Raw genomic sequence first — 57,671 nt, 5'->3', positions numbered from 1 at the left:
GTGCTCCTGATATTATTGTTCGTAATGAAAAGAGAATGTTACAAGAAGCAGTAGATGCTTTAATTGATAATGGTAGAAGAGGTAGACCAGTTACTGGACCTGGTAACAGACCACTTAAGTCCTTATCCGATATGTTAAAAGGTAAGCAAGGTCGTTTCCGTCAGAACTTACTTGGTAAGCGTGTTGACTATTCCGGACGTTCTGTTATCGTAGTTGGACCAGAACTTAAGATTTATCAATGTGGTCTTCCAAAAGAGATGGCAATTGAGCTATTTAAACCATTTGTTATGAAAGAATTAGTAGCAAAAGGAACTGCTCATAACATCAAATCTGCTAAGAAAATGGTAGAAAGATTACAGCCAGAAGTATGGGATATCCTAGAAGAAGTTATTCGTGAGCATCCAGTTATGTTAAACCGTGCTCCTACTCTTCATAGACTTGGTATTCAGGCATTCGAACCTGTACTTGTAGAAGGTAAGGCAATTAAGCTACATCCACTTGTATGTACAGCGTTTAACGCGGACTTCGATGGTGACCAGATGGCGGTGCATTTACCACTTTCTGTAGAAGCACAAGCAGAGTGTAGATTCCTCTTATTATCTCCTAACAACTTATTAAAACCATCCGATGGTGGCCCTGTTGCGGTTCCATCTCAGGATATGGTACTTGGTATTTATTACTTAACATTAATGAAGCCAGGTGACTTAGGTGAAGGTAAGTGCTTTAAGAGCGTAAATGAGGCAATTTTAGCATATGAAAATAATGCAATTTCTCTTCATGCAAAGATCAAAGTTTTAAGAAAAGGTATCAATGCAGAAGGTGTAGAAGAGCATAAATTTGTTGAATCAACAGTAGGTCGTTTTATATTCAACGAAATCATTAGTCAAGATTTAGGTTTTGTAGATCGTACAAATCCAGATAACTTCTTAACTCTTGAAGTTGACTTCCATGTTGGTAAGAAACAGTTAAAGAAGATTCTTGAAAAATGTATTAATACACATGGTGCAACTAAGACAGCTGAAACATTGGATGCAATTAAGTCATTAGGTTACAAATACTCTACAAGAGCAGCTATGACAGTATCCATTTCAGATATGACTGTACCAGATGAAAAGAAAACAATTATTGCAGCTGCTGAAAAGCAAGTTGATATCATTTCTAGAAACCATCGTCGTGGTTTAATGACTGAAGAAGAACGTTACAAAGCAGTTATTGAGACATGGAAAGAAGCCGATGATGAAATTACAGAGGCACTTTTATCTGGACTTGATAAATATAACAACATCTTCATGATGGCTGATTCCGGTGCCCGTGGTTCTGAGAAGCAGATTAAGCAGTTAGCAGGTATGCGTGGTCTTATGGCGGATACATCCGGTAAGACAATCGAACTTCCTATCAAAGCGAACTTCCGTGAAGGTCTTGACGTACTTGAGTACTTCATCTCCGCTCATGGTGCTAGAAAGGGTCTTTCCGATACAGCGTTACGTACAGCCGATTCCGGTTACTTAACTCGTCGTTTGGTTGACGTTTCTCAGGATTTAATTATTCGTGAAGTAGATTGCTGTGAAAGTACTGGAGAAATTCCAGGAATGTGGATTAAGGCTTTCGCTGATGGTAACGAAGTAATTGAAAGTTTAGAAGAAAGAATTACAGGAAGATATTCTTGTGAGACTATCTTAGATGATAATGGTGAAGTAATCGTTAAGAAGAACCATATGATTACACCAAAACGTGCAGCTAGAATTGTAGCTACTAAGGCTATTGAAGAAGCTGGTTTAGAAGCAAAGATTAAGATTCGTACAGTTCTTACATGTAAATCACACATTGGTGTATGTGCTAAGTGTTACGGTGCGAACATGGCTACTGGTGAAGCAGTTCAAGTTGGTGAAGCAGTTGGTATTATTGCAGCACAATCTATCGGTGAACCAGGTACACAGCTTACAATGCGTACTTTCCATACCGGTGGTGTTGCGGGTGATGATATTACTCAAGGTCTTCCTCGTGTCGAAGAACTTTTCGAGGCTAGAAAGCCAAAGGGACTTGCAATTATCGCTGAATTTGGTGGCGTAGTAACAATTAAAGATACAAAGAGAAAGCGTGAAGTTGTTGTAACAAATGGCGAAACCGCTGAATCTAAAGCATATTTAATTCCTTACGGATCAAGAATTAAGGTTGTTGATAATCAGATTATTGAAGCTGGTGATGAATTAACTGAAGGTTCTGTAAATCCACATGATATCTTAAAGATTAAGGGTGTTCGTGCGGTTCAAGATTACATGATCCAGGAAGTTCAAAGAGTTTACCGTTTACAAGGTGTAGAAATCAATGATAAGCATATCGAAGTTATTGTTCGTCAGATGCTTAAGAAAGTTCGTATCGAGAATAATGGAGATGCAGAATTCTTACCAGGTACAATGGTTGATATCTTAGAATACAACGATGTAAATGAAAGATTAATCGCAGAAGGAAAAGAACCTGCAGATGGTAAGCAAGTAATGCTTGGTATTACAAAGGCTTCCCTTGCAACAAATTCTTTCTTATCTGCAGCATCCTTCCAAGAGACTACTAAAGTTCTTACTGAAGCTGCAATTAAGGGCAAGGTTGATAACTTAATCGGTCTTAAGGAAAACGTAATTATCGGTAAGTTAATTCCAGCTGGTACTGGTATGAAGAGATACCGTAGCGTTAAGCTAGATACAGATATGGATGAAGAATTAATGTTTTCTGAAGATTTCGAAGGCGGAAGTTATGAAGGAAACTTCGATGACATGAAGGCTGAGAATGATTATAATTCAGGATACTTTAAAAAAGATAGTTATGATGAAGAGGAAGTATCATCTTTCTCCGCAGATGACTTATTTGGAGAATCATTAGACGATGAGGATAATGAATAAGACAAAATAAGATATAATCTTTAATACTATAAAAAGCTTATGCGAAAGGCTTGTACTTTCTCATAAGCTTTTTTTCATATATAAGGAATTATGTCCTACATGGTGCGCTAAGGATGTACCTGATGCAACGAAATGTAAATAAATTATAAATATATACAAAATACACAAATTCATATTTGAATTATAGTAATTTTATATGAATTGACAGATAAAGGAAGGGGTGTTAAGCTTGTAAATAAAAATAGATATAAATAAGCCTTAGTTGAAGTGTAGCGAAAGAGTAATTAAATGTTGGTGTACATATAGCTTGAATAAAAAAAGAGGATAGGCCAGAAAAGTATATTGGCAAATTAAAGTGCTTAGAGTACATTTCACAAAATACTATGCTATCAGTGGCACTATGGAGGATAAAATGAAGACTATAGAGTATGGAATAACCCCGAAGTATTTAACGAAAAATGGTGCTCCTTGGTTTCCGATTATGGGAGAGATTCATTATTCTAGATTTGATCATAGGTATTGGAAAGAGTCATTATATAAGATGAAAGCTGGTGGAGTGGATGTAGTCTCTTCCTACGTTTTATGGATTCATCATGAAGAGATAGAAGGAGAATATGATTTTTCTGGGAACAAAGATCTCCGTAAGTTTGTGGAAGCTATAAAGCAATGTGGTTTATCAATGATACTTCGTATTGGTCCATGGTGTCATGCAGAGTGTAGAAATGGTGGATTCCCTGACTGGATTTTAAAGAAGGAATTTGATGTTAGAAGCAATGATGAGGCATACTTTAAAACAGTCGAGGCTTTTTATAAAAAAATTTATGAACAAGTAGAGGGATATTTATTAAAGGATGAAGGTCCAATCATAGGAATACAAATTGAAAATGAATATGGTCACTGTGGAGGTCTCGTTGGAGATGAAGGAGAAGAACATATGAAAACCCTTACGAAAATTGCCAAAAGTGTTGGATTTGATGTTCCACTTTATACAGCCACAGGTTGGGGTGGTGCAGTGACAGGTGGACTACTTCCAGTTATGGGCGGTTACTGTGAGGCTCCATGGGATCAGCGATTGACTAAAATAGAACCAAGTGGCAATTACATTTTTACGCATGAGAGAAATGACCACAATATTGGTTCTGATTATGGTTTTGGAACTGGGATTACCTTTGATATTAGTAAATTCCCATATTTGACCGCGGAACTAGGTGGTGGCTTACAAGTAACAAAACATCGTAGACCAATTGCCCATAGTAAAGATATTAGTGCAATGTCTATGGTTAAGCTCGGTAGTGGTGTAAATCTACTTGGATACTACATGTATCATGGTGGAACAAATCCGGTTGGCAAGCTTACTACATTACAAGAAACTAGGGAAAGTGGCTATCCTAACGATTTACCTATTTTAAATTATGATTTTAATGCTCCATTGCGTGAGTATGGTCAGGTATCAGAGACTTTTAAGGAATTAAAGTTGCTTACAATGTTTATAAAGGACTTTGGGAAAGAATTTTGTGAGATGCCAGCGATCATACCTAAGGATAATCCATTGGATCAAACGGACTTTATACATTTAAGAACTTCATACCGTCATAATGGAAAGAAAGGGTATGTATTTGTTAACAATTATCAGAAGAACTATGAAATGTCAGAGCATAAAGATGTTGTATTAAGTGTATCTCTTGAAGATGAAACAATTACTTATCCTGCAATTACGGTAAAAGATAAAGACTTCTTCTTTTACCCATTTAATATGGATTTAGGTGAGGCAACATTAGTAACTGCATTAGCAACACCCCTATGTAAACTAAACAGTGATAGCGTGAGTTATATTTTCTATACAGATGGTGATCCTGGGTATAAAATAAATGGGAAATTAGAAAATGTGGAGCTAGTTACAATTTCAAGAGAAGAAGCAAAAAATGCATATAAAGTATGGCTTGAGAGAGAATATCTAATAATTAGTGATTCTGCCATTGTGACGATGGATGATGGTATACATATAATCGGCAGACAATCTCCAAAGATGTTAGTCTACCCAGAGCTTAGTCATATACCGAAAGGATATATTGTTACAGGTAAAAAAGGTCAATTTACAATATATGAAAAGGAACTAGAAAAGGACAAAGAAAGGGAATTGATTCATACTCGATTGGTCTTTGAATCGAAAGATAAGAGAGTGTATGAATTAGAGTTATTAATTTCCGATGATGTAGCGGATCGATTTATATGTATCGATTATATCGGTGACACTGCACAGTTATTTTATCAAAATGAGTTAGTAGCGGATCATTTTTATACAGGTCAGACTTGGGAATTATCCTTAAAGCATCTGCAATTTCGTAGAAAGTATCGGCTAGAAATAAATGCTCTAAAAAAGGATACCAAAGTATTCCTAGAGCAGTGGCCAGAACTCTCAGAAGAAGGTGATGCTAAAATAATAGATGCCAAACTTCAATATGAGTACCATGAGGTATTATCTTTTGAAAATTAATCTCGTAAATATATAATTTTCATCAGTATGAAATATAGATAGGAAAAATAAATTAGGGTCATTGAATAAACTGTATTTTAGCATCGGTTTGTTCAATGGTCCTCTTTGCTTTGTATAGAATAAAAAATGATACAATATAATAAGTTGTCCTGTAATTAGTATAAAACATACTATCTAGGGTATTAACAATATAAAAGATGGTAGAATATTGCGAAAAACAGAAATAAATCAGAAATCCATGAATATATAATGTTTTTTTACCGTATCAATGATATGATATAAACATAAGTAGAGTAGCAGAAATTAGAAAAACTATATTACAAACATGGAGGAGAATATGGGCAGAGAAATAATTACATCAGAAATGGATTCAATCAAAGGAACTAGAATACCATTAACAGCTATTCCAAATGCACGTGATTTGGGTGGTTATAGAACAGTAGAGGGGAAAAGGATAAAACCTAAAAAATTAATAAGAAGTGGTACCTTAGGTGCCTTAATAGAAGAAGATATACGAATTTTAGTGGAAGATTACAATTTGAAAACTATTATAGATTTAAGGACAGATGCAGAACGTAGTCAAAATCCAGATCCAGAAATTCCTGGTGTTGTCAGTTATCATAATCCTATTTTAAGAGATGAAACTTTTGGAATCACAAAAGAAAGTGAAAAAACTCTATCTAAGGAGGAGTTTGACTATAGCGAAATGCTCTTAAATCATGTAAAAATGATGGGGGAGAACGAGGATAGTTTAGCCTCCTTATATGCAGAATTTGTTGAGAGTGAGTATGCTTTGGAACATTATAGGAAATTCCTTCTATACGTTCTTGAACAAGAAGAAGGAGCTATATTGTGGCATTGTACCGCAGGTAAAGATAGAGTAGGAACTTCAACGGCTATATTGTTAAGGATATTAGGTGTTGATATGGAAACAATATTTAATGATTTTTTACTAACCAATGATTTTTTAAAGGATCAAACAGAGCAAATTGTCAAGCAGGTAAGTGAAAAAACAACTGATGAACGAGTTTTAAAGCTAGTAGCTAAGTTAAATGGAGTAGATAAGAGCTATCTGGAAGCATTTTTTGATACCATTGAGAAAGATTACGGTTCCTTTGACGAATTTATACGTACAAAAATGAACATGACAGAGGATAAGATTCAAAAGCTAAAAGTGAAATACTTAGTATAATAATTAATATAATTCACTTATTAAGCTTATATTTAGCAAAGTTTTCACTAGTATTTTATGGTTTAATTTGATATTATAAAGACGAAGCAGGAAAGCATAACTTATATGAATGAAAAGGAGAACCTCAATGGATTTTCTAAGATATTTGGAGGGCATAAGAACAGATACCTTAACCAATGTATTTAAGTGTTTCACTTGGTTTGGCGAGGAATTATTTGTTTTAGCTATTTTATGCAGCTTGTATTGGTGCTATAATAAGCGCTTAGCATATCGTATCTGTTTTTCCTATTTCTTATCAGGACTGGCGATACAGACGCTTAAGATTACATTTAGAGTTCCAAGACCTTGGATTTTAGATAAAAATTTTACACCAGTGCCTTCGGCTATAAAAACTGCTACTGGATATTCTTTTCCAAGTGGTCACACACAATCAGCCACAGCATTGTTTGGGACCTTATTTATGAATACAAAAAAGCAATGGAAACGATTGCTGTGCATATTAATCATTATTGGTGTTGCATTTTCTAGAATGTATTTAGGAGTACATACTCCGAAAGATGTAATTGTTTCATTCTTAATATCAAGTGTTTTGATATATTTTACACATATAATATTTAAGGATGAATTTTTAGAATCAAATAAATTGATGATATCAATCATTATGGTACTAATATCTTGTAGTGTTATGATTTATGCTCTTGTCTTATTAAAGGCTGGAGTTATAGAGCTTAAGTATGCTGAGGACTGTTGTAAAGCGGCCGGTGCAGGAATTGGTTTTTCTATCGGGTGGTATATAGAAACTCGTTTTATATGTTTTCAGGAGAGAAACAGTAAATATTCAGTTAAAATACTAAAAATTGTACTTGGTATATTAGGAGCAGTTGCAATCAAAGTTGGATTAAAGTATTTAATTGGCGGCAGCATCATTGCAAACATTGTACGTTATGCATTATTGGTTCTCTGGGTGTGTGCTTTATATCCTGTTATAATTAAAAGATATTTTACGGAAAGTTAATGATATATGTGCTTATTTAAGGGCATGGATAAGCACGCTAGGATAAACAAAAGGAGTGATTTTATGAAATTACAAGAATATATGGAAGGCTATGATAGATCCTTTGATGAGGATGAATTTGATGAAAGACTTTGGGAGTTTATGCAAAGTGATGAATTCGAATTTGGTGAAGAGTTTGAATTTTTCTTAAGAGATTATGGTATTAATGATACACATGATTTTTTGAAAATTATACGTTTAAAGCAGCAATTGAAGAAAAATAGACAGTAGTACTATATATCCTGAATTATTCATGCTGACCTTGTTAGCATGATACAATACCTTTTTAATACTGAGTTTCATACATTTATTACTTTCACCTAAAAAGTGAAATCTAGATATAGAAAAAAGGCCTCTTCTTTGTTAAAATTTAAGTGCGACCCAAAATCAAACAAAGGAGAAACCTTATATGTCTAGTTTACAGGATTTACACTTAGAATGCAATAACCGTATTAAAATAAATTTTAATGGAGGAGAACTTTCCTCCGATTCTGGATTACTTTTACTCTATGAATATATAAATAAACTAAAGATCCCCTCTATCATTGCTGAGAATTTTAGTACTGATACAAAACAGCGTATTCATTCTGATTCATCCATACTCATGCAACGTATCTTTCAAAACATCGCTGGGTACTTTCAAGATGATGATGCGGATGAATTGGCTTTTGATCCTATATTTACTCAAATTCTTTCGAAAGAAAGATTGGCATCTCAACCTACAATAAGCCGTTTTATGAATCGTCTTGATGACATCTGTATTGTGCAGATGGATGTTCTTCATCAACTATTACGTGAGAAGATTTATTCTTATGAACAACCACAACAGATCATTCTTGATGTCGACTCTACTTCATTTACTACGTATGGTTCGCAAGAAGGTAGTAGCTATAATACTCATTATCAAAACGTTGGATATCATCCATTATTAGTATTTGATGGGTTAACTAAGGATTTATTAAAGGCTGAGTTAAGACCAGGAAATACTTACACTTCAAAGGACGCACATAATTTTTTGTATCCTCTCCTATTGGAATATATGGATAATTATCCAGATACTCAACTATTCTTAAGAGGTGATAGTGGTTTCGCAGACGTTATGCTTTATGAAAAGTTAGAGACCAATGGTGTGAGTTTTGCTATTCGTATGAAGGAATCAGCACGCTTACGTAAGATGGTTGAAGGTGATGTTTATGATTTTATGGAATCATTAAACAATAATCTTGTTGATTACGCTTGCACTTATACTGAATTCATGTATGCTGCTGATAGCTGGGCATATCCTCGTAGAATTGTTTGCAAGATTGAAAAACCATATGGAGTAATGGTAGCTAATTATACATTCATCGTTACAAATATGGAGATTCCTGCCCAGGATATTTTACGTTTTTATTGTAATCGAGGGACTATGGAAAACATGATTAAAGAAGCAAAACTAGGCTTTCATATGAATGCTATGCCAAATCATGATTTCATAACTAATCAAAATCGACTCCAAATCAATATGTTAACATATAACATATTCAATTGGTTTCGTCGAATGGTTTTACCAAAGAAGATGAGACATCTTCAAGTTGATACAATTCGTTTAAAACTTATAAAAATAGCAGCAAGGCTAACGAAGAAATCACGCTATCTAATCTTTAAGTTATGCAGTAGTTGCCCTTATAAAAATGAATTTAATGAGGTTTTATCAAAAATACATTCACTAAGACCACTACAAAGGTTATTAGAGTAGATAGTGAGTTGCACATTGGCAGTTAAAAAAAGAGAGTAATAATACCTTAGTTAAATTCCTTTCTTTTTGACTGTTAAAAAAAGTAAAATCATAAAATCAAAGTAAAAAACAACGGGCTGATATAAAGATCAGTAAATTAACTTTGTTATTTACTTACATGAATAATTCAGGTATATTTATATTTCTTTTTCAAAAATTTTAATGTATAATAACAAGAGAGATAAAAGATTTGATTTATAAACACCGTAATAGTCAAAATTTTAACAAATAAAAGGAGGAAGATAAATGTTAGTATCAGCAAAAGAAATGCTTACTAAGGCTAAGGCTGGAAAGTATGCAGTAGGACAGTTTAATATTAATAACTTAGAATGGACAAAGGCTATCTTACAGACAGCGCAAGAATTAAATTCCCCTGTTATTCTTGGTGTATCCGAGGGAGCAGGAAAATATATGACTGGATTTAAAACAGTTGCAGCTATGGTTAAAGCGATGGATGAGGAACTTAACATTACAGTTCCAGTTGCTCTACACTTAGATCATGGTAGTTATGAAGGTTGTATGAAGTGCATCGACGCAGGTTTTTCATCTATTATGTTTGACGGTTCTCATTATCCAATCGATGAGAATGTAGCAAAGACTACAGAACTTGTTAAAATTTGCGAAGAAAAAGGATTATCTATTGAAGCAGAAGTTGGCTCTATAGGTGGAGAAGAAGATGGTGTTGTTGGTGCTGGTGAGTGTGCTGATCCAGCAGAGTGTAAACAAATTGCTGATCTTGGTGTAACAATGCTTGCAGCAGGTATTGGTAATATTCATGGTAAGTATCCTGAGAATTGGGCAGGACTTAGCTTTGACACTTTAGATGCAATTCAACAATTAACAGGTGATATGCCATTAGTTTTACATGGTGGTACTGGTATTCCTGAAGATATGATTAAAAAAGCAATTTCATTAGGTGTTGCTAAAATTAATGTTAATACTGAGTGTCAGTTAGCATTTGCAGCTGCAACTCGTACTTATGTTGAAGCAGGAAAAGACTTACAAGGAAAAGGATTTGATCCACGTAAGTTATTAGCTCCTGGTGTAGAGGCTATTAAGGCTACTGTTAAAGAAAAAATGGAATTATTTGGTTCAGTAGGAAAAGCATAAGAACATTATAATAATTAGATATATAAAGTAATAGATAAAGGAAATGAATGTTTAGAGTAAGGTTATCTCTAAGATTCATTTCCTTTTTTATTTATAAGAAGTAAAAGTATAAATCCTTTGTTCTGTAAAAAATGCTCCGTTTAGGATGATCATGACACGTTAAGGTAGTTAGTCACCTTTGTGACAGCGTATCAGTATGTGCGTAGCACATTATTTATTTTATTTCCTTAAAAGAGTTAAGATATCGGAATCTCTGCAAATATTAAATTCTAATTGTTAACCTATAAATAAATTATAGTTGACAATATTGCATAAGATAAATTATAATGTTAAAAAATAGGAAGATGAGAGGATTAAAATACAATGAAAAATCAAAGAGTTTTAAAACTAACATTAATTGCATTGATGGCTGCCATTCTTTGTATACTATCACCTATTGCAATTCCATTACCGTTTAGTATAGTCCCGATCTCTTGCGCAACGTTTGCTGTGTATTTATGTGCAGGGGTATTAGGACATAAGTTAGGTACGATTAGTGTTATTATCTACATATTACTTGGAATGGTAGGAGTTCCTGTGTTTGCTGGTTGGTCTGCTGGCGTTGGGGTTATCGTAGGTCCATCCGGTGGTTATGTCATAGGCTATCTAATTATATCCTTTTGTACTGGCTTTTTTATTTCTAAGACCAATGGAAATATTTTATTTACAGTGCTTGGAATGATAATAGGGACGATTGGATGTTATGGGATTGGCACTGTATGGTTGGGCATGCAATTAGATTTAGGAGTGAAAGAAGCACTGTTAGCAGGAGTTATTCCATTTATTCTGGGAGATATTATTAAGATTATAATAGCAACAATTATCATAAAGCCTTTGCGTTATCAAGTACTAAAGTATTTGAGATCCTAGTAAAATATTATCTGTTAAAAGTTTTAATGAGATACTTGAGAGTTGTTAGTAAAAACATATCTAAAGATTCTTGGCTTATAAAAATAGCACTTAAAATACAATAAGTATTTTAAGTGCTTATTTAATAAGATAATGAAGAATTTAATATTTAGTTTTATTGATAACTATTATTCTATTAGAATGTTATCCTATTAGAATGTTATTCTATTAGATTGCTATTCGATTAGAATGTTATTCTAATTCAAATGCGCCTGTATAAAGTTGATAGTATTTACCTTTTTGTTTTACAAGTTCATCATGATTTCCACGTTCAATAATTCGTCCGGATTCCATTACCATAATAGCATCTGAATTTTGAATTGTAGAAAGTCTGTGTGCAATAACAAGGACAGTACGGCCATGCATTAAAGCATCCATTCCCTTTTGTACAATTGCTTCAGTACGAGTATCAATACTAGAAGTTGCCTCATCTAATATCATAACCGGAGGGTTATTAACAGCGGCACGTGCAATTGATATTAACTGTCTTTGTCCTTGGGATAAAGATTCACCGGAACCATCTATGAATGTATTATATCCATCTGGTAAGCGAGTGATGAAATCGTGAGCATTTGCTAGTTTAGCAGCTGCATATACATCTTCATCCGTAGCATCTAATCTACCATAACGTATGTTTTCCATAATCGTACCTGTAAATAAGTTGGTATCTTGTAAAACGACGCCTAAGGATCTACGTAAATCATCCTTTTTAATTTTATTTATATTAATTCCATCATACCGAATCTTACCATCTTGAATACTATAAAAACGATTGATAAGGTTAGTAATTGTAGTTTTGCCTGCGCCAGTGGAACCAACAAATGCAATTTTCTCACCAGGTCTCGCATAAAGTGATATGTCATGGAGTACAGTTTTATCTTCGGTATAACCAAAATCAACATCAAAGAATCGAATATCGCCAGTTAATTTAGTATAGGTAATCGTACCGTCTCCATGAGGGTGTTTCCATGCCCATATACCAGTTCTTTCTTTACATTCAACTAGGGTGTCACCCTCATATTTTGCATTTACAAGAGTAACATATCCTTCGTCAGTTTCAGGTTCTTCATCTAATAACTGGAAGATTCTTTCTGCACCTGCTAATGCCATAATAATTGAATTTAATTGCTGTGAAAACTGAGTTACAGGACCGCTAAAAGACTTACTTAACTGTAAGAAGGAAGCAATGGAACCAACAGTAATACCAGCCATACCATTGATAGCAAAAATACCGCCCACAATAGCTAAAACAGCATATTGAAAATTACCGATATTACCAAGGATAGGCATAAGAATGTTTGCAAATATATTTGCGCTTTTCGCATTTTCAAAAAGCTGTTCATTCAAGGCATCAAAATCTTCTTTTGATTTTTCTTCGTGGTTGAATACCTTTACGACTTTTTGACCGTTCATCATTTCTTCCACAAAGCCATTTACATTACCAAGTGATTTTTGTTGTTTTTGAAAGTATGCTCTGGATTTACCTGTAATGAGATCTAATAATAAGTAAACAATTCCAGTAATTAATAAAACAACAAGCGTTAAAGGAATGCTGGTAAAAATCATTGCGATTAATACACAGGTGATAGTAACAATAAAGTTAAACATCTGAGGGATACTTTGATTTATCATCTGTCTTAGCGTATCAATATCATTTGTATAACGGCTCATGACATCGCCATAAGTGTGTGTATCAAAATATCGTATTGGTAAGGTTTGCATATGAGTAAACATATCATCTCTTATGTTCTTTTGAACTGTTTGTCCAATGATAGCCATTAAGCGGTTGTATAGGTATGTTGATATAACACCAACCGCATAAATGATTGCCATTACACAAAGAGCCTTGAATAATGGTGTAAAATCATGACTACCAGTTTTAAGCATAGGAGCAACGTAATCATCTATAAATGTTTGAAGGAATAAGGAACCTGCAACAGATGCCAAGGCAGAAAGTAGGATACAGATGAAAACAGCAACAAGTTCGAATTTATACTTACCAGTAACATAAGTAAGTAATCTGCGAACAGTTTTTCCCATGTTCATATTTTGGGTCTTATTTTTCTTCGATTTATTTTGTTTCATCGTCTTCTCCTCCTTTCTTTTGTGAAAAGTACACTTCTTGATATATTTTATTTGTTGCTAGTAATTCTTTGTGATTACCAATTGCATTGATTTTACCGTTATCTAATACAATGATGCGGTCAACATTTTCAACGGATGATATTCTTTGAGCAATTGTAATTTTTGTTGTATTAGGGATTTCTTTTCTAAATGCCTCTTGCAATAGGGCATCAGTTTTAGTATCTACTGCACTTGTAGAATCGTCTAAAATTAATATTTTTGGCTTCTTTAATAATGCTCTTGCGATACAAAGTCTTTGTCTTTGACCACCGGATACATTAGAACCACCTTGTTCAATGTAAGTATCGTATCCATCAGGAAATTCCATGATGAAATTATGAGCCTGTGCCAATTTACAGACATGAATTAACTGTTCATCGGTTGCATTTGGATTACCCCAACGTAAGTTTTCTTTGATTGTACCTGAGAATAGTACATTTTTTTGAAGAACAATTGCAACTTCATCTCTAAGAACTTCAAGATCATAGTCCTTTACATTAACGCCGCCGACTTTTACAGCGCCTTTTGTAACGTCATATAAACGAGGAATTAATTGTACAACGGAGCTTTTTGCACTTCCTGTTCCGCCAATAATACCTATGGTTTCTCCAGATTTTATTTTAAAACTTATCTCAGATAAACTGTGCTTCTCTGCATTTGCACTATAGCTAAAGAACACGTTATCAAATTCGATAGATCCATCTTTTACTTCCATAACTGGGTTTTCTGGACTATGAAGGTTACTCTTTTCCTCAAGAACTTCGATAATACGGCCAGCGGATGCTCTTGACATAGTTATCATCGCTAGAACCATAGAAAGCATCATTAAACTAATTAAACTTTGTGTAATATATGCAATTAAACTGATAAGCTCTCCAGTAGATAGTTTACCTGAAATAATCATATGACTGCCCATCCAGAAGATAAGAATCATACAGGTATACATTACAGTTTGCATCATTGGACTGTTAAATGCTAATAGTTTTTCTGCTTTTACGAAATTTTGATAAATTTCTTCTGAAACTGATTGGAATTTTTCTTTTTCAAAATCTTCTCTAACATAAGATTTTACAACACGAATACCACGTAAGTTTTCTTGGACTACTTTGTTAAGTTTATCGTATATACGAAATACTCTTCTAAAAATTGGGTGAGCATTTTTAATTATGAAGAAAAGACCAATACCTAAAAGAGGTATTGCACATAAAAAGACAGTTGCTAATTCTGGATTGATTCTAAAAGCCATAACCAAACAGAAGAATAACATAAAAATGGCTCTGACCATAGCTCTTATAATCATTTGAAAAGAGTTTTGAACATTTGTTACGTCTGTTGTTAATCTTGTTACAAGACTGGATGTTGAGAATTTGTCGATATTAGAGAAAGAAAAGTTTTGAATGTTATAATACATTTCCCTTCTTAAATTTCTAGCAAATCCAGTAGAAGCTTTTGCTGCATTTTTGCCTGATAGTGCACCAAATAATAGTGAGAGTAATGCGCTAATTACTAAAATGGTTCCCATTTTTGCAATGTAATTCATATCACGAACGGAGATTCCGTTATCAATGATTAAAGCCATAAAAAAAGGAATCGATACTTCTAATATTACTTCACACATCATCAAAAATGGTGCCAGGATAGATTCTTTTTTAAATTCATTAATACATTTCATTAAACGCTTTATCATAGTTTCACCAATGATTGTCACAATTAAAGACTGAAAGAATACGTGTGACATCCTTTCCTTTATTAATTTTCTTTCAACCTTTGTCCTATTAAATCCCTCCATTTGTAATGTTTATTAAATCAACATGCAAGCATGTATCTTTTTCGTAAGAAATTTTGTCTTTTAAAATAAAAATACTCCGTTAAGGATGCGCATAAACACTTAATTAGTTAGTCATTTGTAAAAAAAATAGTCTGTTACAAAATAAATTCTTGTAACAGTCACATTTTTAGTGGACATCTTAATCTAACCCCTTTGATATTTTATCAATTAAAGCCAAGAAGGTTTCTATTTCATCGGGTGTCAAATTTTTAGTCAATCTTTTTTCGGTTTCAAGATTCCACTGATCGACTTCTTCTCTTGTGTTAATGCCTTTTTCAGTAAGAATAATTTTTTTCAACCGTGCGTCATAATCTACTGGCACACGCTCTATTAAATTATTTTTCTCCATTAGTTGCAAAATTCCAGTAGCTGTTGAACCACGAATATTAAATTCTTTTTCAATATCCTTTTGAAATACATCCGAAGTTTTTGAATATTCACGAATAAAAACAAGCACACCGCATTGCATTCCTGTTAAGGCTTCTTCTCCACGACTTACTTGCAAATTGCTTAAAAGCCTTTGCATTTTATTGGATAATCTTTTTACTGAAATTAAAATGCTTTTCGTATCTCCCACGTTTTCCCCTTTCGTTACCAACGAATCATTAATATTATCAGTACAGATGTTCTATAAATTGTTAGGACACTAACTATTCTAGTGATTTCATTTTAATTTGTCAATAAAAAAGATGTCACGCTTAAATAGTATCCATAATATGGAGGGAACAAGGTTGTTTTTACAAAATATGTATGATATAATATATTAGATATTGTAGATTAAAATCGAATTTTATCAAAGTAAGCAAAGTGGAATATATAAGAGAGTTAATTAGTATAAAAATATATTAGAGAGTAGGGATTACTTTGCGTGCGAAGTTGAGAAATAATGAGATGTTCTTTAAAAAGAAGCTCGTGCAGGTCAATTTAAGACGAGTTCTTTTGATGTCTTTTATATTATCATTATTTCTACCTTTAGCTCTAATTTTCACTGCATTCTTTCCTTATAAAGGGGAAGGAGAGTATCTATACTATGGGTTACTTGTGGGCTATGAAATTATATCAATCTGTTTCTCTATTTTTCTAATCAATCGTATACGGATGAAAAATTATAATTTTTATGATGTTATTATTCATTGTTATTGGGGACTATTTGCATGCTTTTTCATGGGGATTTCTATTTTAAATATAAATAATTATCAGTCTGTAGTTACCTATTGTTTCATGTTAGTCTTACTTGGACTAGTACCTTTGTTATCTTTGTACGAGGCTTTATTTTATCTCTTTATTCAGGGATTCTCACTTTTTATAATAAAAGAGAGCACATATTTGGAGATAAGGCAATTATTAACTTTATTTATTTTTATAGTTGTAATTTTTATAATTTCAAGGCATCTGTATCAGCAGACAGTATTGATAATGCGGATGAGGAAAAAGATGACTGTTGTTAGGAAGAGTGCAGAGGAAGATCCTCTTACTGGATTACTAAATCGAAGAGGATTTGAGAAGAGTTTAGAACATATCTTGCCTTATTGTATACGTAACCGAAGAAGAATAAGCCTGTTGATTATAGATATTGATAATTTTAAAAAATATAATGATGCTTATGGTCATCCAGCAGGTGATCAGTGTATTAACAAAATAGCAAGTACAATAAGAAAAACTGCAAAGAGAAATACAGATATATCGGCTCGTTTTGGAGGCGAAGAATTCGTAGTTTTTATCCATGGGACTAAGGAATTAGATTCAATCGCTCTTGCAGATAAGATTAGAAGCAATATTGAAGCCCTTAGAATAAAACATGGCACCATTGGAACTTATGTAACAGTGAGTGTAGGTGTTGGCTCATTAATTCCCAAAGATATGAACTGTATTAATGATTTATATAGCGATGCAGATAAATCATTATATCAAGCGAAGAAGCACGGTAGAAATATAGTTGTTTATGGTGATAAAGTCTTTGGCAAAGGGGCTATGAAAGCGGAGTAAATAAAGTGTTAATATAAGAAGAGGCCTCTCAGAAGGTTAGTTTAAAAATAGACCCTGTAGGATAGACACTTATTAAAAAGTTCTCTATCTTACAGGGTCTATTTCACTTTGTAACACAGTATCTTTAGTCTTAAACTAATTTATGTCCGCAATTAGGGCAGAAGTTAGAATTCGTTGTTTTTTGCCCACAATTAGGACAAAAGTTTGGCTTAGTAGAAGTAGCATTTCCACCAGGAGCAACATTATTTCCTTGGTTCATATATGGCATTTGATTGTTATTGATTTGGTTTGAATTCCCTTGATTCATATTTTGCATCATTTGATTTGCCATATTCATGCCCATCATCATGCCTGCCATATCAGATGCCATGCCACCGCCTTTTACTTTACCAGAAGCAATCCCCTCGGTCATGCTCATTTGTTGGTATTTACCAATGTCGCCTACCATGCTATGGCTGGCATTCTTGTTGATCATATTCTGAATTTCTTGTGGGTAAGTAAAACTCATTATAGTAAAATTAGAAATTGATAAGCCAGTATCAAACAATTCCATGTCTAAATCTGTTTTAATCCCCTTTGAAATGTCATAGGAATTTGCTTGAAGGTTATACATATCTTTTCCTTCTTTTACAATCCATTTCATTAATAACTGGTCTAAGATGGAAGTTATTCTTAATCGTACATCTTCCACTAGATAAGAAGTTTTAACACCAGCTATTTTATCAATTAGCTTAATATAATCATTGACTTTAAAATTTAATGTACCATGGGCACGAATTGGTAATCCACCAGGTAAGTTTTGAGCAGGAATATTAATTGCGTTTGCAGTTCCCCATTTTACTAAAAATTCTTTCGTATTAACAAAAAGTACTTCCGCACGCATACCACTGTTGAATCCAAATTTAAATCCTTTTAACGTAGATAGAAAAGGAATGATTTGAGATTCGATGTCATAGTCACCTTCGTCTTTAAAAATTCCTTCTATTTTACCGTTATATAAAAAGACAGCGTCCTGACCTGGTCGAATAATTAATCTACTACCTTTTTTAATTTCTTTATTTGACCATTTATAAAAAATCATATCTTCACGAAATTCTTGCCATTCAACAACATTAGCAAATTGATTTGAGAAAAGTCCCATAGCTTCTTAGCCTCCTGTATTTTATAAATTTATGAATGTAGAAGAAAATTAACATCTTCTACTGCCGCCACTGTGTGAGCGACCACCACTACTGATTCCACCGCCGCCGCTACTTCGACCACCGCCACTACCGTTATTATTGTTGGAAGGTTTTCTTACTTTAGAAACAGAGGTGCGAAGATAAATGTCTCTTCGAGCGACGATTCCAGATCGTTGTTCATCCAAATATGTGTGATTGTTAACTGTATTTCTACCTTGAGAATGATAAGCCATAGTACCAACCACAATACCACCGATTGCTAAAGCAACCACGAGTTGAAACCATGTTTTTAAATAGAGTGGTTCGTGTCCAAATTCATATCTTGGGTTATCATAATAATGATTTACTCCTTTGGCAAAATCATTAAAGGCATCATAGTAATTATGTTCTGAAATCTGGGGAGCTACTACATCTAAAATATATTCTATATTATCGTCATTAATAACTCTCTCGCAGCTTCCATATGCTTGAATCGTACAATATCTGCTATCGGTGTCAAATTGTAGGATAGTTATATTTTCTGAGTAAATACCAGCGTCTAGTACTGAGTCTACATAATCTTCGAGATAATTACGATCAGATTTCCCATCCAAGCCTGCTACGGTTAGGACAACGATATCAATATCATATTTATCTGAGTACTCTCTTAAAGTTTTATTTAGTTTGTTTAATTGTGAATCAGTTAAAAGATTTGCAGAATCGTTTACATTAAGTTTATTTTCACTAGCGTATCCTTTTATAGGAATAAAAGCTATGAGCATCATCATAAGTAAGGTGCCTATAATTGAAACTACTAATTTATTTTTCGTAATATGCATCCTTGCTATACTCATAATAAACTACCTCCTAGTAGTAATCCTATAATCTTAAGAACTACAAAGGAAATACCGGATACTCCAGCAAACCATGCGGCTATCTTTTTTTGACTCAGCGGAGGTTTACCAACTATTTTACCTGTCTGTCCGTTCATTGCAAATGTATGTAAGGAGTCTTTGTAATCATAGCAAACCATCCATACTGGAAGTAGAGTATAATAAGCTTTTCTTTGTTTTACATTGATATCTTTTCGGTTGTAAATTACCGAAGAATAACTATTTATTGTGCTACGAAGATAGGTATCAACATAAGAACTAGCTTTATCTCTTGCACGAGAATATATCTCTTTGTCTGTATAGTTATATTTTTCTGCGATGTATCCAGCAAGGTACGGCATGTTAAATGTCTTAAGGTCATGATAATTATAAGGTTCTAATAAATCCATAAGACCATCGTTCATTTTAGAGGATGCATCCACAGGAACGCTTAAATAATTTAAATCAACTTTACGATACACATGATAGTATTTTGTTTCAGTATAGATATAGTCACCTCTTGTATAAGTACGGACTCTTGTACAAGTGGCATCTACATCTCCTTTACCGTTTAAGTCATATAACCAAAAGGGTACGTAAATACCAGTGATATTTTTGATTCTATCCGCAGTCATAAAGCCTTTTGGTGTTAACTTACCACCTTTGCACCATTTTACAAAGGCCTGTTGTGCCTGAGTTTTATTTATTTTAAATGGTATAATTCTTGCCGGTTGTAGTGCTCCAGTTAAACGATCGCCAAGAACAATCGCTGCGCCACAAAAACTACAAGTAGTAGCAGTTGTGTTAGCATCGGTTAAAATAACAGCTCCACAATTGTTACATTGATATTGAATGGCGTCTCCCTCTCGAAATGTTCTATGCAACGTTTCATCATATGTATCTTCGTAGTCAAAAGATGCTTCGTCTTTAATGTCATCGGGGTTAAAAATATCAACTGTAGGAGCGTCATTTGCAGAGCCTTCTGGAACATCAGGAATAGGCATATGATCAATATTTTCATTACGTCCACAGCTATCGCAGTGTAGCATGCCTGAGGTTGAATCATATTCCATATCAGCGCCACAGTTAGGACATTTATATTGAATTACCATAATGTAATCTCTCTTTCTATAATAGAAATAAAGGAGGTAGTCATAAACCACTATGATTTATGGTTTTATACAACTACCTCCTTGGTGTTATTTACCTAGACTTGCTTTTAGTGCAGCTAACTCATTATCTATATCGGAAGATGGTGAGTCGTATTTTGCGGTTAAGTCTTTAATATTGTTTTCAGGTGTCGATTTGTTTAATTCAGCCATTGCATTAGCTTCATCAAGTTTTTTATTGGCGATGTCTTCAAATCGTTCAAAACTTGACATTGTATTATTTGCATTTGTAACAGAAGAACCCATCTTGTTAATGCGTTCTTGAGTTTTTGCAACTGCCAACTTACCTTTTATCATATCTTTACGTGATTCTAATTCGTTGATATCACTAACGAGTTTATCATGCATAGATTTCATATTAGTAGCATTACCGTGAGCTAATGCATATGCTTCTTGATATCCGGCTAATCTGTTAGTTAAGCTTGCCTTTTGTTCTAAGAACTTTTTAGCGTCAGCTTCATTGTTTGCTTCCAATGCTTTAATTGCATATGCTTGCATTTTAGAAATTTCAGCCTCACAATCATCAAGTGCTCTCTTAGCTCTTGCTTCTTCTGCCATGATGGATGCAGTTTCTGCTTTCACCTTACCTAAGTCACTATTTAAATTTCTTAAACATTGGTCGATCATTTTTTCAGGATCTTCGGCTTTATCTAATAGTGCATTGATGTTAGCTGACATGATGTCTTTAAATCTTGTTAAAATACCCATAACATTGCCCTCCATTTTAAATATAATAGCTACTATTATTTCCAAACTATGGATTAAGTTTAATATGATTTATAAAGATAGTCAAGTTAAAATACGATAAGAAAGCTTAACAGAATCTGATGATTTTATTAATTCTTATTGCGTATAGGACTTTTATGTTATCCTTTAAACTGCAAATTTTAGTATAGGCTTGTAAGTGAAAGGTTTATACTATATAATCATACTGTTATGGAAATGAATAGAGGCAGTAAAGCAATATTGGAGGCAGTTTATGTGGATAGCAAACGATTGGAAAGATTATGAGGTTATAGATACATCAAAAGGTGAGAAGTTAGAAAGATGGGGTAAGTACACACTTTTACGTCCAGACCCACAAGTAATCTGGGATACGCCAAGAAAGGATAAAGCATGGAAGAATTGCAATGCACATTATCATAGAAGTGCAAAAGGTGGCGGAGAATGGGAGTTCTTTGATTTACCAAAACAATGGCAGATAAGTTATAAGTCATTAACATTTAATTTACAACCATTTAGTTTTAAACATACAGGGTTATTTCCAGAGCAGGCGGTTAATTGGGACTGGTTTAGTGATAAAATAAAAGAGGCATTAAAAAAAGAACCAAATCGTCAAATAAAAGTATTGAACTTATTTGCTTATACAGGAGGAGCTACAATTGCAGCAGCAAAGGCAGGAGCAGCAGTTACTCATGTTGATGCATCAAAAGGTATGGTAACCTGGGCAAAAGAGAATGCAATATCTTCAGGACTTGGAGATGCACCAATCCGTTATATAGTAGACGATTGTGTAAAATTTGTTGAACGTGAGATTAGAAGAGGGAATCGTTATGATGCTATTATAATGGATCCACCTTCCTATGGTAGAGGACCAAAAGGTGAGATATGGAAGATTGAAGAGAGCATTCATTCTTTTGTTAAGTTATGTACTGAGGTATTAACGGACAAACCATTATTTTATTTAATAAATTCATATACTACCGGTTTACAACCAGCGGTATTATCTTATTTACTTAGTATTGAAGTAAAAGAAAAGTTTGGTGGTCTAGTTACAGCAGATGAAATTGGCTTACCAGTTACAGTAACAAAGCTTGCGCTACCTTGTGGGGCATCAGGACGATGGGAATCAATTGATTAGAATATCGAATCGAGTTTCATAAGCTAAGATTGTTATTTATTTAAATTAAGGTTAAATATTAATAGAAAGAAAGTACCCAATTAGTTAAGCATAGATGGATGTTCTATGTTAAACCAATGGGTACTTTTTTCTTATTCTATATTTAAAATAAAATTTACTCTGCTGTTAGTTCACCGATATGAGAGGATAATACAATGCCATGTTTGTGCATTTGAAGAGTGATAACTACTTTTTGTACAATACCAAGTATTAAATAAAATACAACTACTGGGCTTAAAGCAATATAATTAGCAGGTATTATAGTGTCTTTAATAAGGTAATAATCCCATTTGATAACGTAAGATACCATAAGAAGTAAAATAGCGATGATAATATTAGTGTAAGCACTTACATTCTGAGCTGCAAAAGATTTCTCGAATTCTTTTGATACTTTATAAATTGTGTAGATACCAATGATTAATAAAATTATCACCGAAGCAGCTATAAATTTTTCAAAATAAGCAGGTGATTTTGTTGTAGTGTAGCTCATTAGCTTTTGGTGAAACGTATAATTCTTGTAAAAGGCATAATTTTCATCTGTACTTTTTGTATTTTCTGAAAGTGTTCCATCGTTAATTGAATTAACTAGATTGTCATAATCTCCTGATGTCTTATAAAGGTTGTAGTCCAAGGTAGTAGACTTAAACAAATTGAACATGTCATAGGACTTTTGGTTATCAATTCGATTAATCGCACCTTGTGGAAGTAAGATAAATAGTAACATTGTTAATGATGAGATAACAGCGAATAAAATTGCAATTATTTTGCTTAATTTAGTATCTGCAGAATTCCTACCTCCCTTAGATAAGGAATTTTCCGTAAAAGAATTACTTGTAGATACTTTGGTGCCACATATCGGGCAACTTACTGATGAATCAGGTATTGAATTGGAACATTTTCTACAATACATAACTAGTACCTCCTCTAAAATTAGCTGTTATATTAAGTAAATTACAGTTAAATTATACCATATTGTCAAAAATAAGTAAATTTAAATATTGTATATTTGGAGTAGTTCAAATACTTTTGTAGGTGAGTCCTAATGCCCCTCTGGATATCTTTTCTTTTCTGCCTTTTGAAAGTATAAAACGGTACAAAAAGAATTAAAATTACAAAATGAATAATTTCTATTAGAATTACCAATGCTAATAGCATAATGTTTATTTACTGCTCAAATAATTCTATGTAAAGATAAAATCGCGTAAAATATAAGTGTCATTATAATAGGAAGAAACAGAGTTAGTGGATGGGGCGATTTGATATTTTTATGATAGACTGTATGGGTTTGTAGATGTTTTTACATATCCATATTGTCATGAAGTAACTGAAGCAGTTATATAAATACTACATAAAAGATAGTTGTTGTTTATAAGACAGTTGTAATCTGCTATTTTATGTAATTTTAATGAGCTTTATGCTATAAAAACAATTATGGCAAGCAGAAAAAGTGTACAAATTATCTAGTTGAATATTTTTTACAAAAAAAATAAAAAAACTACTTGAAAAAGGTGAATAACTAGTATATAATAAGTATCGTTGTGACGTTGATAGCGTAGAAACGTGAGGTTGCTATATAAGAATTCGATGAATCGTATTCTTGCATATAGGTTTTTCCGTGGAGCGAATGTCAAGTTATGAAACTGGCGACAAGTCACTGTACAAATATATAATTCTGCTATGAGCAGATAAACCGTGTCGAAACAAAAGCTTTTTCGGGATGAAGCATTTAGTTGCGAGTTAGACCCTTGCGTCTTTCTAAGTCTTCCGACAAGTATGAAACACACGGGTGAGTGTACAGTCACCGCTTGTCGTACTGATATGAAGTGCGAAAAGGAGGCGACTTTTTTTTATGGCAAGTCAAGTTATGAGAATTACTCTCAAAGCGTATGATCATCATTTAATCGATGCATCCGCAGGTAAAATTATTGAAACTGTAAAGAAAACAGGATCTAAGGTGAGCGGACCAGTTCCACTACCTACTAAGAAAGAGGTTGTTACTATTCTTAGAGCGGTACACAAGTACAAAGATTCTAGAGAACAGTTTGAGCAAAGAACACATAAGAGATTAATCGACATCATTGCTCCAACACAGAAAACTGTTGATGCATTATCAAGATTAGAAATGCCAGCAGGTGTTTACATTGACATCAAAATGAAAGCAAAATAAGATTTTGCTTTGAATAATCATTTTAAATAATGATGATGTCAGGGGATGCTCCTTATTGGAACATCATAAATGAATTAGATAATAATCCTTAGGGTTTATATATTAGGAAAGTATTTTAATGAATACTTAGTGTCAAAGGACACCCAAGTTCTTAAATTGGCAAGTAAAATTACATCTTGTCTTAAGACCAAGCTTCCGGTATAAGACCATCTAGGATGATTATGCAAAACAGCATAATCCGCTGTAGATTAAACAGGAGGTAAAAGTTATGAAAAAGGCAATATTAGCTACAAAAGTTGGAATGACTCAGATCTTCAATGAAGATGGAAAATTAATTCCAGTTACAGTATTGCAAGCTGGTCCATGTGCAGTTACTCAGGTTAAAACTGTAGAAAACGACGGATACAATGCAGTACAGGTTGGTTTTGGCGACATTAGAGAAGTGCTCGTTAACAAACCAAGAAAGGGACACTTTGCAAAAGCAGGTGTTGCAAATAAGAGATTTCTTAAAGAGTTTAAGTTTGAGAATGCAACAGACTACACAGTAGGTCAGGAAATCAAAGTTGATATCTTCTCCGCTGGAGATAAGATTGATGCAACTGGTACTTCTAAGGGTAAAGGTTTCCAAGGTGCTATTAAGAGACATGGTCTTTCTAGAGGACCTATGGGACATGGTTCTAAGTACCATAGACATGCTGGTTCTAACGGTGCTGCTACAACTCCAGGCCGTGTATTCAAAGGTAAACACATGCCAGGTCAAATGGGTAATGTGAAAGTAACAGTACAGAACCTTGAAGTAGTTAAAGTTGATGTTGACAATAATATTATCTTAGTTAAAGGTGCTGTTCCAGGACCAAAGAAAGCTATGATAATGTTAAAAGAAACAGTAAAAAGCGCAAACTAAAAGCTTTAGGAAAGGAGGAACACTAGAATGGCAAATGTAAAAGTTTATAATATAGAAGGCAAAGAAGTTGGTTCATTAGAACTTAATGATGCAATCTTTGGCGTAGAAGTAAATGAACATTTAATGCATATGGCTGTTGTGAGCCAGCTTGCAAATAAGCGTCAAGGAACACAAAGCGCTAAGACACGTGCCGAAGTAAGCGGTGGTGGAAGAAAGCCATGGAGACAAAAAGGAACTGGTCATGCTAGACAAGGTTCAACAAGAGCTCCTCAATGGAAAGGCGGCGGCGTTGTATTTGCTCCAAAGCCAAGAGATTATTCATTCAAGATGAATAAGAAAGAAAAAGCACTTGCAATTAAGTCTGCTTTAACTTCAAGAGTAGCAGCTGACAAGATCGTTGTTTTAGATTCCATTAATTTTGATGAAATCAAGACTAAGAAAATGGCAGCAGTTCTTGAAAACTTAAAAGTTAACAAAGCGTTATTAGTTCTTGATAAGAAAGATGACAACGTTATTCTTTCTGCAAGAAACATTCCTACGGTAAGAACAGCAACATCAAACGCTATCAATGTATATGACATTGTTAAGTATGATACCTTAGTAATTACCAAGGATGCAGTGGCACAGATCGAGGAGGTGTACGCATAATGGCAAATTTAAAATATTATGATGTTATACTTAAGCCAATCGTTACTGAGAAGAGTATGAACTCCATGAGCGAAAAGAAATATACTTTTTCAGTTCATCCAGAAGCTACAAAATCTCAGGTAAAAGAAGCTGTTGAAAAGATGTTTGCCGGCACTAAGGTAGCAAGCGTAAACACAATGAACTTGGACGGAAAGAACCGTAGACGTGGAAATACCGTTGGTAAAACAGCAAAAATGAAAAAAGCTATTGTTCAGTTAACAGCTGACAGTGCAGAAATTGAAATTTTCTCTGGACTATAAGAAATAGTTAGAGAGTAAACGCAGAAAAACAGAGAATGTAAGTCTTCTTACATGATCTGAAACTAAGGCAGAAATGCTGTGAGAGCAAGATACTTGCAAATGCAGAAATCTGTTTTACACATTAGTAGAAGTATTGCGTGAGCGACGAAAGGAGATAGTGACATGGGAATTAAAAAGTACAACCCATATACACCTTCCAGAAGACATATGACTGGCTCCGATTTTTCAGAAATCACTTGTTCAACACCTGAAAAATCTTTAGTTGTTTCTTTAAAGAAAAACGCTGGTCGTAACAATCAAGGAAAGATTACAGTAAGACATCATGGTGGTGGTTCTAGAAGAAAATACAGAATCATCGACTTTAAGAGAAAGAAGGACGGTATTCCAGCTGTTGTTAAGACAATTGAATACGATCCAAATAGAACAGCAAACATCGCTTTAATCACATATGCTGATGGCGAGAAAGCATATATTTTAGCACCAGTAGGATTAACTGTTGGTGATACAGTAATGAATGGTGAAACAGCTGAAATTAAAGTAGGAAACTGTTTACCACTTGCAAACATCCCAGTAGGTTCTCAGATTCATAACATTGAGTTATATCCAGGTAAGGGTGGACAGTTAGTTCGTTCCGCTGGTAACTCCGCTCAGTTAATGGCTAAGGAAGGCAAATATGCTACACTTAGATTACCATCTGGTGAAATGAGAATGGTACCAATTATCTGCCGTGCAACACTTGGCCAGGTTGGTAACGCTGATCACGAATTAATTACAGTTGGTAAAGCAGGACGTAAACGTCATATGGGTATTAGACCTACAGTTCGTGGTTCTGTAATGAACCCTAATGACCATCCACATGGTGGTGGTGAAGGTAGAACTGGTATCGGTCGTCCAGGACCATCTACACCTTGGGGCAAACCAGCACTTGGACTTAAGACTCGTAAGAAGAAGAAACAGTCCAATAAGTTAATTATCAGAAGAAGAGACGGTAAGACATTAACGAAGTAAAAAGGAGGTTGAACCTATATGGCACGTTCATTAAAGAAGGGACCATTCGCTGATGATCATTTACTTAAAAAAGTAGATGCTATGAATAATGCAGGCGATAAGACAGTAATTAAGACATGGTCACGTCGTTCTACAATTTTCCCACAGTTTGTTGGTCATACATTCGCTGTTCATGATGGAAGAAGACATGTTCCTGTATATGTTACTGAGGATATGGTTGGACACAAACTTGGTGAGTTTGTTGCAACAAGAACATTCCGTGGACATGGAAAAGATGAGAAGAAGGCAAGAAGATAATTTTAGCACTTGCTAAAATTATCTTACGAAGCAATTTAAATAACTTTCCTTTATGATTAGTCTTATGAGTAATCATAAAACGAAAGTATAAGATGACTTAAAGTCTTTATATTAGATTTGATATATAGAGTACGAAACACCGTGAAATTCGAAAGGAGGTTTCATCCATGGCGAAAGGACATAGATCCCAGATAAAGAGAGAAAGAAACGCAAATAAAGATACAAGACCTAGTGCAAAATTATCTTACGCTAGAGTATCTGTTCAAAAAGCATGTTTCGTTCTTGATGCAATCAGAGGCAAGGATGTACAGACAGCACTTGGTATTTTAGCTTATAACCCAAGATATGCTTCAACTTTAATAGAGAAATTATTAAAATCAGCAATTGCAAATGCTGAAAACAATAACGGAATGGATGTATCAAAACTTTACATTCAAGAATGTTATGCAGGAAGCGCACCAACAATGAAGAGAATCAAACCTAGAGCACAGGGTAGAGCTTATAGAATCTTAAAGAGAACTAGCCATATCACAATCGTGCTTAATGAAAGATAAGGAGGGCAATCATGGGACAAAAAGTTAATCCTCATGGCTTAAGAGTCGGAGTTATCAATGACTGGGACTCAAGATGGTATGCGGAAGCTGATTTTGCAGATAACTTAGTTGAAGACTACAATATCAGAACATACTTGAAGAAAAAGTTATACAGTTCAGGTGTTGCTAAGATCGAAATTGAGCGTGCATCTGATAAATTAAAGGTTATCATCTTCACAGCTAAACCAGGCGTTGTAATTGGTAAAGCTGGTTCAGAAATCGAAAAATTAAAAGTAGAACTTACTAAGTTTACAGATAAAAAACTTAACATTGAAATCAAAGAAATCAAAAAGCCAGATGCAAATGCTCAGTTAGTAGCTGAAAACATTGCAACTCAGCTTGAAAATCGTATTTCTTTTAGAAGAGCAATGAAATCAACAATGTCTAGAACAATGAAGACTGGTGCTAAGGGTATTAAAACTGCAGTATCCGGACGTCTTGGTGGTGCTGATATGGCTCGTACAGAGTTCTATAGCGACGGAACTATTCCACTACAGACACTTCGTGCAGATATTGATTATGGATTCGCAGAAGCAGACACAACTTATGGTAAATTAGGCGTTAAAGTTTGGGTTTACCATGGTGAAGTACTTCCAACAAAAGGAGAAAAAAAGGAAGGGAGCGATAAATAATGTTAATGCCAAAAAGAGTAAAGCGTCGTAAGCAATTCCGTGGCACTATGACAGGTAAAGCTATGAGAGGTAATACAATCTCTAACGGCGAATATGGTATTGTAGCTGTTGAACCAGCATGGATTAAATCTAACCAGATCGAAGCAGCACGTATTGCTATGACACGTTATATCAAACGTGGTGGTAAGGTTTGGATTAAAATATTCCCTGATAAACCAGTAACAACTAAACCAGCTGAAACTCGTATGGGTTCCGGTAAAGGTTCTTTAGAATATTGGGTAGCAGTAGTTAAACCAGGACGCGTTATGTTTGAAATCGCTGGCGTTCCTGAAGAAACAGCTAGAGAAGCTCTTCGTCTTGCTACTCACAAGTTACCAGTAAAGTGCAAGATAGTTTCTCGCGCAGACTTAGAAGGAGGTGCGGGCAGTGAAAACTAATAAATATGTAGAAGATTTAAAGGCAAAATCCCCTGCAGAGTTAAATGAAGCTTTAGTAGCTGCTAAAAAGGAACTCTTCAACTTAAGATTCCAAAACGCAACAAATCAATTAGATAACACAAGCAGAATTAAAGACGTTAGAAAAAACATTGCTAGAATTCAGACCGTGATCTCTGAGAAAGCAAAGGCAGCTAACTAATCATAAAGATTATAGAGTCGGCTGTGTAGTAGACTCATTAGGAAATAGACTTCGGTTTAGGAAAGGAGTATTGCTGTGGAAAGAAATCTAAGAAAAGTTCGTACCGGTAAGGTCGTAAGTGATAAGATGGATAAGACTATCGTTGTAGCAGTAGTTGATAACGTAAAGCATCCTCTTTATAACAAAATCGTAAAGAGAACTTACAAATTAAAGGCTCACGATGAAAACAACGAATGCAAAATTGGCGATAGAGTAAAAGTTATGGAAACAAGACCATTATCTAAAGATAAAAGATGGAGACTTGTTGAAATCATTGAAAAAGCAAAATAATTCGATCGAAAATAACTTTAATTGTTTTGCGTCATAATTTATTTGTGATCTCAACGAGATGACAAAATAGGTTCGGAAAATGAGAAAGGAGTATCTGAAATGGTACAAACAGAAACCAGACTTAAGGTTGCTGACAATACCGGTGCTAAAGAATTACTTTGCATTAGAGTATTGGGTGGCTCCACAAGAAGATATGCTAATATAGGCGATATCATCGTAGCTTCTGTTAAAGATGCAACACCAGGCGGAGTTGTAAAGAAGGGCGATGTTGTTAAGGCTGTAGTCGTACGTTCTGTAAAGGGAGCTCGTCGTAAGGACGGTTCTTATATCAGATTTGACGAAAATGCTGCCGTAATTATTAAAGATGATAAGAATCCAAAAGGAACTCGTATCTTTGGACCAGTAGCTAGAGAATTGAGAGAAAAGCAATTCATGAAAATCGTTTCACTAGCACCAGAAGTATTATAAGGAGGTGTCGTGACATGGCAACTACAAAAATCAAGAAGGGTGATACCGTTAAGGTAATCGCTGGTAAAGATAAAGGAAAAGAAGGAAAAGTAATTTCCGTTTCCGATGGAAAAGTTTTAGTAGAAGGTGTTAACACAGTAACAAAGCACAGCAAGGCATCTCAAAGCAATCCAAAGGGTGGTATTATCCATCAGGAAGCTCCTATTGATGCATCTAACGTTATGTATTTACACAAAGGTAAAACTACAAGAATCGGTTTTACAACAGTTGATGGCAAAAAAGGTCCTAAAAAAGTTCGTGTTGCTAAAACAACCGGAGATATCATTGACTAATTCTAAGAGAGGAGGTCATTTCAGTTGACTAGATTAAAAGAAATTTATATGAACGAAATCATGGCTGGTATGAAGAAGAAATTCGGTTATACGAACGATATGCAGATACCTAAGCTTGATAAAATAGTCATCAACATGGGTGTTGGTGAAGCAAAAGATAATGCGAAAGCACTTGAATCTGCTGTTAGAGATATGCAAATTATTGCAGGACAAAAACCTGTAATTACTAAAGCAAGAAAGTCAATTGCTAACTTTAAACTTAGAGAAGGCGTAGCTATTGGATGTAAAGTAACTTTAAGAGGCGAGAAAATGTATGAATTCGCAGATCGTCTTATTAACTTATCTCTTCCACGTGTACGTGACTTTAGAGGTGTAAACCCTAATGCATTTGACGGTAGAGGTAACTATGCTCTTGGTATTAAAGAGCAATTAATCTTCCCAGAAATCGAATACGATAAGGTTGATAAGGTTCGTGGTATGGATGTTATTTTCGTAACAACTGCCAAGACAGATGAAGAAGCTCGTGAATTATTGACATTATTCGGTATGCCATTTAGCAAATAGTTAAGGAGGGAATTCCATGGCTAAAACGTCAATGAAAGTGAAACAACAACGTACACAGAAATTCTCAACAAGAGAATATAATCGTTGTAGAATCTGTGGACGTCCTCATGCTTACTTAAGAAAATACGGAATCTGCAGAATTTGCTTCCGTGAGTTAGCATATAAGGGACAAATACCAGGTGTTAAAAAAGCAAGCTGGTAGGTTTAAGAAAGGAGGCAAATTTAAATGACAATGAGCGATCCAATCGCAGATATGCTTACAAGAATCCGTAACGCAAACACTGCTAAACATGATACAGTAGATGTACCTGCTTCTAAGATGAAAATTGCAATCGCAGAAATCCTCTTAAAAGAAGGTTATATTAAAGGCTTTGAAATAGAAGAAGTTGGAAGCTTCAAGACAATCCATATCACACTTAAGTATGGTAAGGATAAAAACGTTAAGGTAATTACAGGACTTAAGAGAATTTCTAAACCAGGACTTCGTGTATTTGCGAACAGAGATGAACTTCCTAAGGTTCTTGGTGGTTTAGGTATAGCTATTATTTCTACTAACAAGGGTGTTCTTACTGATAAAGAAGCAAGACAACAAAACGTTGGTGGAGAAGTATTAGCATTTATCTGGTAATGTAAAATGTTTACATTTAGATGGATTCATGTTAATATGTAGTATATTAAGATAATTCACTATATTTTTATAGATGTTCTGATTCACGGGGAAGAAGTCTTTTTTAAGATACTCTTTCCTACGGGGACAGTTTAGACTGTCAAACTTAATATAGGAGGTACGGGCATGTCACGTATAGGAAGAATGCCAATCGCGGTACCAGCAGGAGTAACTGTTGATATTGCAGAAAATAATAAAGTGACTGTAAAAGGTCCTTTAGGTACACTTGAAAGAGTGTTACCTGCTGAGATGGAAATTAAATTAGAAGGCGCAGAAATTATTGTTACAAGACCAAACGAATTAAAGAGAATGAAATCTTTACATGGTCTTACTAGAACATTAATCGCTAATATGGTAACTGGTGTTACTACTGGATATCAAAAAGTTCTTGAAATCAACGGTGTTGGTTACAGAGCTGCAAAAGCTGGTAAGGACCTTACATTAACTCTTGGATATTCTCATCCAGTAGTTATGACTGATCCTGAAGGCGTTGAAACTGTTCTTGAAGGACAAAATAAGATTACTGTTAAAGGTATCGACAAAGAAAAAGTTGGCCAATACGCTGCTGAAATCAGAGATAAGAGAAGACCTGAACCTTATAAGGGCAAGGGAATTAAGTATGCTGATGAAGTGATCAGACGTAAAGTTGGTAAGACTGGTAAGAAGTAGAAGGAGGAGAGAAAATAATGGTTAGTAAAGAGTCAAAGTCTAAAATCCGTGTGAAAAAGCATACAAGATTACGTAATCGTTTCTCAGGTACTCCAGAAAGACCACGTCTAGCTGTGTTTAGAAGTAATAATCATATGTACGCTCAGATCATCGATGACACTGTTGGTAATACATTAGTTTCAGCTTCAACACTTCAAAAAGACGTGAAAGCTGAACTTGAGAAAACCAATGATGTTGCAGCAGCAGCATACTTAGGTACTGTTATCGCAAAGAAAGCTTTAGAAAAAGGTATTAAAGCTGTTGTATTCGATAGAGGCGGATTCATATATCAGGGAAAAATTCAAGCATTAGCAGATGCAGCTAGAGAAGCTGGTCTCGAATTCTAGGCAAGGAGGAAAAAACATGAAACGTACAATCATTGATGCTAGTCAGTTAGAATTAGAAGATAAAGTAGTATCAATCAAGCGTGTAACAAAGGTTGTTAAAGGTGGACGTAATTTTCGTTTTACAGCCTTAGTCGTTGTTGGAGATAGAAACGGCCATGTTGGTGCAGGCTTAGGAAAAGCAACTGAAATTCCTGAAGCAATCCGTAAAGGAAAAGAAGATGCAATTAAGAAATTAATTACTTTACCTCTTGATCAAAATGGTAGTGTACCTCATGATTACATTGGTAAATTTGGTAGCGCATCCGTACTTTTAAAGCGTAGCCCAGAAGGTACTGGTGTTATCGCGGGTGGTCCTGCTCGTAACGTATTAGAGCTTGCAGGCTTTAAGAACATCCGTACAAAATCACTTGGCTCCAACAATAAGCAAAACGTGGTTTTAGCAACTATTGAAGGTTTAAGCCAATTAAAGACTCCAGAGGAAGTAGCTGCTCTTCGTGGCATTTCCGTTGAAGAGTTATTGGGTTAAGAATAGACGGAGGTGTTAAAAGTGGCAAACAATTTAAAGATAACTTTAACTAAATCAACCATCGGTGCTATTCCTAAGCATAAGGCTACAGTAGTAGCTTTAGGATTAAAGAAGTTAAATTCTACAGTGGAATTACCTGACAACGCTGCTACTAGAGGCATGGTTAATCAGGTTAAGCATTTAGTAAAGGTAGAAGAGATCTAATAATAAAGTAAGGAGGTGCACACGATGAATTTAACAGAATTAAGACCAGCGGATGGTTCAAAGCAAAGCAAGAACTTTAGACGCGGACGTGGACATGGTTCAGGAAATGGTAAGACAGCTGGTAAAGGTCATAAGGGACAAAAAGCTCGTTCAGGAGCTCCTAGAATCGGCTTTGAAGGTGGTCAGATGCCTTTATACCGTAGACTTCCTAAGAGAGGTTTCAAGAACAGAAACACGAAGGAAATTATTACAGTTAATGTAAGCATGTTAAATAAATTTGAAGATGGTGCAGACGTAACGATTGAAAGCTTAATGGAAATTGGCATCATTAATAATCCAAAAGATGGTGTAAAGATTCTTGGAAACGGAGAACTTACTAAGAAGCTTAATGTCAAGGTATCAGCTTTCAGCGAAAGCGCTATCGAAAAAATTAAGGCTCTTGGTGGAAATGCTGAGGTGATCTAATGTTTAAAACGGTCAGAAATGCCTTTAAGATTAAAGATATTAGAAACAGACTGTTATTTACGTTTATAGCACTAATTATTGTAAGACTTGGTTCTGCACTCCCTGTACCGGGAGTGAACCAAGATTACTTTTCATTGTGGATGAGCCAACGTTTTGGTGATGGAATGGGATTCCTTGACATGCTAACAGGTGGTTCATTTTCACAAATGTCAATCTTTGCACTTAATATATCACCATACATCACTTCATCCATTATTATGCAGTTGTTAACAATTGCAATTCCTAAATTAGAGGAACTTCAAAAGGATGGAGAAACTGGTAGAAAGAAGATTGCAGAAATCTCTAGATATCTAACAATTGGACTTGCTATTGTTGAATCAGTTGCAATGACAATTGGCTTTGGTGGATCTGGAATATTACAAGGTGGACTTACTTTTACTAACGTAGTTGTTATTACTGCATCCTTTACAGCTGGTTCTGCCTTCCTTATGTGGTTAGGTGAAAGAATTACAGAAAAAGGTGTTGGTAATGGTATATCAATCATCTTGTTAATAAACATAATATCAGGATTGCCAAGTGACATTCATAACTTATTTACACAATTTGTATTTAATGGAAAAGGTGTAGTTAGTGGTGTTATTGGTGCAGTTCTCATAGTAGCTGTAATTGTACTTACTGTTGTGCTAATTATTCTTTTACAAGATGCACAAAGAAAAATCGCAGTACAATATGCTAAAAAGGTACAGGGAAGAAAAATGGTGGGTGGACAATCCTCCTTTATTCCATTAAAGGTTAATACCGCAGGTGTTATTCCAGTAATCTTTGCTGTATCATTGATGCAATTTCCGATTATAATCTCATCTTTCTTTAGTGTATATCCGGAGAGAGCATATTTTTGGCCGAAAGTTCTTTACTTTTTAAACCAAAGTTCATGGTTTGATCTTAAAGATGGTGCATTTAAATACACGCTCGGCGTATTAGTTTATATTGCCTTAATATTGTTCTTTGCATACTTCTATACATCGATTACTTTTAATCCAATTGAAGTAGCTAACAATATGAAGAAACAGGGTGGTTTTATTCCTGGTATTCGTCCAGGTAAACCAACTACAGAGTACTTAAATAAGGTATTAAATTACATTATTTTTATTGGTGCAATTGGCCTAACTATCGTGGCTCTTATCCCATTGGTCTTCGGAGGCTTATTTAATGCGAGAGTCTCCTTTGGTGGTACATCTTTAATCATCGTTGTTGGTGTTGTTCTTGAAACAATGAAACAAATTGATTCTCAGATGTTAGTTCGTCACTATAAGGGATTCTTAAATGACTAGTGAATTGATTGGGTACTGTAAAAAGACACGTCATTACACTTGTAAGGTTCATTGATAATTAGGGTGGGGCAATTTTTGCTCCACCCTAATGTAGTTATAGATATTAATGTATAATTTATAAAAAAGTTTTATAGAATTAAATATAGGAATAATAATATAACATGGAATGTGATTATATTATATGGAAGGATGGTATACAGCATGAAGATTATTATGTTAGGGGCGCCAGGCGCTGGCAAAGGAACTCAAGCTAAGAAGATCGCTAACAAGTATGGCATACCACATATTTCAACTGGAGATATTTTTAGAGCAAACATTAAGAATAATACTGAACTAGGGAAAAAGGCAAAAGAGTATATGGACCAAGGATTATTGGTACCTGATGAATTAACTCTTAGCTTGATAATGGATCGTTTTAGTCAAGCAGACTGTGAAAATGGTTATGTATTAGATGGTTTTCCAAGAACAATTCCTCAAGCAGAAGCATTAACAAATGCTTTAAAAGAGGCAGGAGAAGCAATTGATTTTGCAATTAATGTTGAAGTACCAGATGAAAATATCGTGGCTCGTATGTCAGGCAGAAGAGCGTGCGTAAACTGCGGTGGAACCTATCATGTTGTATTTAACCCTACAAAAATAGATGGCGTTTGTGATACGTGTGGCGGAGAACTAGTGCTAAGAGACGACGATAAGCCGGAAACAGTAGCGAAACGTTTAAATGTTTATCATAATCAGACAAAGCCATTAATCGACTATTATGCAAAACTTGATGTTTTAAAAGAAGTAGACGGTACAAAAGAAGTATCCGAAGTATTTGAAGACATTACTGCAATTTTAGAAGATAAATAAGGCAATACCATTCCATGAGGGTAAATAACAAAAGTGTTTTAAGTTTTAAGGAGAGACGAAATGTCAGTTACTATAAAATCTAGCAAGGAAATTGAGCTTATGCGTGAAGCAGGAAAAATACTAGCTGAAGTGCATGATCAATTAGCTGAAATTGTTTTACCTGGTATCACAACAATGGACATAAATAAAAAAGCAGACGAATTAATACGTTCTTTCCACTGTATTCCTTCATTCTTGAATTATAATGGATATCCTGCTTCTGTATGTGTTTCTGTAAACGACGAAGTTGTTCATGGTATACCATCTAAGAAACGAATTATTACAGAGGGGGATATCGTAAGTATCGATGCGGGAGTTATCTATAAGGGATATCATTCAGACGCAGCGAGAACAATTCCAGTAGGTAATATTAGCGAAGAGGCGAAAAAGTTAATAGAAGTCACAAAACAAAGTTTCTTCGAAGGTATTAAATACGCTAAAGAAGGGTATCATCTACATGATATATCTGCTGCGATTGAGGATTATGTTGTAGCTCATGGATTTTCCTGCGTTAGAGATTTAGTTGGGCATGGAATCGGAACACAGTTGCATGAAGAACCGCAGATACCTAATTTCAGACAAAAAAGAAGAGGAATTAAATTGCAAGCAGGTATGACACTTGCAATAGAACCAATGGTTAATATTGGTGGGTATGATGTTTGCTGGTTGGACGATGATTGGACTGTCGTTACTGAAGACGGAACGTTATCAGCTCATTATGAAAATACAATATTGATTACGACAGGTGATCCGGAAGTGTTATCACTTCCTAATTGCAATCATTAATAATGGAGGTATATAAATGTCAAAAACAGACGTTGTTGAAATTGAAGGAACAGTAATTGAAAAATTACCGAATGCAATGTTTCAGGTTGAATTAGAGAATGGTCATAAAGTGTTAGCTCATATTAGCGGTAAGTTACGTATGAACTTCATTAAGATTGTACCAGGAGATAAAGTAACCTTGGAATTATCTCCATATGATTTAACTAAGGGAAGAATTATCTGGAGAGATAAATAAGTTTTTTAGTTGTTACTACTTTATTCTTTTTAATCATCTTATTTTAAGGACAAGATAATAAGTTTGAGAGATTAGAATAATGTTTAACATATATGACAACAGAGCTTTTTTACACGCTTATGTTGTTTGATACTAGGATATAAAATGAATAATTTTATATTCAGGATTGAAGTCTGACTTATTATGCATACAAAGTTTATTTAATTTAAAAAATATGCTTGCCAATTGCGCAAAGTGATGCTATAATGATAGACGGACTTTTTTTGAAAGGAGTGAATTGTAATGAAGGTTAGATCTTCAGTTAAACCAATTTGCGAAAAGTGTAAAATTATTAAGAGAAAGGGCGCCATCAGAGTTATCTGTGAGAACCCTAAACACAAACAAAGACAAGGCTAATATCAATTGAAACGAGGATTTCAATTGTTTTCATAAGGTACGTTATGTACTTATATAGAAAATAGTTCTTGCTTTCTGTGTTACAATCGCTTGTTTTTTAGAACAAGCCATGTTGTGATATTGTGGACTGTTTCTGATAACAGTTTTAGAACTTGTGTGTCATTATCACCTTGTTCTTTCGCTTTAGAAATTCTAAGAATTTGCTAATTGCGACACAATTTAAAGCGGCTGACGTAGTGACATCCGCTTGGACGTCTTTTTTGTGCGTATTCCTATTTTGGTTTGCGACAAGATTGATACTCCAGGGAGAGTTGTTATTACGGATAATTAACAATAGGTTTGAAAAATCAATCCTAACGTTTTGTTCATGCATAAGTGTGTATGAATGTCATTGAAACAACTAATCAGAGGGGTTACTGCGTACTTGTATTCATTTCACTTAGCGTTATCGCTATGTTACAAGGATAGTACTCTCAATATTAATTAATGGAGGTGCATAGTCACATGGCTCGTATTAGTGGTGTAGACTTACCAAGAGAAAAGCGTGTAGAAATCGGCCTTACTTATGTGTATGGTATCGGTAGAGTAAGCTCAAATCGTATCCTTGCTAAAGCAGGAATTAATCCAGATACACGTGTTAGAGACTTAACAGACGAAGAAGTAGCAAAAATTCGTGACGTTATCGACGAAACAATGCTTGTTGAAGGTGATTTAAGAAGAGATATCGCTCTTAATATTAAGAGATTACAAGAAATTGGATGCTACAGAGGAATTCGTCATAGAAAAGGTCTTCCAGTTCGTGGACAGAAGACAAAGACAAACGCTAGAACAAGAAAAGGTCCTAAGCGTACCGTTGCTAACAAGAAGAAATAAAAAATCCAATAGGAGGGTTTGTAATGGCTAAGAAGATAGCAGCTAAAAAAGTGACAAAGAAACGTGTTAAGAAAAATGTCGACCGTGGACAGGCACATATCCAGTCATCTTTTAATAATACAATTGTTACCTTAACAGATGCTGAAGGTAACGCTCTTTCATGGGCAAGCGCTGGTGGATTAGGATTCAGAGGTTCTAGAAAGTCAACTCCATATGCAGCGCAAATGGCAGCTGAAACTGCAGCAAAGGCAGCTTTAGTTCATGGTTTAAAATCAGTTGATGTTATGGTTAAGGGACCTGGTTCAGGTAGAGAAGCAGCAATCCGTGCGCTTCAAGCTTGTGGTATTGAAGTAACAAGCATTAAGGACGTAACTCCAGTTCCTCATAACGGATGTAGACCACCAAAACGTAGAAGAGTCTAATAGGAGGTATATAGAACATGGCAAGAGATATGGGTCCTGTATTAAAGAGATGTAGAGCTCTTGGGCTTGAACCAACATTTTTGGGAATTGACAAGAAATCCAACAGAAACTTTGCAAGAGCAGGTAAAAAAGTAAGTGAATATGGCTTACAGTTAAGAGAAAAACAAAAGGCTAAATTCATCTATGGTGTATTAGAGAAGCCTTTCAGAAATAACTTTGAAAAAGCTCAGAAATTAAAATATGGTACAGCAGGTGAAAACTTATTAATTCTTCTAGAATTAAGACTTGATAACGTAATCTATCGTATGGGATATGGTAGAACTAGAACAGAAGCTAGACAAATCGTTGGTCATAAGCACGTTTTAGTAAATGGTAAATGTGTAAACATTCCATCTTATCAAGTAAAAGCTGGTGATGTTATTTCTATCAAAGAAAAACATAAATCTGCTCAAAGATATAAAGATGTTTTAGAGGTAACGAATGGAAGAACAGTTCCAGCTTGGTTAGAAGCAGATCATGAAAACCTTACAGGTACTGTAAAAGAAATTCCTACCAGAGATCAAATTGATGTTCCTGTAAATGAAATGCTTATCGTCGAGTTGTACTCTAAATAATAAATTAAGAGGTAAGGATTTTATATTTTTAACCTTTAATTATATTTGGAATACCTTCGTAAAACCCAAAAGGAGGGTCCACTGTGTTTGATTTTGAAAAACCAAAAATTGAGATAGCTGAAATTTCAGAAGATAAGAAATATGGAAGATTTGTTGTTGAACCCCTTGAAAGAGGATACGGTACAACACTTGGTAATTCTTTAAGAAGAATTATGCTTTCATCTTTACCTGGTGCAGCTGTTAGTCAAGTTAAAATTGACGGGGTTGTTCATGAATTTTCCGGAATTCCTGGTGTTAAGGAAGACGTAACAGAAATTATCATGAATATTAAGAGCCTTGCAATCAAAAACACAAGCGAGACGAATGAACCAAAAACTGCATACATTGAGTTTGAGGGAGAAGGCGTTGTAAAAGCAGGCGATATTCAGGCTGATCCTGATATTGAAATACTAAACCCGGATTTAGTAATCGCGACCTTAAATGGAGGAGCAAACAGTAAGCTTTACATGGAACTTACGATTACGAAGGGTAGAGGATATATTAGTGCAGATAAGAATAAAAATGATGATTTACCAATTGGTGTAATCGCAGTTGATTCTATCTACACACCTGTTGAGCGTGTTAATTTAACAGTAGAAAATACACGTGTGGGTCAGATTACCGACTTTGATAAGTTAACCTTAGACGTATATACAAATGGTACATTAGTGCCTGATGAAGCTGTTAGTTTGGCTGCAAAAGTATTAAGCGAGCACTTAAATTCCTTTATTGATCTTTCTGAGAATGCAAAGACAGCTGAAGTTATGGTTGAAAAAGAAGACAATGAAAAAGAAAAAGTGATGGAAATGAACATTGATGAGTTAGAATTATCAGTTCGTTCCTATAACTGCTTAAAGAGAGCCGGAATTAATACGGTTGAAGAGTTATGCAATAGAACTTCTGAAGATATGATGAAGGTAAGAAACCTTGGACGTAAGTCATTGGAAGAAGTATTAGCTAAGCTTAAAGAGCTTGGTTTATCATTAAACATGAGCGATGACTAAAAGGTTGGTCGTATCGTTTTTACTCATATAAGGAGGGAATAAAATGGCAGGCTACAGAAAACTTGGAAGAACTTCAAGTCAGAGAAAAGCATTGTTAAGAAATCAAGTTACTAATCTCTTATACAATGGCAAAATTGTAACTACCGAAGCGAAAGCAAAAGAAATCCGCAGAATCGCTGAAGGCATGATTGCATTAGCTGTTAAAGAGAAAGATAACTTTGAAACAGTTACAGTAACTGCTAAAGTTGCTCGTAAAGATAAAGATGGAAAAAGAGTAAAGGAAGTTGTTGATGGAAAGAAAGTAAACGTTTATGATAACGTTGAAAAGACTATCAAAAAGGATAAGCCTTCTAGACTTCATGCAAGAAGAAAGATGCTTTCCTACCTTTACACAGTAACAGAAGTTCCTACAGAAGCAGCTGGAAAGAAAAAGAATACTAAGACTGTTGATCTTGCTGATAAATTATTTGAAGAGATCGCACCTAAGTATACAGATCGTAACGGTGGTTATACAAGAATCGTAAAGATTGGCCAACGTAAAGGCGATGCTGCTATGGAAGTTTTAATTGAATTAGTGTAATCTTTATATAGAAAGTATTACAAAGTGCGTTGCAGATGCTCCGCATTTTGTAATACTTTTTTTGTTTTTCAGAAAATAAAAAATAGCATAATTACCCAAATAAAATTAGCATTGCAAATCTCATCTTTTTAAACTACAATGGAAAAGATAAGTATAGTGTAATAAATTAAAGAACAGTAGGTGTTACAATGAATATGATAGAAGCTAAAAAATTAGTTTTTGAATATATTAGGCGTGATGAAGAGGGAAATGTAGAGTCGATTCATCGTGCCATTGATAATGTTAGCTTAGATGTAAAAAAAGGTGACTTTGTAGCTATCCTTGGACACAATGGTTCTGGTAAATCAACGATTGCAAAGCATATTAATGCTATACTTCTACCTACCGAAGGTACCCTTATTGTCAATGGTATGGATACGAAGGAAGAAGATAAGCTTTGGGATATTAGGCAATCGGCCGGTATGGTATTTCAAAATCCAGATAACCAAATCATAGCAACGGTAGTAGAAGAAGATGTAGGGTTTGGTCCAGAAAATATGGGTGTTCCAACGGAAGAAATTTGGAAAAGAGTTGAAGAGAGTCTAAAAGCAGTTGGGATGTATGAGTATCGCACCCATTCACCCAATAAACTTTCTGGTGGGCAAAAGCAACGTGTTGCAATCGCTGGAATCATGGCAATGAGGCCACAATGTATCATTCTTGATGAACCAACTGCCATGCTTGATCCCAATGGCAGAAAAGAGGTAATACGCACCATACGTGAATTGAATAAGAAAGAACACGTAACCGTATTATTAATAACACACTATATGGATGAAGTTATAAAGGCAGATAAGGTGATTGTTATGGATGATGGTAAGGTTGTAATGCAAGGTACACCAAAAGAGATATTTTCACAAGTGGATAAGCTAAAATCATACCGTCTTGATGTTCCACAGGTAACAGAACTTGCATATGAACTTAAAAAGCAGGGAATGCCGCTTCCTGATGGAATATTAACTGTAGAAGAATTTAGCGAAGAGATGAAGAAGTTGATATAGATACGAAAGGCATGGTGTGAACTATAATGTCAATTAGTTTGAAAAATCTAAATTATGTCTATAGCGAGGGAACAGCTTATGAAAAGCATGCTCTGAAAGATATTAATTTAGACATTAAAGATGGTCAATTCATTGGATTGATTGGGCATACAGGGTCTGGCAAGTCTACATTAATCCAACATTTAAATGGTCTTGTTAAGGCTACTAGTGGTGGTGTTTATTATAATGGTAAGAATATATATGATTCAGATTATAATTTAAAAGCACATCGAAGTAAGGTAGGATTAGTATTTCAGTATCCAGAGCATCAGTTGTTTGAAACTACAGTTATTAAAGATGTTCAATTTGGACCTAAGAATCTAGGTTTAACACCTTTAGAAGTAGATCTTCGCTCTTACGAGGCCTTAAAGATGGTAGGAATCGGGGAGGATTTAATTGATGCATCTCCATTTGAACTTTCCGGAGGGCAAAAGAGAAGGGTAGCGATTGCTGGTGTATTAGCTATGAAACCAGAGGTGCTTATTTTAGATGAGCCTACTGCTGGACTTGATCCAAAGGGTCGAGATGAAATATTAGATCAAGTAGCAAAGATCCATAAAGAACAGAAAATAACCGTTATTTTAGTATCACATAGTATGGAAGATGTGGCAAAGTACGTGGAACGCATTATTGTAATGAATAAAGGACAGATCATGTTTGATAATACGCCAAACAATGTCTTTTCCCATTATAAAGAGCTTGAAAAAATAGGGTTAGCGGCGCCACAAGTAACTTATATTATGAATCATCTAAAGGAAATCGGTATCCCTGTAGATACTAAGGCTACGACGATTCCTTTGGCAAAAGAAGAGATACTTCACTGGTGGAAGCAACATAGGTAGAAAGGATAAAATACATGATAAGAGATATTACAATTGGACAATATTATCCGGCGGACTCTATCTTGCATCGCCTAGATCCTAGAGTTAAGTTAATTGGTACTTTAGTGTTTATTGTTTCGTTGTTTTTATTTGATACATTTGTAGGATATATACTTGCAGGGCTATTTTTATTTGGTGTAATAAAATTATCAAAAGTACCCTTTAAGTTTATTGTTAAGGGGCTAAAGGCAGTTGTTATACTATTAATATTTACCCTAATCTTCAACGTTTTTTTAACTCCTGGTGAACCAATATTTACATTAGGATTTATCAAAGTAACGAAAGAAGGACTTCGTACGGCTGCATTTATGGGAATACGATTGGTTTTCTTAATCTTAGGTTCCTCATTAATGACATTCACAACAACACCAAACCAGTTAACAGATGGACTTGAGAATTTATTAGGACCGTTAAAAAAAATCCATGTACCAGTGCATGAAGTGGCGATGATGATGTCAATTGCACTTCGATTTATCCCTATTTTATTAGAAGAAACGGATAAAATTATGAAAGCACAACAAGCAAGAGGTGCGGATTTTGAATCAGGTAAATTAATTCAGAGAGCAAAAGCGATGATTCCTATTTTGGTACCGTTGTTTATTTCAGCATTTCGTCGTGCAAGCGATTTGGCAATGGCGATGGAAGCGAGATGCTATCGTGGTGGAAATGGAAGAACGAAAATGAAACCACTAAAATATAAGAAACGAGATTACATTACATTTTTATTATTTGTAACGTATATCGGCGGTATTATAACAATTAATAAGTTGATTTAATGATAGAGAAATTATAGCGATTTTAATGATAAATGGGACATCAGTTTAAGGAGCAGTTTTAATGAGAGTAAAGTTAGAGGTAGCCTATGATGGTACCAATTATTGCGGTTGGCAAATACAGCCTAATGTAGTAACTGTAGAAGGAATGCTAAATCAGGAGCTTTCAAGGTTATTAAAGGAAGATATCACGGTGATAGGTGCTAGCCGAACTGACTCAGGCGTTCACGCATTTGGTAATGTTGCTGTCTTTGATACAAATACTAGGATACCTGCCGAAAAGATATCCTATGCCTTAAATCAGAGCTTACCGGATGATATTGTGGTACAATCCTCTTGTGAAGTTCAGGAAGATTTTCATCCTAGATATTGCGATTGCATTAAAACCTATGAGTATAAGATATTAAATGCTACTTTTCCGGAACCAACAAAGCGTTTATATACACATTTTGTACATCGCAACCTTGATGCGGAAGCGATGCAGACAGCTGCTAATTATTTCATAGGTAGACATGACTTTGTCAGTTTTTGCTCAAGCAATACACAAGTTAAGGATACAACTAGGGAAATTTATAATGTTGATATTTTAAAGGATAGAAATGTAATTACAATTCGAATCCGTGGAAATGGTTTTTTATATAATATGGTACGTATTATTGCAGGAACCTTGATACAAGTAGGTAGTAATTTTATACCTCCAGAGCAAGTAAAAGAAATATTAGAAGCTAAGGACCGAACAAAAGCAGGTCCTACGGCGCCAGCCAAGGGCCTAACGCTGGTTGGAATTGAGTATTTATAAAGTAGATGCATATGAGCAGGAGACAAGATGAACTTATGGTGAACTTTGTTTCCTGCTCATTAAACTTTGTTAGCAGAAGTTTAAAACCTAAGTGAATGGTAACAATAGAGTAATAAAAATAGGTTCATTTTCAAGAATATAAAAAAGTCATTTTTAAAATGATTTTATTGGATGTTAATTCAGAAAATTTAAAAAAATTTGCAAAAACTTGTGAAAACACGCTTGACAGTGGATATTTAATACTATATAATACACGAAGTGACTGAAAATGCACAGAATGCTGATAAACAGGGCATTTCAAGTATGGCATCTGCTAATTAAGCATCTGCTATTAAGATAGAAATGAAAACGCATATTTTTTAAGGAGGTAAACCAATGAAAAGCTTTATGGCAAGTCCAGCGACTATTGAAAGAAAATGGTATGTAGTTGATGCTACAGGACATACATTAGGACGTCTTTCTTCTGAGATCGCTAAAGTTTTAAGAGGTAAAAACAAAGCGATTTACACACCACACATCGATACTGGTGATTATGTAATCGTAGTTAACGCAGACAAAATCAAAGTTACAGGTAAGAAAATGGATCAAAAGATCTATTACAGCCACTCTGATTATCCAGGTGGAATGAGAGAAACAACATTAAAAGAAATGATGGCTAAAAAGCCTGAAGATGTTATTACTCTTGCAGTAAAAGGAATGCTTCCAAAGGGACCTTTAGGAAGATCAATGTTGAACAAATTACACGTATACGCTGGTCCAGAGCACAACAATGCAGCTCAAAAACCAGAAGTATTAGAAATCAAATATTAATTCGGACTGAAAGGAGGAAATAACATTGGCTAAAGCAAAATATTACGGAACTGGTAGAAGAAAAAGCAGTATTGCTAGAGTTTACTTAGTACCAGGTACAGGTAAAATTACTATAAATAAAAGAGATATGGACAACTATTTCGGACTTGAAACTTTAAAGCTTATCGTTCGTCAACCACTTGCACTTACAGAAACAGCAGATAAATTTGACGTTCTTGTAAATGTACATGGTGGTGGTTTCACTGGTCAAGCTGGTGCAATCAGACATGGTATCTCCAGAGCTTTATTACAGGCTGATGCAGATTACCGTCCAGCTTTAAAGAAAGCAGGATTCTTAACAAGAGATCCAAGAATGAAGGAAAGAAAGAAGTACGGCTTAAAAGCAGCTCGTCGTGCTCCACAGTTCTCCAAGAGATAATATTTCTCATTCAGAGAATCTTATATCGATTTATATTACCCTCAAAACCTTGTGTTTTGGGGGTTTTTTGTGTCTAAAAGACCTTAAATAGAGGGGGAGACACAATGTTTGAAAAAACTAAAAAATATATTCTATAGACTATATTATTAAATAATTAACATTACAAAGTAGAAATATTTCTAAACAATCATTTCTTTCTATTACCAAATATGATAATATATCATATATTTTGAAAATCTATATTATTATTTAGCATATATTTTTAGGAGATATATTCTTTAGATAAATGCTTTCTGAAGATCATTTTCGTAGAATTATAATATACAAATGCTGGATTATACAGCAAGCTGATCGAAGAAACTCATAAATGGGCAAGAATTTATTTCATAAAGATTTATAAAGGTCTCTATTGATTCACAGAAATATTGATTAGGAGGAAACTGCTATGCTGCTAAGAAGTCTAAAGGGTATCTACACCATAAATTACGATGAAGATAAAAGAATTGTCTTTGAGGAATCAATAGGGCATTGGAGAAGGGAAGATTATGAGGAGTACCATAAGCAGTTTGTGAATTTAATAGGGCCTGCGATTGGAAATCAACCATGGGCATTAGTATCAGATTTAAGAAAATATGAAATGTCCGATCTTGACGACATTATGATAAAACATACCGAATGGCTAGCCTTAAATAATCTACAGTATGCCGCGGCTATCGTTGATAGTACATATGTAAAAATGCAGATTAATAAGGCAATCTTTATTAAGTTTCCACAACAAATTTTTAGTAATGAAGAAGAGGCTATGGCTTGGTTAAAATCGAAAGGATTCTAACATGTCAATCAGAGAAGAAAACACTTGTTATAGAAAAAGAATGAATACTATTTTTAATAAGTTTTTAACTATAGTAAAATGAATAGGTTTAAATAGAAATTAAAGCTAATATAAGCTGACATGAAATTGTAAATCGATTTAAGTGATTTACGATTTCATGTCAGCTTTTTATTTCGAGAGAGTTGATGTTGCTTACTAATATATGAATCATATAAGTTCTATACTGGCCTATAACCTTAATTCATGTGCAAAATGCTTCCGTGGCATCTTTAGGTAGCGCTACTTTTCTTAAATTATACCTCATAAAAACAGGATGACAAATATATCCAAAAAAGCACAACCAAGTGACGTGACTTTTTAAGGTATTCTATGTAAAATATACACAAAAGCAATAAGAATTTTCTTTATTTTTTAGCAAATTGCATACTATGATTTTACAAAATTAGGGGAGGGGTATATATAATGTCTAAAACAACAACTAAGACAGCAACTAAGAGAAAAAAATCATATAGTAAAAAGAAGACGCTTCTATTATTAAGTATGGTTGCACCTGGAGCTATTTGGCTGATACTGCTTCGGTATTTACCGATGGTTGGTATTGTAATAGCATTCAAAGATTATAAATTTTATACAAAAGCACCAACTTTATTAAATAATATCAAGCATAGCCAGTGGGTGGGGTTAAAAAACTTTGAATTTTTATTTAAAACCTCGGATTCATGGAAGATCATTCGTAATACCATTGGATACAATGCTCTTTGGATTGTATTGGGCTTAGTTATTTCAGTATCATTTGCCATTATGCTTAATGAAATTACGAATAAGTTTGTAGCTAAGTCTTATCAAACATTAATGTTTTTCCCATATTTCTTAAGCTGGGTAGTAGCAAGTTATTTTGTTATGGCTTTTCTTGATCCAACAAGTGGGTTGTTAGTTCATCTTCAGCAGAAGTGGGGTATGAAAGTTACGGATTGGTATAATGATTACCGGCCATGGCCTTACATTTTAACCATAGCAAACTTATGGAAAAATGTTGGGTATTCAACCATCCTTTATTTAGCTGGTATTACTGGTATTGATCACAGTCAATACGAGGCAGCAAGCATTGATGGTGCAAGTAAATGGCAACAAATTCGTTATGTAACGCTACCACATTTAAAGCCAATGATTATAGTACTGTTTATTATGAATGTTGGTAGGATAATTAACGCTGACTTTGGATTGTTCTGGAATGTACCAATGAATTCAGGTATATTGCTACCTGCAACACAGGTAATTGATACATATGTATATCGTGTTCTTACAGCAACGAATAATTACGGAATGAGTACAGCAGCTGGACTTTTACAAAATATTGTTGGATTTATTTGTATTATGATAGCGAATACAATTGTTCGTAAGGTTGATGAAGAGAGTAGTCTGTTTTAGGGAGGGTAATATATATGAATAAAAGTAAAAATATTAATACTAGCTTTAAGAGTAAAAGAAAATCGCGTCTCAATACGGTTAGTGTACCCGCAGAGATTATCATATATATTATTTTGGGTTTGTTCTGCTTATTGTGCATTGTTCCTTTTATATTTGTTGTTATAATTTCTTTTACATCAATGGACAGTATACGTGAAATAGGTTATTCATTTTGGCCGAAGGAATGGGCGCTGGATGCATATAAATATGTAATTGACTTAGGTGATCAGTTATGGAGGTCCTATTTTAATAGTTTTTTTATAACAATCTTAGGTACAATTTTAAGTGTTTTAATGTGTATATTGTATTCTTACGCTTTATTCCGTCAAGATTTTAAGTATCGTAGGTTTTTTTCATTTTTTAGTTTTTTTACTATGATGTTTGGTGGTGGACTCGCTCCAACATATGTAGTTTGTAAGACTTTACTAGGATTAAGTGATAATTATGCAGCTTTAATTGTTCCTATGTTAGTAAGTCCATTCAATATTATCATTATGAGAACCTTTTTTCAAAGCTCAGTTCCAGATTCTTTGATTGAAGCAGCAGCCATTGATGGCAGTGGAGAGTATAACACATTATTTAGAATTATAATTCCGATAGCAAAACCAGGTATCGCAACGGTTGGATTACTAAATGCATTGGCATATTGGAATGAATGGTTTATTGCAATGTTATATGTGCGTGATGCAAAGTATTATCCTCTTCAATATTTATTAATGCAGATGCAAAATAATGTTGAGTTTTTAGTAAAGAATGCGAATATTCTAGGAGTAGAAGCAGCAAATATTCGAGCCAATTTACCATCGGATAGTTTGCGTATGGCTTTAGTAGTACTGATTGTTGTACCAATTGCATGTGCTTATCCATTTTTCCAACGTTACATTATTTCAGGCTTGACAATTGGTTCTGTAAAGGGGTAAGAACGGTTAGCAAAGCTACCGCTTACATAAAAAAATAATTTAGGAGGAGTTATTTATGAAAAAGGTACTATCAATTATCCTTTCCATTATGTTGTTAGCAACGGTATTATCCGGTTGTGCTAAAAAGCCAACAGAAAAGGTTGATTCCCCAAAGACTCAAACTGAGACAACACCAACAACAGCAGCAAAGGACGATCCAACAAAAGCACCAGATACAAATGATACAGAAATCGATATATCCAAACCAGTAACTCTTAAATGGTATCTTCATGGAAGTAACGTAACTGATGATACAGCAGTATTAGAAAAAGCTAATGAGTATTTAAAAGAGAAGCTTAATGTTACTCTAGAACCAATCTGGGGAACATGGGGTGACTTTGATACAAACGCAGTTCTTGCAATCAACGGTGGCGATGATGTTGACATCTATTTTACATGCTCTTGGAGTGCAGATGAATATAATGCATTTGCTAGAAAAGGTGCATGGGTTAAATTAGACGATCCTGCGAATAACTTGATTGAAAAGTATGCAAGCGACTTATGGAATCTTATACCAAAAGTTTTAACTGACGGTGCGAAAGTAGATGGCGCTGATGGTGTGGGTGTATATGCAGTACCTGGTTATAAAGATATTGCTACTCAAAACTGCTGGGATATTAATGTTACATTATTAGAGAAGTATGGTTATACATTAGATGATATTAAGAATACAGATTACTATGGATTTGGTGACATTCTTGCTACAGTTAAGGCAGGAGAAGGCGCTGACTTCTATCCATTATTAGTAGAAGGTGCTGTTCTTGAAAGAATGGTAAATAACTCTATTATTGTAACTGGTGATTCTGGTACAAATAATCTTCTATCTTATTACATTAATCCAACAGATACTGCAGCAGAAGGTCCTTATGGAAATCAAATTTTAAGTAAATTTGAAACTCCTGAATATAAGAAATTTGTTGAGAAGACTCGTGAATACTATTTAGCTGGATACATTGATCCTGCAATGGGTAATGCAAATCAAGCAAATGATACACGTGCAAACAAACAGCTTACAGGTTCTTATTTAATCGGAACACAAAGTTATGCTCTTGGTTATGAACTTCAAGCAAGTAAAGAGCGTGGAATACATGTAGAAATGGTTCCAGCAACACCAGCTTATGTTGATACAACATCCTCTCAAGGAGCTATGATGGCTATTTCTACAGCATCAAAAAATCCTGAGCGTGCTATGATGTTCCTTAATCTCTTAAACACAGATCCATATCTTATGACATTACTTAACTATGGTGTTGAGGGTGTTCATTATAATATGGTAAATGGAGAAGTTGTATTTACTGAAAAACGTGATGATTATATGCCATGGACAAATGGTATGGGTAACGTTACACAATTACCTCCACAAGAAGGTCAGGGACTAAATTTCTGGGAAGACTTTAAGGCATATTATGGTGCTGCTGGTTCTATTCCAATCCTTGGATGGGCATTTAATTCAACTAGTGTTGAAACAGAACTTGGTGCTTTAGCAAACGTTGCAGCAGAATATGCTCTTGCACTAAATACAGGTACTGTTGATCCTAGCGATGCATTACCAAAATTCATACAAAAATTAAAAGATAATGGTATGGATAAGGTAGTAGGAGAAGCTAATACTCAGTTACAAAAATACTTAAATGATAAAAAATAGTTTTTAAAAAGTTCTATTTAGCAAGTTAAAAAACCCTCTGTTATTGTTCACATTATCGTGATATATAACAGGGGGTTTTATTTATTCTGATTCTTAAGATTTATGAACGTAGAGCCATAAAGTGCTTCATGTTTATGAGTTAAAAATACTGCGTAATTAATAGTGGTTTTTTATAAAATACGCTTGCTAATGTACTATAGTCAGTATTGGTGTTAATAGAATCTAGAAAAGTGATTGCCTTTGTATCGCAGGCACCAGCAATAAAGCGTGAAAATTGTGATATGCTAAGTGAAATATCTGCTTGTTCCTCAGTAGTACAAACTGTAATTGCTTTTCCGTCAACAAAACTAACGTAAAAGCGATTATTGTTTTGTGGTATGATAGTGTCACTGATTTCAATAATTATACTACCGTTTCCTATGTAACGTGCCTTTTTTAATACCTGCATTACATTGACAACTCGAACCATACCACAATGTACTATTTCACAGGAACCAGCACCCATCGACCATTCAGGCAGAAATAATGTAATATCACAATCCGTTGGGATTTCAAAAGTTATGTAGAGATGGTCGCTTGAATAAGTGTAGGCAAGATTCATTAGTCCTTGGAAACCTTCTGCATCTTTAAAAAAGAATCGGGTACATTTTAAATGCTGTTCAAAGCCTTGTCGCTCCTTAACAAAAGTCATAAATCCTTTTGGAACACCATTTCTTGCCTTATATAGATATGTAAATGTCTGATCTTTCGCAGGATTAACTTGATTTACCCATTCATATTCATAAGCTTCGTTTATAACCATCATATTGTATTTATTTTGCCACGTCTCGTATATGTCTTGAATATCATTTTTCATCGTATGTCCTTGTTCAAGCAGATAACAAGAGCCATCTAGCTGAGCGAATGGAATAGAACTTAAGCGAATTCGATATCGTAAGCGCTCACAGCATATTTCATAACCAAATTTTCTATAGTAGGCAGTTGAAAAAGGATAGAGATATGAAAAATCAACACTACTTTCATACATGGAAGGTAGCGCTGCTTCAAAACAGGCTCTGATACCTCCAGTTCTACGGTATTGAGGTAAGGTAGCAACCCCACCGATGCCAACCATTTTGCAATGGTGGCCATCAAACTGTATTGAGAAAGGAGTTGCTATAAAATTGCTCATCATTGTCATGTTATCATCTTCAAAGGCAGCCCAACGTTCAAGACAATATACATCATCTCTAGATTTGGAATTGTTAAAACTTTTTTCGTAAATTTCGTCAGCTGTTTTTGTGTTATCCATTTCAAATTCAAAAGCAATTGCAAATAGCTCATTCGTACGTTTTAATTCTTCTGGTTTTATTTTTCTAACAATCATATACAACACCCCATTGTATACCTTTCTATTGTTCTCAGTAAATAATGCATCACAATTGGAGAAGGATTTATTGATGCAAAAATAACTGGATAATATACAAATATTGTCTTAGAGTAAGGAGTTTTTGTCAATAAATATAATCGGTTTTTATATGCTGATTTTGTTATTCATATGTAACCTTCTTTAATATAAATAAAAAGGCTCTCTTTAGATGAATATAAAAATAAAATTTGAGAATAACAACTTAATAAAGCCAAAATATGGGGAAATTTAACTACTACAAATGATTAATTCAGAATGTATGGAATTTTTTCGAAAATTGTGCTATAATATAAGTATAACAGGCTTTTTTAATAACAATTTGTGTTGTTGGACTAGCGATTTCTATTGGCATAGCACAGAAAGTAGGTATTAAAATGTATCAAATCAATGATGTAATAGTTTATGAAAATGGAGGCGTATGTAAAATCACAGATATTGGTGTACCTGATTTTGTTACCACTGATGAAAGGTATTATACATTGCAGCCGATATGCGATAATGGCGGCACGATATATGTGAAGATAAATAATGATAAAGTTTTCATGAGGTCAGTTATAACCAAAGAGGAGGCAGAAAGCTATTTATCAGAGGTGCCAAAAATGGAAGAGTTATATAGTACAAATGATAAACTAAGAGATAAAGAATTTAGGGAAGCTATAAAATCCTGTGAATTTAAAAAATGCTTACAAGTGATTAAGGGGATTACAATGGAACGTAATCGCAGAAATAAAACTGGTAAGAGACTGAATATGAGCGATGATAAAAATCTTCAAAAAGCAGGTAAATTAGTTAGTGCTGAGTGTTCAGTTATATTTGATATAACTATGGAAGAGGCAAAATCAAAAATAAAAGAAGCTATGGGTATTAATGAAGAATAGTTTAATAAGATGTCGTAAATTAAATTTTACGATATCTTTTTTATTTTATAGGAAATAAAGGAATGGGCCATATAATTTTATATGTAGTAATATGAGCTCTTAAATATATTAAGATTACATTAAAATAGTAAAAACATGGAAAAGATTTAAGGGATGTAGTAAAATATATATGAAACACAAAAAATTACAATTAAAACAAATATATGGAAAGGAGTATATGGATGTCAATGAGACTAAAAGTTATAGGTAAAGTAGTAAGTGGATTGTTATTAATCGCAATGGTACTTGCTGGAACTATATCAGTAAAAGGTGCTGAAAATAGTATTAAAAGAATGGATGCCAATAAACAATTGATTACCAATAATTCAGAAATAAAGACGAAATCTAATAATAATCTTGAGGCTAATAATATTATAACGATAGAACCACGGAAAAACTATAATGGATATCAAGATGATTCTTCAGGGATAAAATTATATCAAATAACAATGAAAAGTTCAGGAACTATGAGTGTTACAATTACTCCACAAAACAATACTAAAATGAATTCTGTTAAGTTACAGATTTTAGATAGTAATAAAGAAACCTTGGGGGTAGAAACATTACATTATACGAATCATGTAAATGGAGTTTATGGTAGTGTATCGAAAAAACTCATTCTGAGTGAGGGAACTTATTATATTCAATTAAATACTAGTTGTGGAGCTTATGATATTACGTATACTTCTACTAGAATGATTGATATAGCAGGTTCAAGTAAGGAAAACGCAATGCCAATTGCAGTTGGAGGAATTGGAGTAAAAGGATTTTGTACGGTATCGGATTCTCTAGAGGATGTGGATTGGTTTCAATTTACAATATCAAAATACAAAGAACTGGATATTAAAGTGATTACAAAGACAGAAGGAGCATTAAAGTTTGAATTATGTAATTCCAATGGAGAAATATATGGTGGAGCGAAAGAACTGAGGGGTACTCATTTTGGTATAGGTAAGGCCCTACCTAAAGGAACCTACTATATAAAAATATATAAAGATCGTATGGATAGTTTAGGGACCTATTCAATTAAAATAAGTGAAACATCACTTTTTAAATAGTGTCTTATAAGATTTAAAAATAAAAAAAGAGGTTGTTGTAAAATCAAAGGATACTTAGGTAAATTTGATTTTACAGCAACCTCTTTTGGTAAATTGTTTATTTATCATAAATAGTAGAATGCCAGTCTAAATGCTATATCCACGCACCATCAAATTTAATGACTTGTCCTGTCAAATAAGTATGTCCTTTACATAAATCATATACTAGTTCAGCAACTTCTTCAGCTTTCCCCATTCTTCCACTTGGAATTTCATCTTCAAGCATTCTAAGCTCATCGTCTGTAAAACAACGATTCATATCGGTATCGATCGCCCCACATGCAATTGCATTTACTTGAATATTACTAGGTGCAAGCTCCTTTGCAAGTGCTTTCGTAAATGAGTTTACGGCTCCCTTAGAAGCGGAGTAAGCTACTTCACATGAAGCACCAACACAACCCCAAACAGATGATATATTAATAATTTTTCCGTATTTTTTAGAGACCATGGCTGGTACTGCAAAATGGCAGCAGTTAAAAATAGAGTCTAAATTCGTATTTATTAACTTATCCCAGTCTTGTTTCGTCATATCTGTGAATAAACCTACATAAGAAATACCAGCATTGTTGATAAGTATGTCTACAGACCCAAAACGTTGTTCAATTTGTTGGAAAAGTTCATGTGCGACTTCGTAGGAACCGATGTCTCCTAGAAAGGAGAGACAATCGCATCCATAGGACTTTATTTCATTTTCAAGTTGTAATAAAAGCTCACGATTTTTTACTCCATTAAGAACGATAGAGTAACCTTCTTTTGCAAGTTTTATGGCTATGGCTCTTCCGATTCCTCTTGTAGAACCAGTGACTAATGCAACTCTTGATTTCATGTTTTTCTCCATTCTGATTTCATTTCATATTATGAATCTAGCACCTTTTTAATTGTTAACTTTATTATGTACTTATGCTATACTACATATTATAGCATATTTAAAACTTGGAGTTTGTAATTCATGTGAAATATATGATTTTATAGTAAGGTGAAGAGATTTTATTCAAGGAAGGTAAAAGAGTGTGAGCATAAGAAAAGGAATAATAAAAACGGTGATTGCTACTTCTATTATAATATTAGTACCCATTTGCCTAGCAATAACAGGGTACCAATTGATTAATAATCATTATCAGCTACCCGAATCAGTTATTGATTATATGGTAAATAAGAAAAACGAAATAAGCAAAGAACCGGTAGAGATAACACCAGAAGAAGTAAGTTTAAAACTAAATACAAAAACATTATATTTTATATTAAATGAAGAAAATAATCAAATTGAATATATGTTAGTAGAGTTATTAAACTGTAAAACAAATAAGTTAAAATTTCTAACCATACCAACAACAACGAAAATAACATTATCGAATACGCTGTTTCAAAAATTGAAAGAGACTTATGTCTCCGTACCACAAATGATGAAACTTTCCATGTTATATCAATATTTTGGAAATGAGGATGCTTATACATATGGTATGGATATTGTAGAAGAGGCATTTGGTGTACATATGGATTACTATTTGGTAATGAATACGGAGAATTATAAAAAACTATTTGAAACAAATAAGAATGGAATAGAAGTATTAAAAGAAGAATGGACCTCTTCTATAAATAATATTGTAACGAAAAAGAATACTAAAGAAACGCTTTTAAAAATTAATGAAATGCAAGAGTCAAGCTTTTCGTTAGAGCGTCGATTTAATTATCTAGAAACTTATGAAACACTATCTACTTCTGATTTATCTTTTGAAATAATTCAAGGGGAGCAAAAGAATGAATCCTTTGTTCCTGAGTTAGAGGAGATAAAGAGAAGTATTTTAGAGTTTTGTAATATTTCATAATCGGTTGCATTTTAAAGATTCGTCGTTTAATTACAAATTATAATTAATTTAGAAAGATTTGTATAAACTATTTAAATGTATGTAGTTTAATTTTATAAAGGATTTATGATTTACCATACTGTGTCATGGGATTATAAACATCGATTGGTAGATACAGCATGATAAAGAAAAGTTAGTGATATTATAGGTTTATGAATTTTGGAGGTATTATGGAACTTTTGTTAAAGAAGTTGAAGTCTAGAGATTTGATTTATATAGTGATTGGAACATTTTTGGTTGCTGTATCAATCAAATGCGTATACGATCCTATGGGAATGGTAACAGGTGGTGTAAGTGGTCTTGCTATTGTTGTAAAATATATATCAGGTTTAAAATTTGAGGGTGGAATCCCACTTTGGGTAACAGACTTGGCGTGTAATTTACCTCTTTTTATATCCGCTTATTTTATATTGGGGAAAAAGAAATTAGGCAAAACATTGTTTGCGGCGTTAAGCTTAACAACATTTATTGCTTTACTTCCGAGCATAGAGATATTTTCAGATGATATATTTTTGGCAGCAGTATTTGGTGGAGTTGTTACAGGAACAGGATTGGGATTAGTTTTAGCAACGATGACTACAACTGGTGGCACGGATCTATTAAGTATGCTGATTCATGAAAAGAAAAAGCATATATCTGTTCCAACAATCCTCTTAGTTGTGGATGCGTGTGTTGTAACATTAGGTGTGTTTGTATTTGGTATTAACAAAGCATTGTATGCTATTATAGCCATTTACATTACTTCTAAAATATCAGATGGATTATTAGAAGGTCTTAAATTTGCAAAAGTGGCATACATTATATCAGACAACTATCTTGAAATAGCACAAGAAATTCTAGAAGTTATGGACCGTGGGGTAACGGGACTTAATGCAACTGGAATGTATTCTAATAGTGAGAAAAAGATGCTTTTTTGTGTTGTTTCAAAGAAGGAAATGGTTAAGCTTATTGATATAGTAAACGAAAAAGATGAGAAAGCTTTTGTTATAGTAAGTGATGTCCGAGAAGTAATGGGGGAGGGGTTTATAGAATATAAACAGTAAAAATACTTGAAAACAGTGAATTTCTGAGTAAAAATACTTCTTTGTACAAAGAGTATACAAATTACACAAATCGTGAAAAATTTATTTGTTAAAATGGGATATGGCTTTTGAAAATTAAATAGTGTATGATTAATACATGTTAGTAATAAGTAGTTTGAACGTTATTTGAAGAGTGCGCAAAAGAAATTATTTTAGGAGGAACTAATA

At 34.2% G+C, this 57,671-nt stretch carries 65 protein-coding genes (1 of these 65 running past the window's edge); 55 read left to right on the top strand and 10 right to left on the bottom strand.

Translation table 11 applies throughout. The annotated features are described in order from the left end of the window. From rpoC to BN4220_RS02130, 8 genes are all read left to right on the top strand, one after another. Positions 1 to 2,894, top strand: the 3' portion of a protein-coding gene (rpoC, locus tag BN4220_RS02165; protein ID WP_066712954.1) for a DNA-directed RNA polymerase subunit beta'. Its footprint begins 847 nt before the window's first position; 2,894 of the gene's 3,741 nt are visible here — the last part of the coding sequence; the start codon falls outside the window, past its left edge; its stop codon occupies positions 2,892 to 2,894. 412 nt (positions 2,895 to 3,306) lie between these two features. Next, entirely contained in the window at positions 3,307 to 5,388 is a 2,082-nt protein-coding gene (locus BN4220_RS02160) for a beta-galactosidase (protein WP_066712950.1), read from the top strand. Between the two features lie 337 nt (positions 5,389 to 5,725). Further along, positions 5,726 to 6,580: a tyrosine-protein phosphatase gene (locus BN4220_RS02155; RefSeq protein WP_066712948.1), complete on the top strand. Its 855-nt coding sequence runs from the start codon at positions 5,726 to 5,728 to the stop codon at positions 6,578 to 6,580. A gap of 127 nt (positions 6,581 to 6,707) precedes the next feature. After that, positions 6,708 to 7,595, top strand: a complete 888-nt coding sequence (locus BN4220_RS02150; RefSeq protein ID WP_066712945.1) for a phosphatase PAP2 family protein — start codon at positions 6,708 to 6,710, stop codon at positions 7,593 to 7,595. Between the two features lie 63 nt (positions 7,596 to 7,658). Continuing rightward, positions 7,659 to 7,865 carry a hypothetical protein gene (locus BN4220_RS02145; RefSeq protein ID WP_066712941.1) on the top strand — a complete coding sequence of 69 codons (207 nt, stop codon included), beginning with the start codon at positions 7,659 to 7,661 and terminating at the stop codon, positions 7,863 to 7,865. Between the two features lie 178 nt (positions 7,866 to 8,043). After that, positions 8,044 to 9,372 (top strand): IS1380 family transposase, encoded by a 1,329-nt coding sequence (locus BN4220_RS02140; protein ID WP_066712939.1) that lies wholly within the window; start codon positions 8,044 to 8,046, stop codon positions 9,370 to 9,372. Positions 9,373 to 9,657: 285 nt separating this feature from the next. Next, entirely contained in the window at positions 9,658 to 10,521 is an 864-nt protein-coding gene (gene fba / locus BN4220_RS02135; RefSeq protein ID WP_066712936.1) for a class II fructose-1,6-bisphosphate aldolase, read from the top strand. Positions 10,522 to 10,884: 363 nt separating this feature from the next. After that, the gene (locus BN4220_RS02130; RefSeq protein ID WP_066712933.1) at positions 10,885 to 11,430 is read left to right on the top strand and encodes a biotin transporter BioY; all 546 of its coding nucleotides are present in this window, start codon (positions 10,885 to 10,887) and stop codon (positions 11,428 to 11,430) included. A 231-nt stretch (positions 11,431 to 11,661) separates the two neighbouring features. Here BN4220_RS02130 and BN4220_RS02125 read toward each other — a convergent pair whose 3' ends face one another. The 3 genes from BN4220_RS02125 to BN4220_RS02115 form a co-directional block, all read right to left on the bottom strand. Next, a complete protein-coding gene (locus BN4220_RS02125; protein WP_066712930.1) occupies positions 11,662 to 13,554 on the bottom strand; it encodes an ABC transporter ATP-binding protein in 1,893 nt (630 codons plus the stop codon). After that, the gene (locus BN4220_RS02120; RefSeq protein WP_066713984.1) at positions 13,541 to 15,280 is read right to left on the bottom strand and encodes an ABC transporter ATP-binding protein; all 1,740 of its coding nucleotides are present in this window, start codon (positions 15,278 to 15,280) and stop codon (positions 13,541 to 13,543) included. The genes BN4220_RS02125 and BN4220_RS02120 overlap by 14 nt, the downstream gene beginning before the upstream one ends. Before the next feature lie 280 nt (positions 15,281 to 15,560). Continuing rightward, entirely contained in the window at positions 15,561 to 15,998 is a 438-nt protein-coding gene (locus BN4220_RS02115; RefSeq protein ID WP_066712929.1) for a MarR family winged helix-turn-helix transcriptional regulator, read from the bottom strand. An 857-nt stretch (positions 15,999 to 16,855) separates the two neighbouring features. On the opposite strand from BN4220_RS02115, the gene BN4220_RS20200 reads away from it, so the two are divergent. Next, positions 16,856 to 17,407, top strand: a complete 552-nt coding sequence (locus BN4220_RS20200) for a GGDEF domain-containing protein (RefSeq protein WP_066712928.1) — start codon at positions 16,856 to 16,858, stop codon at positions 17,405 to 17,407. 130 nt (positions 17,408 to 17,537) lie between these two features. Here the strand turns inward: BN4220_RS20200 and BN4220_RS02105 are convergent, their stop codons facing one another. The 4 genes from BN4220_RS02105 to BN4220_RS02090 form a co-directional block, all read right to left on the bottom strand. Beyond that, a complete protein-coding gene (locus BN4220_RS02105; protein WP_066712927.1) occupies positions 17,538 to 18,548 on the bottom strand; it encodes an SPFH domain-containing protein in 1,011 nt (336 codons plus the stop codon). A 48-nt stretch (positions 18,549 to 18,596) separates the two neighbouring features. Then, on the bottom strand, positions 18,597 to 19,421 hold the full coding sequence (locus BN4220_RS02100; RefSeq protein ID WP_066712926.1) for a TPM domain-containing protein: 825 nt from the start codon (positions 19,419 to 19,421) through the stop codon (positions 18,597 to 18,599). Beyond that, on the bottom strand, positions 19,418 to 20,551 hold the full coding sequence (locus BN4220_RS02095; RefSeq protein WP_066712924.1) for a TFIIB-type zinc ribbon-containing protein: 1,134 nt from the start codon (positions 20,549 to 20,551) through the stop codon (positions 19,418 to 19,420). The genes BN4220_RS02100 and BN4220_RS02095 overlap by 4 nt, the downstream gene beginning before the upstream one ends. Before the next feature lie 87 nt (positions 20,552 to 20,638). After that, entirely contained in the window at positions 20,639 to 21,316 is a 678-nt protein-coding gene (locus BN4220_RS02090) for a PspA/IM30 family protein (protein WP_066712923.1), read from the bottom strand. Between the two features lie 271 nt (positions 21,317 to 21,587). On the opposite strand from BN4220_RS02090, the gene BN4220_RS02085 reads away from it, so the two are divergent. Beyond that, the gene (locus BN4220_RS02085) at positions 21,588 to 22,469 is read left to right on the top strand and encodes a class I SAM-dependent methyltransferase (protein WP_066712922.1); all 882 of its coding nucleotides are present in this window, start codon (positions 21,588 to 21,590) and stop codon (positions 22,467 to 22,469) included. A gap of 154 nt (positions 22,470 to 22,623) precedes the next feature. On the opposite strand, the gene BN4220_RS02080 is transcribed toward BN4220_RS02085, so the two are convergent. Further along, positions 22,624 to 23,418 (bottom strand): zinc ribbon domain-containing protein, encoded by a 795-nt coding sequence (locus BN4220_RS02080; protein WP_066712921.1) that lies wholly within the window; start codon positions 23,416 to 23,418, stop codon positions 22,624 to 22,626. Positions 23,419 to 24,357: 939 nt separating this feature from the next. On the opposite strand from BN4220_RS02080, the gene rpsJ reads away from it, so the two are divergent. From rpsJ to BN4220_RS01880, 41 genes are all read left to right on the top strand, one after another. Further along, on the top strand, positions 24,358 to 24,675 hold the full coding sequence (gene rpsJ / locus BN4220_RS02075; RefSeq protein WP_029502998.1) for a 30S ribosomal protein S10: 318 nt from the start codon (positions 24,358 to 24,360) through the stop codon (positions 24,673 to 24,675). Between the two features lie 268 nt (positions 24,676 to 24,943). Then, positions 24,944 to 25,579: a 50S ribosomal protein L3 gene (gene rplC / locus BN4220_RS02070; protein WP_066712920.1), complete on the top strand. Its 636-nt coding sequence runs from the start codon at positions 24,944 to 24,946 to the stop codon at positions 25,577 to 25,579. Positions 25,580 to 25,606: 27 nt separating this feature from the next. Further along, complete coding sequence (rplD, locus tag BN4220_RS02065) at positions 25,607 to 26,227, top strand: 50S ribosomal protein L4 (RefSeq protein ID WP_066712918.1); 621 nt, start codon at positions 25,607 to 25,609, stop codon at positions 26,225 to 26,227. Continuing rightward, complete coding sequence (rplW, locus tag BN4220_RS02060; protein ID WP_066712916.1) at positions 26,227 to 26,526, top strand: 50S ribosomal protein L23; 300 nt, start codon at positions 26,227 to 26,229, stop codon at positions 26,524 to 26,526. Before rplD ends, rplW begins: the two co-directional genes overlap by 1 nt. Positions 26,527 to 26,688: 162 nt before the next feature. After that, positions 26,689 to 27,534 (top strand): 50S ribosomal protein L2, encoded by an 846-nt coding sequence (gene rplB, locus BN4220_RS02055; RefSeq protein WP_066712914.1) that lies wholly within the window; start codon positions 26,689 to 26,691, stop codon positions 27,532 to 27,534. An 18-nt stretch (positions 27,535 to 27,552) separates the two neighbouring features. Further along, positions 27,553 to 27,831 (top strand): 30S ribosomal protein S19, encoded by a 279-nt coding sequence (gene rpsS / locus BN4220_RS02050; RefSeq protein ID WP_066712912.1) that lies wholly within the window; start codon positions 27,553 to 27,555, stop codon positions 27,829 to 27,831. Positions 27,832 to 27,998: 167 nt separating this feature from the next. Next, the gene (gene rplV / locus BN4220_RS02045; protein ID WP_066712911.1) at positions 27,999 to 28,385 is read left to right on the top strand and encodes a 50S ribosomal protein L22; all 387 of its coding nucleotides are present in this window, start codon (positions 27,999 to 28,001) and stop codon (positions 28,383 to 28,385) included. A gap of 11 nt (positions 28,386 to 28,396) precedes the next feature. Next, positions 28,397 to 29,056: a 30S ribosomal protein S3 gene (rpsC, locus tag BN4220_RS02040; RefSeq protein WP_066712909.1), complete on the top strand. Its 660-nt coding sequence runs from the start codon at positions 28,397 to 28,399 to the stop codon at positions 29,054 to 29,056. Next, on the top strand, positions 29,056 to 29,493 hold the full coding sequence (gene rplP / locus BN4220_RS02035; protein ID WP_066712907.1) for a 50S ribosomal protein L16: 438 nt from the start codon (positions 29,056 to 29,058) through the stop codon (positions 29,491 to 29,493). Before rpsC ends, rplP begins: the two co-directional genes overlap by 1 nt. Next, positions 29,483 to 29,692: a 50S ribosomal protein L29 gene (rpmC, locus tag BN4220_RS02030; RefSeq protein ID WP_066712905.1), complete on the top strand. Its 210-nt coding sequence runs from the start codon at positions 29,483 to 29,485 to the stop codon at positions 29,690 to 29,692. The genes rplP and rpmC overlap by 11 nt, the downstream gene beginning before the upstream one ends. A 75-nt stretch (positions 29,693 to 29,767) precedes the next feature. Further along, entirely contained in the window at positions 29,768 to 30,022 is a 255-nt protein-coding gene (rpsQ, locus tag BN4220_RS02025; protein ID WP_066712896.1) for a 30S ribosomal protein S17, read from the top strand. 99 nt (positions 30,023 to 30,121) lie between these two features. Then, positions 30,122 to 30,490 carry a 50S ribosomal protein L14 gene (gene rplN, locus BN4220_RS02020; protein ID WP_066712894.1) on the top strand — a complete coding sequence of 123 codons (369 nt, stop codon included), beginning with the start codon at positions 30,122 to 30,124 and terminating at the stop codon, positions 30,488 to 30,490. 14 nt (positions 30,491 to 30,504) lie between these two features. Continuing rightward, positions 30,505 to 30,822 (top strand): 50S ribosomal protein L24, encoded by a 318-nt coding sequence (gene rplX, locus BN4220_RS02015; protein ID WP_066712892.1) that lies wholly within the window; start codon positions 30,505 to 30,507, stop codon positions 30,820 to 30,822. Between the two features lie 24 nt (positions 30,823 to 30,846). Next, complete coding sequence (gene rplE / locus BN4220_RS02010; protein WP_066712889.1) at positions 30,847 to 31,386, top strand: 50S ribosomal protein L5; 540 nt, start codon at positions 30,847 to 30,849, stop codon at positions 31,384 to 31,386. 16 nt (positions 31,387 to 31,402) lie between these two features. Continuing rightward, positions 31,403 to 31,588 (top strand): type Z 30S ribosomal protein S14, encoded by a 186-nt coding sequence (locus BN4220_RS02005; RefSeq protein ID WP_066712887.1) that lies wholly within the window; start codon positions 31,403 to 31,405, stop codon positions 31,586 to 31,588. Between the two features lie 24 nt (positions 31,589 to 31,612). Next, positions 31,613 to 32,014, top strand: coding sequence for a 30S ribosomal protein S8 (gene rpsH / locus BN4220_RS02000; RefSeq protein ID WP_066712886.1), 402 nt, complete (start codon positions 31,613 to 31,615; stop codon positions 32,012 to 32,014). Positions 32,015 to 32,179: 165 nt separating this feature from the next. Then, positions 32,180 to 32,722 (top strand): 50S ribosomal protein L6, encoded by a 543-nt coding sequence (rplF, locus tag BN4220_RS01995; protein ID WP_066712884.1) that lies wholly within the window; start codon positions 32,180 to 32,182, stop codon positions 32,720 to 32,722. A 17-nt stretch (positions 32,723 to 32,739) separates the two neighbouring features. Then, on the top strand, positions 32,740 to 33,108 hold the full coding sequence (gene rplR / locus BN4220_RS01990) for a 50S ribosomal protein L18 (RefSeq protein WP_066712882.1): 369 nt from the start codon (positions 32,740 to 32,742) through the stop codon (positions 33,106 to 33,108). A gap of 16 nt (positions 33,109 to 33,124) precedes the next feature. Then, positions 33,125 to 33,634, top strand: coding sequence for a 30S ribosomal protein S5 (rpsE, locus tag BN4220_RS01985; protein ID WP_066712881.1), 510 nt, complete (start codon positions 33,125 to 33,127; stop codon positions 33,632 to 33,634). A gap of 21 nt (positions 33,635 to 33,655) precedes the next feature. After that, positions 33,656 to 33,838 carry a 50S ribosomal protein L30 gene (gene rpmD, locus BN4220_RS01980; protein ID WP_066712879.1) on the top strand — a complete coding sequence of 61 codons (183 nt, stop codon included), beginning with the start codon at positions 33,656 to 33,658 and terminating at the stop codon, positions 33,836 to 33,838. A 24-nt stretch (positions 33,839 to 33,862) separates the two neighbouring features. After that, the gene (gene rplO / locus BN4220_RS01975; protein WP_066712877.1) at positions 33,863 to 34,303 is read left to right on the top strand and encodes a 50S ribosomal protein L15; all 441 of its coding nucleotides are present in this window, start codon (positions 33,863 to 33,865) and stop codon (positions 34,301 to 34,303) included. Further along, positions 34,303 to 35,634, top strand: a complete 1,332-nt coding sequence (secY, locus tag BN4220_RS01970; protein WP_066712874.1) for a preprotein translocase subunit SecY — start codon at positions 34,303 to 34,305, stop codon at positions 35,632 to 35,634. The genes rplO and secY overlap by 1 nt, the downstream gene beginning before the upstream one ends. A gap of 201 nt (positions 35,635 to 35,835) precedes the next feature. Further along, positions 35,836 to 36,483, top strand: coding sequence for an adenylate kinase (locus tag BN4220_RS01965; protein WP_066712872.1), 648 nt, complete (start codon positions 35,836 to 35,838; stop codon positions 36,481 to 36,483). Positions 36,484 to 36,543: 60 nt separating this feature from the next. Continuing rightward, positions 36,544 to 37,308, top strand: coding sequence for a type I methionyl aminopeptidase (map, locus tag BN4220_RS01960; RefSeq protein ID WP_066712870.1), 765 nt, complete (start codon positions 36,544 to 36,546; stop codon positions 37,306 to 37,308). Positions 37,309 to 37,324: 16 nt separating this feature from the next. Then, positions 37,325 to 37,543, top strand: coding sequence for a translation initiation factor IF-1 (gene infA / locus BN4220_RS01955; protein ID WP_066712868.1), 219 nt, complete (start codon positions 37,325 to 37,327; stop codon positions 37,541 to 37,543). 282 nt (positions 37,544 to 37,825) lie between these two features. Continuing rightward, on the top strand, positions 37,826 to 37,939 hold the full coding sequence (gene rpmJ / locus BN4220_RS19680) for a 50S ribosomal protein L36 (RefSeq protein ID WP_012201638.1): 114 nt from the start codon (positions 37,826 to 37,828) through the stop codon (positions 37,937 to 37,939). A gap of 504 nt (positions 37,940 to 38,443) precedes the next feature. Then, a complete protein-coding gene (gene rpsM / locus BN4220_RS01950; protein WP_066712866.1) occupies positions 38,444 to 38,812 on the top strand; it encodes a 30S ribosomal protein S13 in 369 nt (122 codons plus the stop codon). Between the two features lie 23 nt (positions 38,813 to 38,835). Continuing rightward, a complete protein-coding gene (rpsK, locus tag BN4220_RS01945; RefSeq protein ID WP_066712864.1) occupies positions 38,836 to 39,234 on the top strand; it encodes a 30S ribosomal protein S11 in 399 nt (132 codons plus the stop codon). Positions 39,235 to 39,251: 17 nt separating this feature from the next. Further along, positions 39,252 to 39,848: a 30S ribosomal protein S4 gene (rpsD, locus tag BN4220_RS01940; protein WP_066712862.1), complete on the top strand. Its 597-nt coding sequence runs from the start codon at positions 39,252 to 39,254 to the stop codon at positions 39,846 to 39,848. Between the two features lie 83 nt (positions 39,849 to 39,931). Next, a complete protein-coding gene (locus BN4220_RS01935; RefSeq protein WP_066712860.1) occupies positions 39,932 to 40,891 on the top strand; it encodes a DNA-directed RNA polymerase subunit alpha in 960 nt (319 codons plus the stop codon). Between the two features lie 43 nt (positions 40,892 to 40,934). Next, complete coding sequence (locus BN4220_RS01930; protein ID WP_066712858.1) at positions 40,935 to 41,471, top strand: bL17 family ribosomal protein; 537 nt, start codon at positions 40,935 to 40,937, stop codon at positions 41,469 to 41,471. Between the two features lie 188 nt (positions 41,472 to 41,659). Further along, the gene (locus BN4220_RS01925) at positions 41,660 to 42,511 is read left to right on the top strand and encodes an energy-coupling factor transporter ATPase (RefSeq protein ID WP_066712856.1); all 852 of its coding nucleotides are present in this window, start codon (positions 41,660 to 41,662) and stop codon (positions 42,509 to 42,511) included. Positions 42,512 to 42,537: 26 nt separating this feature from the next. Further along, entirely contained in the window at positions 42,538 to 43,392 is an 855-nt protein-coding gene (locus BN4220_RS01920) for an energy-coupling factor transporter ATPase (RefSeq protein WP_066712854.1), read from the top strand. A gap of 14 nt (positions 43,393 to 43,406) precedes the next feature. Then, positions 43,407 to 44,207 (top strand): energy-coupling factor transporter transmembrane component T family protein, encoded by an 801-nt coding sequence (locus BN4220_RS01915; RefSeq protein WP_066712852.1) that lies wholly within the window; start codon positions 43,407 to 43,409, stop codon positions 44,205 to 44,207. A gap of 61 nt (positions 44,208 to 44,268) precedes the next feature. Next, complete coding sequence (gene truA, locus BN4220_RS01910) at positions 44,269 to 45,003, top strand: tRNA pseudouridine(38-40) synthase TruA (protein WP_066712850.1); 735 nt, start codon at positions 44,269 to 44,271, stop codon at positions 45,001 to 45,003. A 375-nt stretch (positions 45,004 to 45,378) separates the two neighbouring features. Then, the gene (gene rplM / locus BN4220_RS01905) at positions 45,379 to 45,813 is read left to right on the top strand and encodes a 50S ribosomal protein L13 (protein WP_066712848.1); all 435 of its coding nucleotides are present in this window, start codon (positions 45,379 to 45,381) and stop codon (positions 45,811 to 45,813) included. 25 nt (positions 45,814 to 45,838) lie between these two features. Then, on the top strand, positions 45,839 to 46,231 hold the full coding sequence (rpsI, locus tag BN4220_RS01900) for a 30S ribosomal protein S9 (protein ID WP_066712846.1): 393 nt from the start codon (positions 45,839 to 45,841) through the stop codon (positions 46,229 to 46,231). Positions 46,232 to 46,676: 445 nt separating this feature from the next. Beyond that, positions 46,677 to 47,063, top strand: coding sequence for an STAS/SEC14 domain-containing protein (locus BN4220_RS01895; RefSeq protein WP_066712844.1), 387 nt, complete (start codon positions 46,677 to 46,679; stop codon positions 47,061 to 47,063). A gap of 462 nt (positions 47,064 to 47,525) precedes the next feature. Further along, complete coding sequence (locus BN4220_RS01890; protein WP_082811976.1) at positions 47,526 to 48,491, top strand: ABC transporter permease; 966 nt, start codon at positions 47,526 to 47,528, stop codon at positions 48,489 to 48,491. A 14-nt stretch (positions 48,492 to 48,505) separates the two neighbouring features. Further along, positions 48,506 to 49,450 carry a carbohydrate ABC transporter permease gene (locus BN4220_RS01885; protein ID WP_082811974.1) on the top strand — a complete coding sequence of 315 codons (945 nt, stop codon included), beginning with the start codon at positions 48,506 to 48,508 and terminating at the stop codon, positions 49,448 to 49,450. 55 nt (positions 49,451 to 49,505) lie between these two features. Further along, positions 49,506 to 51,134 carry an ABC transporter substrate-binding protein gene (locus BN4220_RS01880; protein WP_066712842.1) on the top strand — a complete coding sequence of 543 codons (1,629 nt, stop codon included), beginning with the start codon at positions 49,506 to 49,508 and terminating at the stop codon, positions 51,132 to 51,134. Positions 51,135 to 51,273: 139 nt separating this feature from the next. Here the strand turns inward: BN4220_RS01880 and BN4220_RS01875 are convergent, their stop codons facing one another. Continuing rightward, positions 51,274 to 52,500, bottom strand: a complete 1,227-nt coding sequence (locus BN4220_RS01875; RefSeq protein WP_066712839.1) for a GNAT family N-acetyltransferase — start codon at positions 52,498 to 52,500, stop codon at positions 51,274 to 51,276. Between the two features lie 416 nt (positions 52,501 to 52,916). Between BN4220_RS01875 and BN4220_RS01870 the strand changes: the two genes are divergently transcribed. Together BN4220_RS01870 and BN4220_RS01865 are read left to right on the top strand one after the other, a co-directional pair. Beyond that, the gene (locus tag BN4220_RS01870) at positions 52,917 to 53,420 is read left to right on the top strand and encodes a CarD family transcriptional regulator (RefSeq protein ID WP_066712837.1); all 504 of its coding nucleotides are present in this window, start codon (positions 52,917 to 52,919) and stop codon (positions 53,418 to 53,420) included. Between the two features lie 221 nt (positions 53,421 to 53,641). Continuing rightward, positions 53,642 to 54,517 carry a hypothetical protein gene (locus BN4220_RS01865; RefSeq protein ID WP_066712836.1) on the top strand — a complete coding sequence of 292 codons (876 nt, stop codon included), beginning with the start codon at positions 53,642 to 53,644 and terminating at the stop codon, positions 54,515 to 54,517. Positions 54,518 to 54,650: 133 nt separating this feature from the next. On the opposite strand, the gene BN4220_RS01860 is transcribed toward BN4220_RS01865, so the two are convergent. After that, the gene (locus BN4220_RS01860) at positions 54,651 to 55,382 is read right to left on the bottom strand and encodes an elongation factor P 5-aminopentanone reductase (protein ID WP_066712835.1); all 732 of its coding nucleotides are present in this window, start codon (positions 55,380 to 55,382) and stop codon (positions 54,651 to 54,653) included. A gap of 184 nt (positions 55,383 to 55,566) precedes the next feature. Between BN4220_RS01860 and BN4220_RS01855 the strand changes: the two genes are divergently transcribed. Both BN4220_RS01855 and BN4220_RS01850 read left to right on the top strand, forming a co-directional pair. Further along, positions 55,567 to 56,382, top strand: a complete 816-nt coding sequence (locus BN4220_RS01855; RefSeq protein ID WP_066712834.1) for an LCP family glycopolymer transferase — start codon at positions 55,567 to 55,569, stop codon at positions 56,380 to 56,382. 209 nt (positions 56,383 to 56,591) lie between these two features. Then, complete coding sequence (locus BN4220_RS01850; protein ID WP_066712833.1) at positions 56,592 to 57,464, top strand: YitT family protein; 873 nt, start codon at positions 56,592 to 56,594, stop codon at positions 57,462 to 57,464. Positions 57,465 to 57,671: the final 207 nt, after the last annotated feature.

This window comes from Clostridium sp. Marseille-P299, assembly GCF_900078195.1.
In the GTDB taxonomy this organism is placed as follows: Bacteria; Bacillota; Clostridia; order Lachnospirales; family Lachnospiraceae; genus Lachnoclostridium.
The sequence above is the reverse complement of the archived record's forward strand: the minus strand, read 5'-3'. Positions and strand labels throughout refer to the sequence as shown.

Bases quoted from the DNA above. Each gene is read 5' to 3' on its own strand.
- rplW (WP_066712916.1), top strand. From the start codon at position 26,227: ATGGCAAATTTAAAATATTATGATGTTATACTTAAGCCAATCGTTACT.
- rplR (WP_066712882.1), top strand. From the start codon at position 32,740: ATGGTTAGTAAAGAGTCAAAGTCTAAAATCCGTGTGAAAAAGCATACA.
- BN4220_RS01870 (WP_066712837.1), top strand. From the start codon at position 52,917: ATGTATCAAATCAATGATGTAATAGTTTATGAAAATGGAGGCGTATGT.
- BN4220_RS02155 (WP_066712948.1), top strand. From the start codon at position 5,726: ATGGGCAGAGAAATAATTACATCAGAAATGGATTCAATCAAAGGAACT.
- rpsJ (WP_029502998.1), top strand. From the start codon at position 24,358: ATGGCAAGTCAAGTTATGAGAATTACTCTCAAAGCGTATGATCATCAT.
- BN4220_RS02150 (WP_066712945.1), top strand. From the start codon at position 6,708: ATGGATTTTCTAAGATATTTGGAGGGCATAAGAACAGATACCTTAACC.
- BN4220_RS02125 (WP_066712930.1), bottom strand. From the start codon at position 13,554: ATGAAACAAAATAAATCGAAGAAAAATAAGACCCAAAATATGAACATG.
- BN4220_RS01860 (WP_066712835.1), bottom strand. From the start codon at position 55,382: ATGAAATCAAGAGTTGCATTAGTCACTGGTTCTACAAGAGGAATCGGA.
- rplD (WP_066712918.1), top strand. From the start codon at position 25,607: ATGGCAAATGTAAAAGTTTATAATATAGAAGGCAAAGAAGTTGGTTCA.
- BN4220_RS02085 (WP_066712922.1), top strand. From the start codon at position 21,588: ATGTGGATAGCAAACGATTGGAAAGATTATGAGGTTATAGATACATCA.
- BN4220_RS01920 (WP_066712854.1), top strand. From the start codon at position 42,538: ATGTCAATTAGTTTGAAAAATCTAAATTATGTCTATAGCGAGGGAACA.
- BN4220_RS01880 (WP_066712842.1), top strand. From the start codon at position 49,506: ATGAAAAAGGTACTATCAATTATCCTTTCCATTATGTTGTTAGCAACG.
- rpsD (WP_066712862.1), top strand. From the start codon at position 39,252: ATGGCAAGAGATATGGGTCCTGTATTAAAGAGATGTAGAGCTCTTGGG.
- rplM (WP_066712848.1), top strand. From the start codon at position 45,379: ATGAAAAGCTTTATGGCAAGTCCAGCGACTATTGAAAGAAAATGGTAT.
- BN4220_RS01930 (WP_066712858.1), top strand. From the start codon at position 40,935: ATGGCAGGCTACAGAAAACTTGGAAGAACTTCAAGTCAGAGAAAAGCA.
- BN4220_RS02105 (WP_066712927.1), bottom strand. From the start codon at position 18,548: ATGGGACTTTTCTCAAATCAATTTGCTAATGTTGTTGAATGGCAAGAA.
- rplB (WP_066712914.1), top strand. From the start codon at position 26,689: ATGGGAATTAAAAAGTACAACCCATATACACCTTCCAGAAGACATATG.
- rplN (WP_066712894.1), top strand. From the start codon at position 30,122: ATGGTACAAACAGAAACCAGACTTAAGGTTGCTGACAATACCGGTGCT.
- map (WP_066712870.1), top strand. From the start codon at position 36,544: ATGTCAGTTACTATAAAATCTAGCAAGGAAATTGAGCTTATGCGTGAA.
- BN4220_RS01850 (WP_066712833.1), top strand. From the start codon at position 56,592: ATGGAACTTTTGTTAAAGAAGTTGAAGTCTAGAGATTTGATTTATATA.
- rpmJ (WP_012201638.1), top strand. From the start codon at position 37,826: ATGAAGGTTAGATCTTCAGTTAAACCAATTTGCGAAAAGTGTAAAATT.
- BN4220_RS01925 (WP_066712856.1), top strand. From the start codon at position 41,660: ATGAATATGATAGAAGCTAAAAAATTAGTTTTTGAATATATTAGGCGT.
- secY (WP_066712874.1), top strand. From the start codon at position 34,303: ATGTTTAAAACGGTCAGAAATGCCTTTAAGATTAAAGATATTAGAAAC.
- BN4220_RS02160 (WP_066712950.1), top strand. From the start codon at position 3,307: ATGAAGACTATAGAGTATGGAATAACCCCGAAGTATTTAACGAAAAAT.
- rplV (WP_066712911.1), top strand. From the start codon at position 27,999: ATGGCGAAAGGACATAGATCCCAGATAAAGAGAGAAAGAAACGCAAAT.
- rpsH (WP_066712886.1), top strand. From the start codon at position 31,613: ATGACAATGAGCGATCCAATCGCAGATATGCTTACAAGAATCCGTAAC.
- BN4220_RS01885 (WP_082811974.1), top strand. From the start codon at position 48,506: ATGAATAAAAGTAAAAATATTAATACTAGCTTTAAGAGTAAAAGAAAA.
- fba (WP_066712936.1), top strand. From the start codon at position 9,658: ATGTTAGTATCAGCAAAAGAAATGCTTACTAAGGCTAAGGCTGGAAAG.
- rpsS (WP_066712912.1), top strand. From the start codon at position 27,553: ATGGCACGTTCATTAAAGAAGGGACCATTCGCTGATGATCATTTACTT.
- BN4220_RS02140 (WP_066712939.1), top strand. From the start codon at position 8,044: ATGTCTAGTTTACAGGATTTACACTTAGAATGCAATAACCGTATTAAA.
- BN4220_RS01915 (WP_066712852.1), top strand. From the start codon at position 43,407: ATGATAAGAGATATTACAATTGGACAATATTATCCGGCGGACTCTATC.
- rplO (WP_066712877.1), top strand. From the start codon at position 33,863: ATGAATTTAACAGAATTAAGACCAGCGGATGGTTCAAAGCAAAGCAAG.
- rpsK (WP_066712864.1), top strand. From the start codon at position 38,836: ATGGCTAAGAAGATAGCAGCTAAAAAAGTGACAAAGAAACGTGTTAAG.
- BN4220_RS02100 (WP_066712926.1), bottom strand. From the start codon at position 19,421: ATGAGTATAGCAAGGATGCATATTACGAAAAATAAATTAGTAGTTTCA.
- rpsM (WP_066712866.1), top strand. From the start codon at position 38,444: ATGGCTCGTATTAGTGGTGTAGACTTACCAAGAGAAAAGCGTGTAGAA.
- BN4220_RS01890 (WP_082811976.1), top strand. From the start codon at position 47,526: ATGTCTAAAACAACAACTAAGACAGCAACTAAGAGAAAAAAATCATAT.
- truA (WP_066712850.1), top strand. From the start codon at position 44,269: ATGAGAGTAAAGTTAGAGGTAGCCTATGATGGTACCAATTATTGCGGT.
- BN4220_RS20200 (WP_066712928.1), top strand. From the start codon at position 16,856: ATGACTGTTGTTAGGAAGAGTGCAGAGGAAGATCCTCTTACTGGATTA.
- infA (WP_066712868.1), top strand. From the start codon at position 37,325: ATGTCAAAAACAGACGTTGTTGAAATTGAAGGAACAGTAATTGAAAAA.
- BN4220_RS02130 (WP_066712933.1), top strand. From the start codon at position 10,885: ATGAAAAATCAAAGAGTTTTAAAACTAACATTAATTGCATTGATGGCT.
- BN4220_RS01875 (WP_066712839.1), bottom strand. From the start codon at position 52,500: ATGATTGTTAGAAAAATAAAACCAGAAGAATTAAAACGTACGAATGAG.
- BN4220_RS02145 (WP_066712941.1), top strand. From the start codon at position 7,659: ATGAAATTACAAGAATATATGGAAGGCTATGATAGATCCTTTGATGAG.
- rplF (WP_066712884.1), top strand. From the start codon at position 32,180: ATGTCACGTATAGGAAGAATGCCAATCGCGGTACCAGCAGGAGTAACT.
- rpsE (WP_066712881.1), top strand. From the start codon at position 33,125: ATGAAACGTACAATCATTGATGCTAGTCAGTTAGAATTAGAAGATAAA.
- BN4220_RS02080 (WP_066712921.1), bottom strand. From the start codon at position 23,418: ATGTATTGTAGAAAATGTTCCAATTCAATACCTGATTCATCAGTAAGT.
- BN4220_RS02090 (WP_066712923.1), bottom strand. From the start codon at position 21,316: ATGGGTATTTTAACAAGATTTAAAGACATCATGTCAGCTAACATCAAT.
- BN4220_RS01865 (WP_066712836.1), top strand. From the start codon at position 53,642: ATGTCAATGAGACTAAAAGTTATAGGTAAAGTAGTAAGTGGATTGTTA.
- BN4220_RS02005 (WP_066712887.1), top strand. From the start codon at position 31,403: ATGGCTAAAACGTCAATGAAAGTGAAACAACAACGTACACAGAAATTC.
- BN4220_RS01965 (WP_066712872.1), top strand. From the start codon at position 35,836: ATGAAGATTATTATGTTAGGGGCGCCAGGCGCTGGCAAAGGAACTCAA.
- BN4220_RS01895 (WP_066712844.1), top strand. From the start codon at position 46,677: ATGCTGCTAAGAAGTCTAAAGGGTATCTACACCATAAATTACGATGAA.
- rplX (WP_066712892.1), top strand. From the start codon at position 30,505: ATGGCAACTACAAAAATCAAGAAGGGTGATACCGTTAAGGTAATCGCT.
- BN4220_RS02095 (WP_066712924.1), bottom strand. From the start codon at position 20,551: ATGGTAATTCAATATAAATGTCCTAACTGTGGCGCTGATATGGAATAT.
- rplC (WP_066712920.1), top strand. From the start codon at position 24,944: ATGAAAAAGGCAATATTAGCTACAAAAGTTGGAATGACTCAGATCTTC.
- rplP (WP_066712907.1), top strand. From the start codon at position 29,056: ATGTTAATGCCAAAAAGAGTAAAGCGTCGTAAGCAATTCCGTGGCACT.
- BN4220_RS02120 (WP_066713984.1), bottom strand. From the start codon at position 15,280: ATGATAAAGCGTTTAATGAAATGTATTAATGAATTTAAAAAAGAATCT.
- rpsC (WP_066712909.1), top strand. From the start codon at position 28,397: ATGGGACAAAAAGTTAATCCTCATGGCTTAAGAGTCGGAGTTATCAAT.